Source organism: Rhizobium sp. RHZ02 (assembly GCF_014851575.1).
Lineage (GTDB): Bacteria > Pseudomonadota > Alphaproteobacteria > Rhizobiales > Rhizobiaceae > Rhizobium > Rhizobium altiplani.
This window is the reverse complement of record NZ_JACUZX010000007.1, coordinates 1-57,671: the sequence shown is the minus strand read 5'-3', so window position 1 is coordinate 57,671 and position 57,671 is coordinate 1. Positions and strand designations below refer to the sequence as shown.

Below are 57,671 nucleotides of genomic sequence, written 5' to 3'. Positions count from 1 at the left end.
GGAATTTTTTCTCATCCGAAAGATATTGTACGCCCTGTGGACCGCTCTTTGCTAGCACCTTGAATTCCCTCAGGGATCGAAGCCCTGCGCCGCTGTGGATGGACTGTTGGTTCACTATCCACCCGAAAAGCGCCCCGTTGACTCACATTCCAGAAAGGAACAAAGGTAGAACATACTCGCTTTTGAACGAGATGGAACCCTTGAATTGACGAAGGCCACAGAATGGCGCAGCCAGGCGCAAACCCTGTCATCACCGAGCTTACGGAGCCTATCGCGCGCCTTGAAGGTGTCCTTGTTCGCCGCAATCAGGTTCTGGCCTTCGATGTTCGCGAGATCCATGAACATCTGCCGGGAGGCGGGCTGTCTTTCGGAGCCGTGCATGAGTTCGCCGGTGGTGGATCGGGAACCGTCGACGGCGCGGCAGCCGCTTTGTTTGCCGCTGGGATAGCAGCGCGTACCAAGGGCCGGACCTCTTCTTTCCGGCTTTGGCTCAGGCTGGCCTTCAGCCGGACGGCGTCGTCTTCGTCGGGGCCGACAAGGAGGAAGACGTGCTTGCTTCCATGGAGGAGGCCCTATCGTTCGGCGGTCTCGGAGCGGTCGTCGCCGAACTTGTCCGATTGCCGATGACAGCCTCCCGCAGGCTGCAGCTTGCCGCCGAAAAAACGGGAACCATGGGTCTGGTCGTTCGATGCTGGCGGCGACAGACGGAGGCCTCCGACTTCGGCCAACCGTCCGCGGCAACGACCAGGTGGCGTGTGAGCGTCGTGCCGTCGGAGGAGCTTCCGTTTGGGGTGTGGGAAGGCCAAGATGGTTTCTGGAACTGATGCGGGTGAAAGCGGCTGAGTGCGCTGAGTTTTTCGTAGGAGCGTGTGATGTCCAGGGTAGTATCCATCTATCTGCCGGAGTTGGCGACGGATCGAATACGTCGCAACGACCCTTCTATTCCCGTTGAGCAACCCGTTGCCGTAATCGCAAAGAGCGGCCCAAAGCGATGGGTCTCGGCGGCCGACGCTGCAGCAAAGAAAGCGGGAGTCCGTGTTGGGATGGCGGCGGCAAAAGCCCAGGCCATATTCAGGGGCTTGATGCTGATCGACGCCGATCCGGCGGCCGACGCAGCAGCTCTCGCAAGGATCACGCTTTGGGCACTCAGCCAGTATTCTCCAATCGTCGCTGTTGATGAGCCCGATGGCATTGTTATGGACACGGAAGGTGCTGACCATCTTCAGGGTGGGGAGCTGCCGATGTTGACCGGAATAGCCAACCGGTTCCATGGGAAAGGACTGACAGCGCGGGTTGCTGTGGCCGACACGTGGGGAGCGGCACACGCTTGTGCTCGCGCGATCCGAACGGGGACGGTCATAGTTCCGATTGGACAGACGGTCGGGGCCGTCGAACACCTTCCTCTTTCATTGCTCAGGCTTCCGGCCAAGATCGTTAGCGATCTCAATATTCTCGGTTTCAAGTCAATTGGGGAGTTATCAGCAACGCCCCGAGCACCGCTGACCCTTCGCTTCGGTCCGGAACTTGGACGTCGCCTGGATCAGATTTTTGGTCGGGTCGCCGAGCCGATTGATCCGATCCGGGTACCGGAGCTGATAGAGGTCAGCAGGGTCTTTGCCGAGCCAATCGGTGCCGCAGAAACCATTAACAAATATGTTGCTCGGCTCGTTGTGCAGCTCGTCGCCGAACTGGAGCGCAAGGGTCTTGGCGTGCGGCGAACGGATCTCATCGTTGAGAAAGTTGACGGTACACGCCAGGCAATCCGTGCAGGAACCGCCAAACCTGCTCGCGACGTTGCCTGGCTGTCGAAGCTCTTTCGAGATCGTACTGAAAAAATCGAACCGGGGTTCGGAATCGAGAAGATGACATTGGCGGCGGTTATGACACAGCCGCTTGAGCAGGAGCAGCGATCCTCTGACCTGATAGAGGAGCAGGACGATGACATCACGCCGCTGATCGACGTGTTTGGCAATAGAGGGCAACGGGTCTACCGGGTCGTGCCGGTCGCCTCAGATGTTCCCGAGCGCAGTGTACTGCGGATCGCGGCTGCCGCTCCCGATGTCGCGGAAACGTGGGCGCACCACTGGCCCCGGCCTGTGCGATTGCTCGCCCGCCCAGAGCAGATCGAAGCGATCGCACTCCTGCCTGATCATCCGCCTGCGAGTATCACTTGGCGTGGCAAACGACGAAAGGTCAAACGCGCTGATGGTCCTGAACGCGTTTTCGGCGAGTGGTGGAAGCGCGACAGTGAACTAGAGGCAGTGCGAGACTACTTTGTCGTCGAGGACGAAGGTGGCGAGCGTTTTTGGGTATTCAGGTCGGGTGACGGGGTCGACTCCGAGACAGGATCCCATCAATGGTTCATGCACGGAATATTCGGATGAGATACGCCGAGCTCCAAGTCACGACCCATTTCAGTTTCCTGCGTGGCGCAAGCAGCGCCGACGAGCTGTTTGCCACCGCAAAGGCACTTGGCATCGAGGCGATCGGCGTTGCTGACCGCAACAGCCTTGCCGGGATTGTCCGGGCACTCGAGGCATCGCGCGCGACAGGCGTGCGCCTTGCTGTCGGATGTCGGCTCGATCTGCAGGACGGGATGTCGATCCTTGTCTATCCAACCAATCGCAACGCGTATTCGCGGCTGACCAGGCTGCTCACACTTGGCAAGAGCCGGGGCGGAAAGGGCAAGTGCATCCTGGGGATCGATGATGTCGTTGCTTATTCAGAAGGACTTTTGGCCATCCTGTTACCCGATCTGCCGGACGCGAACTGCGCTGCCCAGCTTCGCAAGGTGGCAGAGGTATTCGGCAATCGGGCCTATGTGTCTCTCTGCCTGAGGCGCCGACCGAACGACCAGAAGCGGCTTCACGAGATTTCGAAGATGGCTGCGCGTCACCGTGTGAAAACCGTCGTCACCAATGATGTCCTGTTCCACGAGCCCGGCCGCCGCCAGTTGCAGGATGTCGTCACTTGCATTCGCAAAAACACTAGGATCGATGAGGTCGGCTTCGAGCGCGAACGGCATGCCGACAGATACCTCAAGCCGCCCGAGGAGATGGAGCGCCTGTTCCCACGCTACCGCGAGGCGCTGGCGCGGACGATGGAGATTGTCGAACGCTGCGGGTTTTCTCTTGAAGAGCTGAGCTACCAATATCCCGAAGAAGCGGTCGTAATGGGCATGGACGCGCAGCAGTCGCTCGAGCATTACGTCCGCGAATGCATCCCAATCCGATATCCGGAAGGCTTGCCCCAGAAGGTCCTCAGGGCCATAAAACACGAACTGGACCTGATCCGCACGATGAAGTACGCGCCGTACTTTCTGACAGTGTTCAGCATCGTTCGTTTCGCGCGCTCAAAGGGTATTCTTTGCCAGGGCAGGGGATCGGCGGCAAATTCGGCCGTCTGCTACATTCTGGGGATCACCTCGATCGATCCCGAGACCAACGATCTCCTGTTCGAGCGTTTTGTGAGCCAGGAGCGCGACGAACCGCCAGATATCGACGTCGACTTCGAACACGAGCGCCGCGAGGAGATCATCCAGTGGATTTACACGACCTACGGTCACGACAAGGCGGCCCTCTGTTCGACCGTAACGCGGTACCGAGCCAAGGGCGCAATCCGCGACGTCGGCAAGGCGCTCGGGTTGCCGGAGGATATCATCAAGGCGCTATCGGCAGGCATGTGGTCTTGGTCGGATGAATTGGCAAGCGACCGGAGCCTGCGGGAACAGGGCCTTAATCCTGAGGACCGGCGGCTTGCTCTGACGCTCAAGCTCGCCCAGCAACTGATGGGCGCGCCCCGTCATCTCGGTCAGCATCCGGGCGGCTTCGTGCTGACCCATGACCGACTCGACGATCTCGTTCCCATCGAGCCGGCATCCATGGCCGACCGTCAGGTGATCGAATGGGACAAGGACGACATCGAGGCTCTAAAGTTCATGAAAGTCGATGTTCTGGCGCTCGGCATGTTGACCTGCATGTCCAAGGCCTTCGATCTGCTTCGCGAGCACAAAGGCGAGGACCTCGACCTCGCGGGAATCCCCCAGGAAGACAAGGCCACCTATGCGATGATCCGCAAGGCGGACACACTCGGAACATTCCAGATCGAGTCACGTGCACAGATGGCCATGCTTCCGCGCATGAAGCCGAGGACCTTCTACGATCTTGTCATCCAAGTGGCTATCGTCCGCCCGGGTCCGATTCAGGGCGACATGGTCCATCCCTTCCTCCGACGCCGGGAGGGCAAGGAGCCTGTCGAGTACCCGACACCGGAACTGGAAGCCGTTCTTGGAAAGACGCTGGGGGTGCCACTCTTCCAGGAGTCAGCCATGAAGGTGGCGATGGTCTGCGCTGGCTTTACCGGCGGCGAAGCCGACCAGCTTCGCAAGTCGATGGCGACATTCAAGTTCACCGGCGGCGTCAGTCGCTTCAAGGAGAAGCTGGTCTCGGGGATGATCAAGAACGGATACTCGGCCGAGTTTGCGGAGAAGACGTTCAGCCAGCTCGAAGGATTCGGTTCATACGGCTTCCCGGAAAGCCATGCTGCCTCCTTCGCGCTGATCGCCTATGCCTCGAACTATGTGAAGCGCCATTTCCCCGACGTCTTCTGCACCGCTCTGCTGAACTCGCAGCCGATGGGCTTCTACGCGCCTGCCCAGATCGTCCAGGATGCGCGTGCCCATGGAATTGAAGTCCGGCCCGTCTGCATCAACCAGTCGCGCTGGGATTGTACGCTCGAGCGTATCGAAAGAACCAATCGCCACGCGGTCCGCCTCGGAATGCGCTTGGTGAAGGGACTGGCCGTAGCCGATTCTGCCCGGATCGTCGCCGCCAGGATGAACGCATCCTTCGAAACGGTCGACGATGTCTGGCGGCGATCGCATGTCCCAACGGAAGCGCTTGTACAACTTGCCGAAGCCGATGCCTTCCTGCCGTCGCTGAAGCTCCAGCGCCGGGATGCGATCTGGGCCATCAAGGCCCTGCGTGACGAACCTCTTCCTCTGTTCGCCGCCGCTTCCGAACGTGAAGCACGTGCGATCCCCGAGCAGCAGGAGCCTGAGGTCGCACTCCGACAGATGACCGCGGGTCATAACGTTGTCGCAGATTACAGTCATGTCGGACTAACACTGCGCGACCATCCGATTGCCTTCCTCAGAAAGGAGCTGGCGGCACGCCGCATCGTCACTTGTGCCGAAGCCATGAACGCTCGTGACGGTCGATGGTTGATGACGGCAGGTCTCGTCCTTGTAAGACAAAAGCCTGGCTCGGCGAAAGGCGTGATGTTCATCACCATCGAGGATGAGACTGGGCCGGCCAATCTCGTCGTCTGGCCAAGCCTGTTCGAACGCCGGCGTCGGGTCGTCCTCGGATCGTCGATGATGGCGATAAACGGCCGCGTTCAGCGCGAGGGAGAGGTCGCACATCTTGTCGCGCAGCAGCTTTTCGACCTGTCCGGTGAATTAGGCGAGCTGACTGATCGCGATCTGGACTTCAAGTTGCCGACAGGTAGGGGCGATGAATTTGCGCATGGTTCGCCAGGCAGCCCGGACTCACGTGATGGGGCGGCGGCCAAGCCGAGGGACATTTTCGTCCCGGACCTGCATATCGATACCTTGAGGGTGAAGGCGAGGAACTTTCATTGATGGCATGGCAGCGGGTTCGCGTGTCGCCACTCACGCAGGTAGACCCGCAAGCCTCAATCCTTGGCGTAGCCGATCAACGTCCTTTTCTTCTCTGAGGTATGAGACATCTACAAGCCAGTTTACATAATCAACCGGACCCGCGGTCGCATCTCCGCACCATCGCCTGCTGACAGCATCGAGGAAGACCCGGCCGCATTTCTCTGCATCCTCGATCCGGTTGAGGTGAGCGTAGGCGGCCGCGCGCCACGCCATGTCTCGCGGCTCCCTTTCCGGCGTGGCGAATGTTCGCTGTTCGAGAAGGACGGCCGCCTCGCCGTATCGCTCCGTTTGGAAGAGGAGGCGGGATTTATAATAGTTGTACCAACTGGGATATAACGGGTTCAGTCGATACGCGATCTCCGCACCGGCCAAGCCCTCCTCAGCCCGCCCAATCGCTCCTTGCATCCATGCCCACATTATCAGGATGGTAGCATCGTTGGGGTTCATCGACTTCGCCAGGCCAAGATGATGTTCAGCTCGTTTGAAGTCTCGCCACGTCAAGCAAATGTATCCCAGTGTGGACTGAACCCGTGGATCGCTCGGATCGAGGGCAAACGCCATCTCGGCTGAACGCAGTGCTTTGATCCTGTTCTCATCCTCTTGTCTTGGAATGCCAATAGCACCGTCCGACGCGCGGTTGAGGTATATGTAGGCGAGGCCTGTATGGGCTCTGGCAAAAGTCGGATCAGTTTTAGCGGCACGCTCAAAAAGCGCCTCCGCGCGTTCCTGCGCTCCTGGCCTGAAGTCGTCAGAGAGGCGGTTGCCCTGCAGAAAGAGATCATATGCCCGCATGTCTTCCGGGCGACGGCGTCGTGACGTCAATTCGTTGTCGTCTATGACGCGTTGTGCGACCATGGCGACGATGCTCTGCGCAATCTCCTCCTGAGTGGAAAAAATATCGTCAAGGGATCGGTCATATCGATCCGCCCATAGGTGCGTCCCGCTCGCTGTCTCGACGAGCTGGACCGTAATTCGAACACGGTTACCAGCGCGCCTTACACTCCCCTCTACGACATAGCCCGCGCTGAGCGTCCTGCCGACCTCGCGCAAATCGAGCATTCGGCCGCGTAGCGCAAATGACGAGGTTCTCGCTATCACCATAAGCTCGCTGAAGCGTGCCAATTCCGTGATGATGTCTTCAGTTATTCCGTCGCTGAAGTAAGCCTGCTCCGGATCACCGGACATGTTCTCAAATGGAAGTACGGCAATGGCAGGCCCGGTCGATTTTGGAGTTTCGGGTGAAGCGTAGGCAGACCCGCTGAGTGGCAAATGGTATGCCTTGATCGGCCGCGCGATGTTCTTGAGGTGCTGCTCACCAGCGTAGTCGAAATTCGCGTCAACCTTTCCAGCGAGCTGTTCGTAGGCTGCCCCCGAAATCAGAAGATCACCCGGCTGGCACAACTGCTCCAGTCGGGCCGCAACGTTGACACCATCCCCGAGCAGGTCGTCACCGTCCACCACGACATCACCGAGATTGATGCCTATGCGAAGGATGATCCTGTTTGCGGAACCGGCCGGCTCCTGTTCATTCGCCAGTGTGTTCTGGATCGCGATTGCGCACGAGACAGCCTCAACCACCGAGCTGAACTCGGCGATCAGCCCATCGCCCATCAATTTGACCAGCCGGCCGGCATGTCTTGCAATCAGTGGACGAAACACCGAGGTCTGTAAATTTATCAGAACCGCAAGCGTATTGCGTTCATCGGCTTCGACAAGTCGTGAAAAACCGACGACATCGGCAACTAGGATTGCGGCTAGCCTTCGCTCCAAAGCTTCCCCTCCATTCCCCCGACAGTCGGCCCTGTCAGCTCCCGGCCGGATACCCGCATAGAAAAGCACAGGTCCAAGGCCGGGTTAAGCGAGAATTCCGATGCCGCTCGTTCGTGGCTAACGAGACTCATATTACGCCGAATGCTGCGACAATGCGCTTTTCGTTCCGCGAAGAAGCAGCGTCCCGGGTCACCGCGTTGACCCCATCAGTGGCGCAACGCTACGCGCGGCCTGGTAAGGTCATGGAGGCTATCGTCAGAATTTTCTCTATAGATCCACTCGGGAGGATCGATCGGGACTTCGGCCATGGCCGCCGGTCGTGCAATGCAGGATTTGCAAAGCTCACCAATCCCAGACGCTGGGCTGAGCCTGCGTTAGGCATTTCTAAATAGAAGGCGACTAATGTATCCGCATGCGCGGCTTACTCTTCCTGTTCGGTATCCTGGCTTGCTCGTGGGCGATAGATCGGATCGCATTCGGGGGGCAATACAGTCATGCAGCTTGGCGTGAAGCGACAGACCAGGCCAATTTCTTTCGCCATCGCGTTGAATATTCGATTAAGGGCATCATACCCCTCTCTCGACGTTGATCGCCCCGAACCTGCCCGTAGCACCCGCGACGGGGTCGTTTACCTCCTTTGAGTTCATCGAAGCGAACTTCAGTTCAGTTCGCGCGAACTCACGTGGAGGTTGATTAGTGCACTAACGCCCTATCTCAGTCATTGGATTGCATACGGAGAGCAATGACCGTGATTGTCGAAAAAGAACTCATTTCCAGAATTACATGGCGACTAATGCCGTTTCTCGGCATCCTCTACCTAATCGCATACATCGACCGCCAGAATGTCAGTTTCGCCAAGCTAGACATGGTCGACGCCCTCGGCATGAGTGAATACGCCTACGGTCTTGGCGCCTCGCTGTTTTTCATCGGCTATTTCATATTTGAAGTACCAAGCAATCTTCTATTGGACCGGTTTGGGGCCAGCAAATGGTTCGCGCGAATCCTGGTGTCGTGGGGTGCAGTTACGATAGCGCTCGCCTACACGCAGAATGCGACGATGTTCTACATCCTCCGTTTTTTGCTGGGCGCATGCGAAGCGGGCTTCTTTCCCGGTGTCCTGTATCTGCTGACTCTCTGGTATCCGTCCGCCTATCGCGGAAGGATGGTCGGCTTGTTCATGATTTTCAGCGCTCTCGCGAATGCCGTCGGCGCGCCACTGGGCGGTATGTTGCTCGATCTGGATGGTCTCTATGGTCATGCAGGCTGGCAGTGGGTCTTCCTGGTGACGGGAATTCCCGCTGTTATCGCGGGCTTCGTTACATTGATCTACCTCTCAGATCGGCCTGAAAGTGCGACGTTTCTGAATTCCGAGGAAAAGACCTGGCTGAAGGACCGCCTTGCTTTGGAGAACGCTGGCATGGAGGCGACCGCCAGCGATGGCTTCAAGGCGCTCGTCAATCCGCGGGTTCTCTTGATGGCGATCTGCTATATCGGGTTTCCCCTAGCGGCATACGGTCTCAGCTATTGGCTTCCGACCATCGTCAAGAGCTTTGGGGTCGGCAATACGGCCAACGGCTTTCTCAACATCATCCCATGGGTGCTGGTTGCAATCGCGCTCTATGCGGTCCCGTCAGCCGCAGACAGAGCCTCGTCGAAGATGCCCTATATCGTGGTACCAGCGGTTGTCGGCGCCGTTTGCCTGGTTCTGTCCGCCGTGATTCCGAACCATCTGCTTCAGTTTGCCTTTCTCTGTGTTGCGGCAGCGGGCATCTTTGCCGGGCAACCTGTTTTTTGGAGCCTACCGTCACGATTCCTTCGAGGGGCGGGTGCAGCCGCAGGTCTGGCGGCAATCAATTCTGTCGGAAACCTGGGCGGATTTATCGCGCAGAACGTCGTACCGTGGATAAAGGATTCGACCGGCAGCACCATTGCCCCGATGTTCTTCCTCGCGGCCTGCCTGGCTGCTGCAGCAATTCTGGTACTGGTCGTTGGTCGTATGGTCGGACGCACGCCGACGTCGAGTGAAAGCGGAAAAGCCAAAGTGAACGTGTAGTTGCCCCGTGGACCTCTGTTCAAAGGAAAGCGGGCATGGTGACGACGAGGCGGGTTCGGGAGGAAGGAGCCCGACAAGAAGAATCATAGGTAAGTACTATTTACGCTATTTTTCTGCACGCCAGACGCATATGGAATTTTATATGCTACATTATTTTATCAATACTTTAACTAAACTCTATTCAAACTGATTTTCATTGAAGCGGATAAAGACTCGAATGTTTGTATTGTCAGTAATTGACCGTGATGATCAACGTGATCTTCTGGTGGCAAACCTCCACCTTAGAGGAAGGTATCTCTATGCCGACGCCTGCGGCGCCAGATATCGCTTTCGAATTCAGGACGTGATCAACCTTTCTCCAGTCAATGACCACATGATTTTTCCACCTATTTCTGCCGCTAGAAGCGCCGGTCTAAACTAGCGCCGCCTGCGACGGTTGTGTTCGAAGGGCAGGTGAATCGCCGTACGCATTGGGTCGTCAAGACTTTCGCACGTGACCTACTGGCGAAGGATTCGAGATAAATCGATCCGCATGCCCGCGCGGCCGAGTTCGTTTTCACCGGGTGGTTCGGAAGAGCTCGATGAGGCGCTTTCGGGCTTTCCTGGGTACCTCCCATTTGGATCGTCCAGTTCGCCTTGACCTGCGATCGATCCACTGGGATCTTCGGCCTGAAATACGCTTTGAGCCTCGAACTCGCCCGTTTTCCACGCATCGATGGCATCCTCGAACACTTGCGGGAAAACTTCAGCGCTTTCGGGGTTTCCGTACCATTTGCTGACAATGCGAAGAATCTTTGCGAACATTCTCGTTCCCAGGCGCAGGTTCACGCACGGATCGACAAGACCTGACGTCACTTCCGAAATGTCTTTTACGCCAACACCTGCAGGAAATTGCGTGAGGCCGACGCGCACGACTGAATGTCCGACATTCTGCTTGACGATTTCCATTGCTTCCTCGGGTGTTCCAGCCTTCGGCACGAGGACCAATCGCCCTCCCGCTCTCACGGTGACAGCAAGGGGATCGGAAGAGCCTGCGGCTTTGACGAACTGCTCGACGATCGCCGGCTTCAAGGAGGGATCGGCACATTTTGTTATGAGGGCAGGATCAAGCATGAAGGGCTCCCGGAACTATGTGTTGACAGAGAAGACAAGCGGCTTGTCGAAGAGACGCGACCAAGCCTCGACACTGGCACGCTGGATGGGCACGATAGACGTGCTGCCTGTCCACCAGCCGTTCCCAACGGCGACGATGATATCAGGGTCGTAAAGCATGGACTGAACGACCGGCCAGACAATGAGTTGCTCGTAGCAAATCACCGGCGCAACTCGTTTGCCTGCGATCTCGGCGACGGGATTGGAGAAGAAATACGCACGTGCGCCGCCGCTGCCATCAATCAGTGACTGCCAGGGCTGCCACATCGAACCGGGGACCGGCATACGCTCGCGGTAGATTATTCGCGCCCCGAACTCCGAAAGTTCCAAGAGCACATTGTCGTAACCGATCTCGTCGACCACGGATGCGCCTGCGACGACCGTCAACCCGCTTGCCCGCAATTCACGCAGCCATAGCCGTTCGACCGTTGGTGTCCAGAAGCCGATCGCACTCTCTGGCAACACAACCACGGCGCCTTTGCCGCGCCTTGCCGCCCGCGCCGTTGCAACAAGGCCACGCTGCCGTTCGAGATTGCTGGTTCGGCCGAGCGACGCTCCAAGTGTGAGCTCGACACCATACCACGAAGAGGGTAGGTGCTGCGTCGTCCACTGTGCGGCGGACCAGAGCCACAAGCCAATAATGGCTATGGCTGCAGCCGGCCGAAGCCTGGTCGTCATGATCAAGAGGCCGGCTGCCATTGTGCCAAGACCGACCCACCCCCAGCCGGGAAACAGAACTCCGGCGGCGGTGATCGGGTGAGCCCAGCCCAAAATTCCAAAGGGCGGCACTGCCATCAAAAACATGACCAAGAGATAACGGATTGCAAGACGCCATCCCGATCTCTCGGTCCACAGGACGGCGTGGACGCTGACGAAGGCCGCCGACGCTATCAACCAGAGCAACAGACCGGACAAGAGATTTGAACCATAGAAGGCGACTGCGCCATGCGGCAAACCTCGAGATGCCGCAAGAAAATAGGTCGCCGATGCCATGGCGGCACTTGGCCGGTTGCGCGCCACGGACCAGATAAACGGAAAGGCGGCAGACACAGGAAGGGCGAGGGGATTTCCGCACCAACCGATCCAGCCAGCCGCTAGTGCCGCGCCCAACAGGACACTGTTGCGGACCAGTTCACGGCGCATAGGTGAGGACCGCCTTTGCCAGGCCGAGCACCCCGGAGGCAGGCACTGGACCAAAGTAGCGAGAGTCGAAGGAGCCGATGAAACCAGAGTGAAGAAACACGTAGCCCGTCGGTACCGTTCCTCCGCTGAATCGCCTCAAGCTCCGACCTTTGCCGTCCAGCTGGGCCGGTGCGGAATGCGGCAATGCAAGACCGTCGATCCTAACCAAGCGGTCAATTTCGATCCTTTGTGATGACATCGCAACGATGGTTTTGATGAGCGGCGCATAGCCACCGGGACAGATCCCCGATCGAAGGTAACCGCGGTCAAACGCTTCTCGCATGGTGGGCGTCGGCGGCGGACAGACAAAGACCAGATCGCCAATCTTGTAGGGTCCTTCCGGCATTTGAATTCGCCAGATCCCGAGAGGTTCGCTCGGCGTTAGATTGATCCGATACCCAAGCGCGCCTCCGGTCACGATGAGAGCTAAGAGAGCTGCGACAAGTGCGACAGGCAGACTCACGCGACGCCAAATTCGCGATGTTTGCCGGCGCTGATCGTGCAAAAAGGTCATTTCAGTGAAAGCCCCTTCCTGATCGTTTGCCGCAAGGCCTCGGAGTGCTTCAGAGAGGATGTCGATCGCTCTTGGGCGGACAATTGCTGAGCCGCGCGCAGAAAATTCCAGGCCGTCTTCATTTCTGCCTTCTGCAGAGAGTTCATCCCGGTCGTGAGGGATCGATAGGTTTGCCCGCTCGAGTCCCTTGCCGAAATCCCTAGGAAAGTCCGTTCCCCGAAGCGCTCCGCAACAGCCTTTGCAAACCCCTCAAGCTCCAGCCTCACCCTCTCGTCGGCGAGCCCGTGCTCAAGGACTGCGTGCAAGTCACTGCGGTCGATCGAATCGCGAACCTGCTCGAGCGCCGATCTGGCGTTCGGAGAAAGAGCGGGAATATTGATCGCGCTCTTCTGGCGGGCGGCGCACTCCTCTGTCTCATACTCTCGTTTTGCATTGGCGCGAATTTCAAGATAGCGGCCCAGACTGCGCGCCAGCGCAGTGACATTGACGACCGCCGTGTCCCGATCTTGCTCGTCGGATTTGCTGGCGAACAAACCCGTCTTGCCTTTGAGGGCACCGAAGCTACTCGGCTCGTCGGCGATCTTGAGCAGTGTCGCTGACGCCCTCGTCCGGTCAGCCAGCATCGCAGCGACATCGATGGCCTTGAATGCGGCCTCAGGTTGGGCATAGACGAGGTGGAACCGAACGAAGACATCTTCCCATAGCTTTTTTAAACCCGGGTCGGCCGCGAGCCTGTCCTCGACGACCTGCCCGATCGATCTCGAAAAAGTGGTGATCCCGGAAACCATGGGCTCTGCCTCCTTGATTGCGTGGTATTTCATCGCCGGCCCGACCAGGCCGAGTCGGGATCCGACAGCGGCCAAACGCGACGCGAGCGTGATGAGGTTGTGCTTCTGCCTGACTGTCCAAGCGAGCCGGTCACGAACAAGCGTTCGGGCGACATTGACGGCATGAAGACCGCGTGCGTCAGCAAAGCGGAGCGCCTGTCGGTAGGGGCTGCCTTGCGCATAGTCGAGCGTCGTTTCCTTGACGTTCGTGCGAGACAGCAATTCGATGAGGCCTCCAGCCTTTGTGAAGGACCGGCGGCCATAATAGACGCTGAGATCCTCGCGGTGGCGGGTCATGGCGACATAGGTGAGGTGACGGTCGAGGGAAAGAGATGCCAGCAACTTGACTCGATCGACAGTAGCGCCCTGGGCTTTGTGCACTGTAGTGGCATAGCCGTAATCGACATTGTTGTAGAAGCGCTGCTCGACCGCGACCTGGCGGCGACGCTCGCCTTCGCCGATGACGGCAACGATGCGGCCGGGCCCCGCTTCAAGGACCTTGGCAAGCATGCCGTTCTTGACACCAAGTGATCCCTCATTTTTGAGGAAAACGATCTGGTCGCCGGCCGCGAAGTTGCGATCTCCATCGGCTGTCTTGAAGGTAGACCCGCCATCGATGACGCCGCGCTCAATGAGCTTGGCACGCGCCAGCTCGTTCAGCGTCCGGACATCACGACGCAAATGTGCAAGGATCAGGGAAGACCCGGCTGGATCATAGTCGCGGCTCCAATCCGCAATGAGGTTTGAGACCGCTTCAATCTTCAGCTCGGCGCTGATCATCCTTCCATTCGACTGATAGGCTTCGACCGCCTTGCCGATGTTGCCATGCGCAAGATCGCGCGAGGCGTCACGCATCCATTGTTTGCGTTGGCGATATATCGTGTCGAGTTCGGCATAGCCGATACGATTGGCAATCGCTCGGAAGGCAGCGCCCGCCTCGATCGGCTGCAACTGTTCCGGATCGCCGACGAGAACGAGTTTGGCGCCGGCTTTGGTGACTGTTTCAACGAACAGCGCCATCTGCCGCGACGAGACCATGCCCGCCTCATCGAGAACGAAAATCGTCTTGTCGTCGAGCTGATCGCGGCCCTGGCTCCAACGGAGCCCCCACGACGAAAGCGTGCGGGAGATGATGCCTGCTTCCTTCTCGAGACCTTCCGCTGCCTTGCCGGCAAGGGCACCGCCAACGACGCGATATCCGGCTGCTTCCCATGCCTGTCGAGCGGCCTTCATCATTGTGGTCTTGCCAGCACCGGCCCGACCGATCACTGCCGCGATACCTTCGCCACCGGCGACATGTTCGATTGCGCTCGTCTGTTCATCGGACAGACGATCATTGCGTGCAAAGGTCGCGCCGAGCACTGTCTTTTGAACCTTGTGCGACGATCGCTTCGACAACCAGATTGCTCGATTGACCATTTCGGCTTCAAGCCGGATCAACTCACGGGTTGTGTACTTGTCCGGGGTGCATTGACCTGTGGCGAAGTCGATCCTCTCCCGATCGAGACGCAGGGTCGCGGGGCTCTGCAGGATGCGCGCAAGAAGGCTTTGGAAAAGGACTGCGTCGTCGATATAGCGATGCAGGAATTTGGCGACATCGCGCTCATCGAAGACGCTCTTTTCCCGCGCAATCAGGTCAAGTACGACCCCCGGATTGCGCTGAATTCGTCGCGCATTCTCGGCCCGGCGCTCCTCCTGCAATTCCAGCCGCTCGAGCGAAACCTGTTCGCCCGAGCCTTCCGTCTTCCGTTCGATTGCCTTGGCGCCGACGCCGAGATGGATGGTCGGGGTCAGCTCGATACCCTGCTTTTCGAAGGAACGGCCATCGATGCGAATGTCAAGACCGGCAACTGCCAGATGCCGATTCTGGCAGGCAAACCAGCCGTCGCGAAAGACATTGAAATCATCCAGTCTTCCAGCCCAAAGCTCATAGACGATCTTGCCGCTGTCGTTGCGGAGCGGATTGCCGTCCGCTCCGAGCACGGGCACTTTCTTGGCACCGAAACCGTCTTCCGTCAGCGGCCGCAATGTGGTCATCAAATGGACATGCGGGTTGCCAGGCGCATCGTGGAAGACCCAATCGGCCACCATGCCCTTGGAGATGACATGCCTTTCCACAAAATCGCGGACAAGCTCGATATTCTGCTTAGCCGAGAGTTCGATCGGCAAGGCGATCGTCACGTCCTTGGCAAGCTGTGCGTCAGAGCGCTTCTCGAAATCCTCGACCTTGTTCCAGAAGGCTTCCGACGCAGATGAAACCGAGCGGTCGGCAATGATTTCGCGTAACCACCCCGGCGCGTCGACTGGAATGATAAACTCCTCATGAAGCAGACCCTGCTTCCGGCTGTAGTCGATCGTCCGGGCTTCCCGCTCATATTCCATCTTGGTGCAATGGCGGTAGGCAGCCGACAGCACTGCGCTGCGGCCGGACCCGCGGGCAACGATCGTGACTGAAAAATGCGGGACGGTCACTGTGAAACCAGCTCCTTCGAGCAATCGAATTCAATAAGCTCGTCAGGAGCGGCGGCCCGAGAAGGCCAAGCGCAGAGCGTCGCGTCAGCGACGTATAATTGCGCCCTTCGGATCCGCTCCTTCGGAACGGTCGGGATCATGCTCAAAGGTGTTGGCTGCGCCAACTCGCATTTCTGTCAGTAGATCATCTCGCCAATCTGCGGGACCTTCCTGCTTGAGGAAGTCGAAACCGTATGAAAGGGCGACCGGGAATGAAGAAACCGTCTGCAAGAATTCGCGAAGAAATCGTCCGTCTCCAGGAGCAGTTGAAGCAAGCCGAAACGCGGGAGGCCGAGCGCATTGGTCGCGTCGCTCTCAAGGCTGGGCTAGGCGACATGGAAATCGAGGAATCTGACCTTCAGACGGCATTCGAAGGTCTCGTCAAACGATTTTGCGGGACGAGACCCGCGTCGACAGAAAAGGACAAAGGCAGGGCAAGCAGAACCCCGCAAAGCGCGTCGAACCGCGCTGGAGCAGATCAAGTCAGCACTGGCGAGGATTGATCGGATGCAGCGCGCAAGAAACTCGCAAGCGCGGAAGAAGGATACACGCGACAAGATCGAACTCGGGGGCCTGATTGTCAAGGCGGGCCTTCGCTACGAGAAGCGCGCACTTCTTCTCGGCGCTCTGATCGATCTTAATCGCCGTCTCGGGATCGACGATGGCGAGCGAGCGCGACTGATGGCCATCGGCAACGAGGCATTCCGCCATGACAGCAAATAGGGTGGTGCTCCTTTTCATACCGATCATGTTGATGATTGGTGTTACCGTTGGCATTACTGGCATCGAGCAATGGCTGGCAACGTTCGGCAACACCGATGCGGCCAAGGCCGCGCTCAAGCATCTAGGCATTGCCGCGCCCTTCGTCGCAAGCGGAGGCGCCGGGGTGATCGTGCTCTTCGCCGCGGGCGGCTCGATCAACATCCGTTCTGCTGCCTGGGGCGTCGTTGCCGGGGCCGCCGCCACATTCCTGATGGCGCTTGCCCGCGAGGTTGTTCTCCTTTCTGTTCTTGCAAGGCAATTGCCCAGAGGCAGCAGCATGGTTGCCGATCTTGAGACTGGGACGATAGCTGGGGCGGTGACTGCACTGATGACTGGATGTTTTGCGCTGCGGGTTGCGCTTCTCGGAAATGCGGCATTCCCGCGCGCCGAGCCAAGGCGTGTTACGGGCAAACGCGCCCTCCATGGGGAGGCCGACTGGATGACGATGCAGGAGGCGACACAGCTTTTCCCGAATAGCGGGGGCATCGTGATTGGAGAGTGTTACCGCGTCGATCGTGACGACGTTGCTTCACATCCATTTCGGGTTGACGATCCTGAGACCTGGGGCGTTGGCGGCAAGTCGCCGCTGCTCTGCTTCGATGGATCTTTCGGATCTTCCCACGGCATCGCCTTTGCAGGGTCCGGTGGTTTTAAGACGACTTCAATCACCATTCCAACCGCGCTCAAATGGGGCGGAGCGCTTGTCGTGCTTGATTCATCGAACGAGGTTGCGCCTATCGTGATCGAACATCGTCGAAAGGCTGGCAGGGACATTCTTGTCCTCGATCCAAAGCACCCAGACATCGGGATCAATGTCCTCGACTGGATCGGACGTTTCGGTGGCACCAAAGAGGAAGACGTAGCCTCGGTCGCATCTTGGATCATGAGCGAAAATGGGCGAGCACAGGGCGTGCGAGATGACTTCTTTCGTGCTTCGGCACTTCAGCTCCTCACCGCAATTATTGCCGATGTCTGCCTGTCCGGCCATACGAAGAGCGAAGAACAGACCCTTCGCCAGGTACGCAGCAACTTAGCGGAACCGGAGCCGAAACTGCGCCAGCGATTGAAGGAGATTCACGACAACTCCAAATCCGATTTCGTGAAGGAGAACGTGGCCTCTTTCGTGAACATGACACCGGAAACCTTCAGCGGTGTCTATGCGAATGCAATCAAGGAGACGCATTGGCTTTCCTACCCAAACTACGCTGCGCTGGTATCCGGATCGAGCTTTATGACAGACGCGATTGCCGACGGCGACACGGACGTTTTCATCAACATCAATCTCAAGACGCTCGAAATGCATTCCGGGCTGGCGCGCGTCATCATCGGCACGTTCCTGAACGCCATCTACAATCGGGATGGCAGGATGAATACGCGCGCGCTTTTCCTTCTTGATGAAGTGGCACGCCTTGGGTACATGCGAATTCTGGAGACGGCGCGAGACGCTGGTCGCAAGTACGGCATCACCCTGATGATGATCTACCAATCGATTGGTCAGATGCGTGAAACCTACGGTGGCCGTGATGCATCAAGCAAGTGGTTTGAGAGCGCAAGTTGGCTTTCCTTTGCGGCGATTAATGATCCTGAAACGGCGGATTACATCTCACGTCGCTGCGGCATGACCACGGTAGAGATCGATCAAGTCAGCTTGACCTCCCAGTCGCGCGGATCATCGCGCACGCGATCAAAGCAACTGGCGCCGAGGCCACTGATTCAGCCGCACGAAGTTCTTTGCATGCGAGCCGACGAGCAGATCATCTTTACCACCGGCAAGCCACCGCTTCGCTGCGGCCGCGCCATCTGGTTCCGGCGTGAGGACATGCGGCAATGCGTTCGGGCGAGCCGCTTTTCAGTCTCGTCGGGCGGACCCTGAATGTGAGCTCGAACTAGCCCGCGTCGCATTGCGACATCACTGAAATGAATCAGTGAGCCGGAACCGATTCAAAACTGTCGTTGGACCCGGAATCTCCAAAGCGCGATTCTGTGTGCATGATCTCGCAACCTTACAAACTCTACATCGAGCGCACCGATCCGACCCGCAACATGGCTCGCTTTTATGCCATGTCGATTGACGCGACTCTGTTTGGTGACGTTTGCCTCACCCGTCGATGGGGACGTATAGGCGCCAAAGGACAGACAATGACCCACCATTTCGAGCGAGAGCACGATGCGGTGGTGCTCTTTCTGGATCTGATCCGGCTTAAGCGAAAGAGAGGGTACGCCACGGTCGCCAGTGGGCGTCGCTCATCCTGAAGACGACTGAAGAGCAAAGGACCTCGCGTCAGAATTCTGACTGCCAGCTTTAAGCACGACGCGCGGGAGGCATTATCCCTAATCGCGATGAAACGAGATCCGCAGCAAAGGTGCACCGGGTCGCACTCGAGACGAAAGTGAGCGCCCTAAGGGTGGTGGCTCGACTTGCACGATATCTAACTGTTCGGCCATGGCGACGGCAAGCTCTGCTCTGGCAATCTCGAGCTCGGCTACGATTTGACGACGCCCAGCAGCCCAACCTACATTGCGGAGTTCGGCGCGCAGTTCTTCGATCTGCTGTTCGATAAGATTGGCCATCGTTTCGTCTCCTGAAGTTCGTGAAGGACGACAACCGCTGCCAGTGACACGATAGATGGGGCAGGGATCGCATCAATTCCGATGACGCCGGCGAGTGGGAAGCCTATTTCAACAGGCTCCGCACAATCGGGAAAACCGCTCATTGTCGGGGAGCTGACAACCGATCAAGCTTTATTGGGCAGCTATACTCCCTCTGTTCGCAGCAAAGGCTGGAAACCGGCTCCGCCTTGTGGCGGAGCCGGGTCACTCGCTAGTCCCGGTTCGGGCGGGACCAGATGAGCTGGAGGCTTCCTCCGCCTTCGACTTCGGCGAGTGTCGCGTAAATCGGGGCAGCAAAGCTCGGGTCGTCAAGTTTGACGGAGAGGTAATCCCGGCCCTGCTCGGAGGTCTTTTGCCAAGCAGCGCCCAACTCGACATTTCCAGCATAGATGCGGAAGTGGGGGCCCTTTTCGGAGGGAGTCTCGACTCGGGAGATGCGAGCCTTGAGATTGAGGGCGAGAGTGCGGATCGAACCCGTAAATCCGTTCTCGGTGGAGGTGAAGGTGCCGATGGTTGCCATTCTAAGTTCCTTTCGTTGTTTCCGGCCGCGCCCATCGCGGCCTCGATGACAGTCACGAGTCCGTGGACGATCGGACCGCACCTATTTGGCCGAAATGAAACGGAGGGCGGCAGTCGCATGTTTGTTAGTAGGCGAGGAATGACGGCGAAACGGGAAGGAGTAAGAACACGCGACTTGCCGTTGGGGGGGATCGACCGAGGCGAAGCCGTACTAAGGTTAGGCACCTCTCATCGCGGTCGCAGACGGAGCGCCAACAATCCATGAAGGGAACGTGGGTCTGACGGCTTCGAATAAACGGTCTGTTCCAATGCCGGCTTATCGACGAAACATCACCCAACGCGTTCAGTTCCGCCGTACCGGTGCACCGGAAAAGTCGCAGATGAAAGAACACGGCAAGGACGGCTAGCAACCGTGCCAGATCCAGCAGTTAGATAGCGCTGAGACATTTCCCAAGACCGCTGAATAAGCAGCGCACTCGGAAGCGCCGCCGCTTTGTCGAGCGGTCGGTCGATTTTGGTTCCGCTTCGATTGCGCTTCGCGTCAAGTATTATTATCTTTTTATTTCAGATGTGACTTCTAATGTAAATGCAACAAGGGCCTAAAGGCCACTACAGGGCAGGGAGATCAGCCCCCGATCCGACCGGCTGGGCCGGGTTGAAAGGGCGGAGCGGGGGCGGGTGATAACATACCCCTTCGGCTTTAGCTTTCTCACTAGCAATTGTTCTTTTACCGCTCGATACTCGCTAGGACTTTCATGGCGCAGTTGGGGATCAAAGCCACACGATGCTTCCGGAAATCAACCTGCAGGGGGACGTCGACATCGCCGCGCTGTCACCACTTCTTCGCGGCATGCTTCTTTCGGTTGCCTATGCTGACGGTGAGGGTGGCATAGGATTGACGGCAACCGGCGCCATGAACCGCAAGTTCGTGCATTGGGCCGCTGTTAACTTCCTCTGGCCCGACTTTACAGCCGAAGACCTCTACAGCATGCACAAGGTGCTCAATGAACGCGACATGCCGCCGCTCTGGGTCGTGCGCGACATGACCCGTCATCTGAAGCTTCTTCGTCGGAAAAAGGATGTGCTGCTGCCAACCAGACGCGGCCGCGAGTTTCTGGTGAACCCTAACGCCTTCTTCGATCTGGTCGCCACGGATTATCTCTATTCCTACATCCACGCCACCGAACGGGAAGAGGAGGTGCAAGCGCGGTTACGCTGGTGGCGCATGTTCCTCAATCTTCTCAATATCAAGGCCAGAGAAGGTTGCACGCCAATGGAGGTTGTGAAAATCCTCTATCCAGACCTGGCGCCTTTGTCGGACACCGAAATGACCCTAGAAGCCTGGGAGTTGAAATCCGATCTTCAGTATGGCGTCTTCCAACGCTTGTGCTGGCTCGGCTTGCTCTACGAGGCACGAGAGGGGCTCACTCTTTTCCAGGACGGATCCTTCCACAAGACGCCACTTTGGCCAGCTTGCCTGCAGTTGGAATCGGATACGCAAAGCGATATCGGCGTCCATTGACGATCTCTATTCTGCTGCTGGCTGCCTAATAACGCTTTCTCTCGCCGCGCAATCACTGCAGGATCATTCATGAAATCCGTCCTCCGCCCCGGCTTGCCGTCATTTGTTCACTTCACGCCTGAACACCTCAGCTGGGGTGCGGAAACCAAGGCATTTTCTCGGCGTACTGTTCAACCGATCGATCAGTGATCGTATCGATTCATCAGGAACTGACAGGACAGCAGTATCCCTCGGCAGGTAACGCCGAATCCGCCGATTCATGTTCTCAACCGAGCCTTTTTGCCAGGGCGCAGACGGATCGCAGAACCATGCATCGGTTCCCATTCCTTGCTTCAGTCGCCGCCAGGAGACGAATTCAAATCCGCGATCAAACGTCAAACTTTGCCGGGCATGCTTGGGCAGGGGGCTGAGCACGTTGATGAGCCGCTCCATGATCGGCTTGGACTGCCGGTCGTTGTTCTTGAACAGCATGGTGAACCGGCTCGTCCGCTCAACAACCGTTGCCACATTGGCATTGCCCTGAACCCTTTCGAAGATCATGAGATCGGCTTCCCAGTGACCGAATTCCTTGCGATCGTTGATGGCTTCCGGCCGATGTTTGATCGAACGCTCATCTGGAAAGACTGGATTCTGCGGCTTGCGAGCATATCGCGGCCGGCGCTTTCTCCGCCGTTCCGGGAGAAGCCGCGCGAGTGGCTGCCGTTGTCCTTCTGGTGAATAGACATACCGGTAGATCGTCTCGTGACAGACGCTTGCCTTGGCAGCTGGTTCGATCTTCAGTCGTCCAGCAATCTGTTCCGGCGACCAGCCGGATTCCAACTTTCCGATCACTTCGTTCCGCAGATCCTCGCGACGAAAGAGCTTGCCGATCCGCCGGCGCCTGTCGCGCGCCATGTCGTTGGCGGTCATCGCCCAGTAGCCCTCGGCATCGGGGAATTCCTGATCGTGCCAGTAGTTGCGTTTGATCTCCCGGGAGATGGTCGCACGGTCCCGGCCGAGGCGTCTGGCGATCTCAGACTGGCTATACTTCCGATCCAACATCCTGGAAATCGATCGGCGTTCGTCAAAACTCAAATGGGAAAAGGTACGGATCAAACTATGGCTCCCGAAAAGCAGGCAGCTTGCGCCTTTGTTGCAGTTCGAGATAGAATGTACCCCGATACTTAGCAGAAAGTGGCATAACATGCATTATGGAACCTGACTAAGTTCGCGCTTGCGTTGGTTGGTTGTACTGCGCCGCCGCGGTGTCTTCTTCTTCGCGATCCACCGTTTCACCCGGCACACTCTCAAATCACGTCGATGTAGAAATCGGTGCCTCCCCACTGCTGCCCAGTTGGCCAGAAGATGGTGAAGACGACGATGCCTGGGCCGAGCATTTTGGTCGGCAAGTCGCAGACATGAGTACCAAAGCCCGTATCACGGGTACCCTACCGCGGCGAGCGATCTCTCGTCGACAGGGCTCTACGTCGACTTGCCGCCCTGGGGGTACCATTTGTTCGAGATGGACCGCCCTGAGGCGCCGTTGGCCATAATGGGACGGCCGAGAATTTCTTCGCCGGCTGAGGCCGTGCAGGTCCGGCAGGCGTGTATTGCCGGTAAGTCGCGCCCAAAATTCCGGCCACGTGATACTCATCTTCGCGCTATTAAGAACCCAGATAATTCTTATACTTATCAGGGAATCTTGAATTTGCGACTATTCTACTCCACTGCCGCGCCGCCAAAAGCAACGACGAGATTTTGGGATCGTCAACTTGCCGCGTAAAATGCTATAGATAGGAGGTAGTTGCCTGCTCGGAGCAGATTCCAGTGGCCCCCGAAACAACGCATGGCAGTACCTCATTGACAGCAGGCCTTCGGCTCGACGTGGTAGCCGGACTTACAGCAGCGGCGGTTGTCCTGCCCAAGGCGATGGCTTATGCCACTGTTGCCGGACTGCCGGTGAGCGTCGGCCTCTATACGGCTTTCGTTCCGATGATCGTCTATGCGTTGCTCGGAACGTCACGCGTGTTGAGCGTCAGCTCGACGACCACGCTGGCAATCCTGGCTGGAACCCAGCTTGGGACCGTCGTTCCCGATGGTGATCCCGGCAAGCTGATCACCGCCGTCGCAACGCTCACCGGACTCACCGGCGCCCTTCTGATAGCTGCCTCGGTCCTTCGCCTGGGGTTCGTGGCTAACTTCATTTCGTCGCCTGTGCTGACCGGCTTCAAAGCGGGTATAGGGTTAGTGATCGTGCTGGACCAGGTGCCGAAACTGCTCGGCGTGCATATTGCTAAGGCGGGCTTTTTCCGCGATATCGTCAGCGTGCTGCAACATGTTCCGGCAACGTCGCTGCTCACACTGACAATCGCAGCCGCGGCGCTGATCGCATTGTGGACGATGGAGCGGCTCTGGCCCCATTCACCGGCCCCGCTGGTGATTGTCGGCGCGGGCATCTTGGTTTCCTGGCTCGCCGGCCTGAATGCCCTGGGCGTTGCAACTGTGGGGTTCATCCCGCGGTCGCTCCCATCAATCACTCTTCCTAGTCCCGGCTTGATCGAGCAACTTCTGCCCGGGGCGCTCGGCATCGCGCTAATGAGCTTTACCGAAACGATTGCCGCCGGACGGGCCTTCGCGGTCCCTGCAGAGCCGTCCATCAGGCCCAACCGGGAACTTCTGGCAACGGGAGCCGCCAATCTGGCCGGAGCTTTCTTTGGCTCCATGCCCGCGGGCGGTGGCACGTCCCAGACGGCGGTGGTTCGCTCCGTTGGTGGACAATCGCAAAAGGCCTCTCTGGTTACCGCCGCGGCGGCGGCGGCCACCATGCTGTTTCTTGCCCCGCTGTTGGGCTTGCTGCCGCAAGCCGTGCTCGCCGCGATCGTGATTATTTACTCGGCCGGACTAATCGCCCCCGCCGAATTTGCATCCATTCGTAGGGTTCGGCGGATGGAGTTCCGTTGGGCGCTGGCGGCGTTCTTGGGCGTGCTTGTCTTCGGCACGCTTCAAGGCATCGTTGTCGCGATCGCCCTTTCGCTGATCGGCCTGGCCAGTCAGTCGACCAAGCCGAAGGTCTCCGTTGTCGGCCGCAAGCGGGGCACTGATGTGCTCCGGCCGTTGTCGCCTGACCATCCCGACGATGAAACGTTCGAGGGCCTGCTGATCCTCCGTCCGGAGGGCCGGCTCTTTTTCGCTAACGTTCAACAGGTTGCGGATCAGATCCAGTCGCTGGTCGCCAAGCATAAGCCGCATGTGCTTGCGCTCGACATGAGCGGTGTCTTTGACATCGAGTATTCCGCCATGCAGATGATGATTGAGAGCGAACGGCGCCTTGCCGCGCAGGGCATCGCGGTGTGGCTGGCAGGATTAAATCCCGATGTGCTCGACTACGTTCGAGCCTCCGGTCTCGCCGACAAACTCGGCCGCGAGCGGCTTTTCTTCAACATGCCTGCCGCTCTGCAGCGCTACTTAGGCGGCAGCGTCGAGCGCAGCTAGTCTAAGTATGGAACCCATGGCGGTCGTCCTCACTGCTCAACTGGTTAGCGGCCGTTTCGATGAGGCTACTTACGCCGCCCCTGCCTGCGCCACCCACAGCCATAGCTTGTTGTCGTGCGACGGATTAGAATAGCCGACAATTATTCCAGTCTGACTGAGCTCCCTGGCGCACAAGGAGGGAACAAATGACAGCGGAATCGGCCCTTGAGCCCAGCAAAGGGGTCGAGGTTCCTGAGCCAAAAAAGGAGCCCGGCAATCCTTTGCGAAGGGTGGCGCTGAGTGTGCTGCTGCTGGCGGCTTTTCTCTTTACGCTCGGTGTCTTCATGGAGCGGCGCACACCAATGTCGTCGCAGGCCACCGTGCAGGCATTTGTCATCAGCATCGCACCGGAAGTTGCCGGGCGGGTCGTTGAAGTCGGCGTGATCGACAACATGCGCGTGTCCCCCAAGCAAATGCTGTTTCGCATCGACCCCCATCAATACCAGATTGCGGTATCAGAGGCCGAGGCGCAGCTCGATAGCGTAGGCCAGTCCATCGGTGCGTCAACGGAGGCCGTCAACACTGCCCAGGCCAAGCTCGTGGAGGCGCGGGCCTCTCGCGACCTCAGTCTCGAACAGGCCAATCGGGCAAAGCTGCTGGTTGAGCAGGGAGTCTATCCCAAATCCAGATACGACCAGGCAAAGTCGGGCTACGATCAGGCAGAGGCAGCCGTAGACGCCGCCGAAGCCGAGCTAAAGCGTGCCGAGCAGGAACTGGGGCCGGTGGGCGCCGACAATCCCCAACTGCGAGGGGCGCTTGCGACATTGGAAAAGGCTAGACTCGATCTCAGTCGGACCACGATCGAAGCGCCGGGCGAAGGTGTCGTGACCAATCTTCAACTGACCGCGGGCGGCATGGTGGCGGTCGGCCAGGGAGCGCTGACATTCATCGACGTCGATACGGTGTGGATCACCGCCGCGTACAAGGAAAACAGCCTGGAGAACGTGACCCCCGGCGATCGGGCCGAAGTGTTGTTCGATGTATTGCCCGGAAAGCTGTTCCCGGCCAAGGTCGAGAGTGTCGGCTTGGGCGTCGCCCAAGGCTCGATCGATCCCAGCACCGGTCTGCCGAAGATTTCAACGGAAAGCGGCTGGATCCGAACGCCTCAGAGTTTTCCGGTAAAACTGGTCCTGGACGAAGGACTGCCGCGGGGCGTCCGCTATGGTTCGCAAGCCAATGTGGTGATCTATGCCGGTGAGCACCCGATTACCAACTGGATAGGGTACTGTTGGATGCGGCTACTCTCGGTGCTCACCTATGTCAGCTAGTGAGGATTCGCGAGACATCAACTTGAGTTCCATCACGAACCAAAAGCGCAAGGGATTGCGTGTTGCCCTCGCCGTCGCGGCTGCATTCACTTGGGCGGTCGCCACAAGCGATCCCCTCCCATTTCTATGCGCACTGTTTGCGGCGCAGATGCTCATTTCAAGTTCTCGAGCGATTTCTCTCCAAAGCGCATTCTTGCTGACCCTGATCATCCTAATTGCCGCGTTGATCGTCCAGTTCCTGACCACGTTTCTGGCCGAGCGGCCACCGGTCCTGCTGCTGTTACTTGGCCTGATTTATTTCGCCTGCTTTCTGAGGCAGGCGAGTGGCAAGCCCAATCCGCTCGTTTTCCTCATCCTTGTGGTCAGCGTCATGATCCCTCTGCTGACTATTTTGAACATTGACTTGGGCAGCTCCATTTTGACAGTCTTCGTCAAAAGCATTGCAGCCGGCGCCATCGTAACGTGGCTGGCCTATGCATTGATACCGGATATCGAAACGGTCGAAGCTGCGCGGCCATCTACATCCTCAACCCCGAAACCAGTTTGGCGCGCTGCTGCAGACGCATTGATTCTGCTTCTTGCGGTGACGCTCTGCCTTACCCAGGACCGGCTTGCCACCGCGGTAGTGATTCCCATCACCGTCGCGTCGCTGCTGTCGCAGTTGGACGTAGAGGCTAACGGCAGGCCTGCTCTGGCTACTGTCCTCGTCAACATACTAAAGCTTGTCGCATCTAAATCGCCTCATACCCTGCGGCCTTGAAGTAGTTTCGACATTCCTCAACGGAGAACAGTGCGCAGATGTCACTGAGGGCATTCGATATTGCGTCGAAGCTCCTTGCGGCTTTCTTTCGTAGGAGCGACTTGAGTTTCGAGAAGGCCATTTCGATCGGGTTCAAGTCGGGCGAATAGGCCGGTAGGAACAGCAGCCTGGCACCGGTTTGTCTGATGAGTTTTTCGGCCTTTTGGCTTTTGTGGAAACGGACATTGTCGGCAATGACGATGTCGCCCTTTGTTAGAGTTGGGACGAGTTGCGTTTCGATCCAAGTCTCGAATATCTCGGCATTCATTGGTGCGTTGACGATCCATGGCGCGACCATGGAATGCGATCTGAGGCCAGCGATAAACGTCTGCGTCTTCCAGGATCCGAAAGGCGCATGACTGCGGTAACGGTGGCCCCGTAACGACCAACCGGAGCGTTTTGCCAGCTTTGTGTTCGTCGACGTCTCATCGATAAAAGTAAGGCGTGCCAGAGCCTTATCAAAAAACGGCTTGCGTCTTTCGATCCATAGACTCCTCGCCCGAGCGATTTCCGGACGAAGCTGCTCGCTTGCCATGAGGCTTTTTTTTGTGGCTTAACCCGAGCCGGTGCAACATGCGGCCAACGCTCGAGCGATGCACAATGACGCCGCGCTCTGCAAGCTCGAGGCACAATTCGTCAAGCGTCAAATCACCGTTCTCAGCCATACGTTCACGGAACCATGTTCCATGGTCGCTCAACTTGCCGCCGCCGACATGGCCCTGTCGTCTTGGCAACAGAGAGCCCGTTTCACGCTTCAGGATAACAAGGTTATTCACAAACCGAGGCGACACACGGAAATGCCGAGACGCCTCGCGATGGGTGTTACCTTCTTCAACGAACGCAACAACACGGGAACGCAACTCGATCGGATGTGATTTGCCCATGACCGGTCTCCTTCCAGCTAAGAAGGAATCACAAATCGGCCGATTCGAGAACCTGAATCAAAAAACGGGCGACGCGCTTTAGGTGGCGTGGCGGCGATACTAGGGTTCGCAGTGTTGGAACTAAGGCATTCGTTGGCGACGCTGTTTCTGCTGGTGTTGCTTGCCGGGCTCGTATTCGGCGGCCGCGCGGCGACGCCAACTGTCGTGGCGAAGATCAATGCAGGAGCCCTGACTGTATTTCTGCTGGTGCTGGGCTCCGCTGTCTCACCACTTTCTAGCGGCGCAGCCGAAACCTTTGCGACACGCGTCGGATATATAGCGCTTGCAATTGTCTACACGCTGTTCTTTGCAACGTTGCTGTGGCCGAGCAAGGGAACGGCTGGCAGAATTCGGGACAGATAGCTTCCCGCGGCGCTGTCAAGCCCACCGTCTGACGTCAAGCGCAACTCCAACATTGCCGGGCTATCAATTCCGTTCCGCGTGGTCGCGAGCCGCCTCGCCGAGCGCCTGCACACTAACCGCTGCGACTATCCCGGTCAGCACGATACCGGAAAATCCAATCACCAAGGCAAGAATTCGCGCAAGGGCATGCTTGGGCGTGAGATCGCCGTACCCTATGGTCAAGCCCGTAACAAAAGTGAAGTAAAGTGCTTCGCCGATACTCCAGTTTTCAATGTGGCTGATGACAATCCCGGATCCGACCATGACGACGAGGATCCCGGAGAAAATTGGCCACAATACGTAAAGCTGCTTCAGGAGCGCAGCAAAAAAGAGTCGCCTCCTTCTTCTCCGATCTGACACCTGACGTGTTTTCGCCATGAAATGCTCGACCCCCACTCCCACAAACAACCATCCCTGTCCGTCTCTCTAGGCGTTTAAGGACTCTTCTTCTCCCAGCCAGTTCCTGACGATCGAGTAACCAATAGCCATGACAAGGGGACCGACAAAGATGCCGATGAGTCCCATCGTCAGAACACCGCCGATCACGCCGATAAAGATGATCCAGATGGGAGAGCCAGCGCCGCGGCCGATCAGCAATGGTTTGATGACATTGTCGAGGATATTGATGATTATGCCCGCAACTGTGGTGAAGATCGCCCAACCAGTTTCGCCTTGATAAGACAGCCAAACAGCAGCCGGGATCCATACTAACCATGTGCCGATCTGCAGCATTGCCGTGCCAAAGCAGAGCACGCCCAGCGGGACGGCAAACGGAACCCCCGCGATCGCGAAGCCAATGCCTGATAGTATGCTCTGTATGAGCGCCGTCCCCATCACCCCCTGCACGACGCTTCGAATGGTGCGAACCGCAACATCGACCAGGCTCTCCCCGGTGGGGCCTCCAAGGCGCCGCCCGATTGTGCGGAATGTTGAGGCCGTGCTTCCCTGAGTGGCGAGAAAAACTCCGGCGAGGATAATGGAAAGCAGCATCTGCACGACGGTGAGCCCTAACGATGCACCAAGAGCCGCAAGCCATTGAAAAGCCGGCCCGAGATAGGGTTTCAAAATAATCAGTACATTGCGCGAGGATGACGCGGCCGCATTCCACTTCTCTCCGATCGTCGACCCAACCAGTGGGAAGTCGGACACCCAGGACGGTGCCGGAGGCAGGGTCAGCTCCGTCCAATTGTTGGTCATGGTTGCTATCGCTTCGGTCGCGTGATCGAAGGAGCCCGGCAGATAAGAGAGCGGGACTATCACCAGGATCAGGAGGGAGAGGACGATGAGCATCGTCGCCGTTTTCGGGTGACCTCCGATTGCGCTCGCGAGGCGGCGCTGCACCGGATATAGCGCGACAGCAATTAACGCTCCCCATGCGAGCACACCTATCAGCGGCCACGCGATCCAGAAGCAAGCTAAAATGATCACGCCTATGATAAGCAGGCCTACTAGGCGCTCGGCCCAGAAACCCAGAGATTCTTCTGCGCCTGCTGACATGCGCGTCTCCCCCGGTCGGATTCTGCGCGTTTCAGTCCACTACCACCCTTTTGGATTCTGAGTGCCCAATACCCCAGCTTGTGCACCACCAGTGATAGACATTATGCCACCGCCAACTTGCAATATCCAGCCAAAGCTCGCTCTGAAGTGTGGCACTCGGAAAAGACGCCTTCTGGCCTCCCGGAGGCGCCCAAGAGGCAACATCGCCCGTTTCTCTCCGCCCATGGCGTCGGATGCTCCGCCTGAGTTGGTCTGCGAAGGCTAAGACTTGGGCATCGCCAGGACTGCGATCCCGCTCCTCGCCGAGGCAGTCGCATCAAGGCGGATATGCAGAAGGCAAGACAAATAGAGTGAACGCGAAAATCGGATAAAGCGCCAGCGCCATGACCCGGCGTACGTGCTCCGCGCAAACAGGTGCAGGTCTTACCAGCTGACTGAGGAAGGGCCGTGGCTCTTTCAGCTTGGTGTGGCGTGCTTCCTGATAGCGATCACAGTTTGCCATCTAGGCAATCTTCATGCCCAGCGGTATCCTCTTGCTGAGATCCATGCAGCCAAAACGAGATCCGTTACCAAAACCCTCCTAGGCACAAACGGCTCCAGCGCAAAATGGGAATCGGGATCGACAATCGGCGCAAGAATGCCCAGCAGCGCCTCAAACTCTATGGCTCAAACCTGCTCCGAGGCCTTGAGGATCGGCAATAGAAGCAAGCGCCAGGTCAGCGGGCAGGACATGAATAGTCTTTACGGCGTCAGCGAGCAGGTCGAGCTCAGTACGCAGTGTCGGGTGACGCGCCTCCGGCAGGGTCTTTAATAGGTTCTCCAGCATTGCGCGTAGCCGCCGCGCGACCTGGAAGTTCTCAGCCCCATAGAAGCGAATCTCCCTCACGGCCAGTTGCACGAAATCCTCCCAGTTTGGTGTCTGAAGGATCAGTCGTAATTGGCCGGATTTGTCGAAAGCCTGGTCGCCGTGCAGCCGGCGCTCGCCAACCTTTCGAAGCAGTCGATTAAGTTGGTCGACGGCGAGTACGGCGGTGGTAGGGTCGTTGATAGCTTTGGACAGGGCCTTTATCGCTATGTCGACGATGATACGGAAGGCAAAGGTGGGATCCCGCTCGATAGTGCGCTCGGGCCCGATCGCCACATTTTGGGGGAACCGTCTTTCCTCGATTTTTGCAATGTCGCCATAGAGCCGAAAAAGTGGCTCGCCTGACTCTAAGAAGCTCCCGACAAAGTGAGGGAGCTCAATGACGAGCCCGAACCGCTGCGCCTCTTTCACAAGACCCTTCAGATTTACCGCTAGTATGACCCCCGACTTGCCGCGATGGGGTATGGTGCGGTCTGGCAGATTGATTGTTCGTCGCGAGTCTGTGTGCGAGTCATGACCGTCGAACAAGTCAGGATAGACCTTTTCGATTACGTCACATCCGAGGTCGCCTATACGCTGAACGATGCTGACGGGCCGCAGCAACCGCGCAGCATGGTCGATCAGATAGAGGAAGGCGATTAGGGAAGCGAATCCAAGAATTCCGGCAATTCCGACAAGAAAGAATGGTGCTTCGGCTTCAAGTCGTCCCAGCACGCCTACTGAAAACAGGAGCGTAAAGATAAAGATGCCCACAGTTGTCCGTATCACATTGTCACGCAGTAGGGCTGTTGCAATGATTCTCGGACTCAGCTGACCGCTGGCAACCTGAATTGCGACAAGCAATGACCCGAAGGTGAAGACGATGAACGTCAGCGTAAGGGTGACGATGGTCTCCAGTATGCGCTGCGCCCCAGGCGTCCCCCATGGCCACAATGGGATCACAATGAATCTCGCATTTATCCAGTCTACAACCTGGATAACCATTACGTAGAATAGCAGTGCGATGAACGGGACGACCCACAGTGTGGATCTTAGGTAGCTCTTAATGCCGTACCACCGATTCCATGACATTCTTCGCCCTCCCGTGATGCCGCCTGCAAGCCTGTGTGGACCTCGCGCCGAGGGGGTGCCCGGACGCTGCGGCAACCACTCGGGCTAAGCGCCAAGCAGGGCGGTCACCCGCGACGACCCAACAATGGCGTCTCCAAGCTGCTGAAATTCGGCCACGTCGCGGGGTGCAGGTGCCAAGCCGACGCCGTCAGCGTGGCCGGTACTGGGCGTCCACACCCTGCGCGTCTCCAAAAGGTACACGCCGTAAACAACGCGCAGTTCGCCCTGTGTCTCGATCTCCTGCTGGGCAGAGCAAGCAGCCAATGCAGCATTGACGACGACCGAGGTCTCAATCAGCGCCTGGCGGTACCCTGCACGTTGGAGAATGTCTGGCCCGAACGCCGCCTGAAGTTTTTGCGCCGAGACGTGCACGACGACCAGCAGGCGGTCGAGGATCTCTCGCAACGAATGTCGGTCGACCAGCGAGAGGTACATTCCAGGATTGAGGAAGACATCCACGGCTGCGGACACGGCGCCACATCCGCTATGTCCAAGGACGACAATGAGCTTGAGGGTGCCGCCCAAGTGCTCAACAGCGTATTTCAAGCTGCCCAAGACGTCGGAGCCGAGGCCGTTGCCGGCCACGCGGATGACGAACAGGTCGTTCGGTCCCTCGTTGAAGATCAGTTCGAGGGGGACACGGGCATCGGAACAGCCCAGGACAGCCGCGAACGGACGCTGTGAAGGCGCTGCGGCCATGCCGGACGCCAGCCCTAGATCACGCGCGTCGACTTGCACGACGCGGCGCGCTGAAGTGCCTTCGTCTTTCACACTGTCAAGCAGGTCGGCGAATGCGCGATTGCCGTCGATCAACCGCGAAAGGGCGGTAGTCGCGTCAGGCGGTCTGGGGCGAACGCCGACGTCCTTCTCCTGATACCGGTATGCAATTTCAACCGTTCTCACTGGGGTTCTCGGACGCTTAAAGGAGCGCGCAGAGATCATACCCTCCTTACAACTTGTGATCCAGCATCATTGTTTGGGTTAAATATACTGACCGGGATCGCCTCACCCACTGGTGGGCGGCGGGTCTGGATGATCTCGTCGAGTAACCATCCTGGTCGACGGCGCGCCACAGCCAGTGTTTTTGGCCGTTGATCATCACGACCACCTCGTCCAGATGCCACACATCGTTTGGGCTCGGCGCTTTGCGCCGCAAACGGCGGGCGTAGTCGGGCCGAACTTCGTCGCCCAGCATCGGTTCGTCTCGTGAAAAACGATGATACCACGCTCCAGCAGACGCAGGCTCAGCGGAAATCGAAAACACAGCCAGACTGCGTAGCTAATGACGGACGGCGGATCACGATGACGCTTGTAACTGGCGGAGGGCTCAATCATGACGGCCGAATACTAGCCAGAAGCTTCATCACCAGTTAACCTGACAGCACAGTCCAGCGGCATGGGCGGATCGATGGTTTGAACACTCGCAAGTGCCCGCGCCCTCGGAAATCTCGATGACCACGGCGGGAAGGTTCGCCCCGATAGGGAGTGCCACATGGTTAAGGCACGCTCCCTACCGTCGCTGGTACAGTTTGTGAGGGCGATGCCCTCACTGAGGGATACGAGCGTCATATGACCAAGACGTGGGTTCCTACGGGTGCCCTGCCGTAAAGATGAAGAATGTCTTCATTGGTCATGCGAATGCAACCATTCGACACCGCCTGTCCGATCAGCCAGGGTTCGTTTGTGCCGTGGATCCGGAAGTAGGTATCCTGTCCACCGCGGTAGAGATAAAGCGCAGCTGCACCGAGCGGATTGTTCTCCCCTCCTGGAACGCCTCCAGCGTACTCAGCCAACCGGGGCTTGCGTTCGATCATGCTCGCGGTCGGCGTCCACGATGGCCACTCGGCCTTCCGCCCGACAACGGCATTGCCCTTCAGAGTAAGACCTTCCTCGCCGACTGCCACGCCATAGCGTGTCGCGCGGCCTTCGTCCTCAACGTAGTAGAGGTAACGTTCGTAGGTGTTGACGACGATACTGCCCGGCGCCTCGCCGCCCGAATACGCAACCTCCCGTCGTTGAATAGGGGAAGTTCTTGAGGCATAGGGATTCCGGACTGAAGAATTCAACGTGCTGCACGAGGTCGCCATCATCGCCAGACAGCTCAAGAGTAGGCTCCGGCGCGTAATATGGTCTTTATCCATTGTTACCTGCTGATTGTGGTGTGCCCTGGTGTTTTATTAGCAGCGACGCATGTTAATGCCAAGTCATTGCTCTCCCTATAGTTGCCAAGTCGTTCCGATCCGATCGATGGTTAGAATGCGTCCGAACGCATGAAGCTGGCTCAAATTTGTGGGCTGTGCCGCATAGACTTCATGAAGCGTCAGCATGCGAAGGGAAGCCTTCTGTACCTGGTTCAACACCACGCGCATGCGGGATATTTCGACGCCCTGACCCGATGAAGAATGTGATACAATAGTCGGCCCTCTCCCAGTAACGGAACCGCGAACAGCTTTCGCAGTGATCGGCAAGCCAGCTCAGTCACGGCCGAGTTCACGACTGAGCCAGCCATTAGATTAAGCAGCGTCGGGACGGTGAAGTGTTTTCACCTCTAGAAAATCTTCCAATCCGAATACCCCGCCTTCGCGGCCGTTGCCCGACTGCTTGTAGCCGCCGAACGGACTCCCATAGCGATGGGGCGCGCCGTTGATATGAACCATGCCGGCGCGCAGTCGTCCTGCCACACGCTCGGCGCGGGCTGGATCGCTGGTCTGCACGTATGCCGCCAGCCCGTAGCTGGTATCGTTGGCGTTTGCGATCGCCTCCTCTTCGGTCTCAAACGGCATGATAGCCAAGACCGGACCAAACACTTCCTCCCGGGCAATCCGCATGGAGTTGTTGACGTCGGCAAAAATCGTCGGCTTGACGAAATAGCCGGTTTCGAAGCCCGACGGCTTGCCGGCACCACCGACGAGGAGGCGCGCGCCCTCCGCGATGCCGGCCTCGATCAATGCCTGCACGCGGCCATACTGGACGTCGCTGACAAGCGGCCCGATGTGGCCACCTTCCTCCGCGGGGTTTCCCACGGTGGCACTGCCGCCAACGCGCTGAGCGATCTCGACGGCCCTGTCGTAGACCGATTTCTGTACCAGTAGACGAGTTGGCGCGTCGCAGGATTGTCCGGAATTGTTGAAACATTCGAGGACGCTGCCAGTGATGCGGTCTTCGAGATCGGCGTCCTCAAAGACGAGGTTGGGAGACTTGCCGCCGAGTTCCAAGGTGACACGCTTGACGGTATCCGCTGCGTCCTTGCTGACGGCGATGCCGGCACGCGTCGATCCGGTGAAGGACATCATGTCGACGTCCCTGTGCCTCGAAAGGGCGGCGCCAGCATTAACACCGTCGCCATTGACGAGGTTGAAGGTGCCGGCTGGGAAGCCCGCCTCATGTACCATCTCCGCATAGAGCATGGCGTTGAGCGGAGTGAACTCGGAGGGCTTCAGCACGCAGGTCGAGCATGTTGCCAACGCCGGAACCACCTTCAGCGCGATCTGGTTGATCGGCCAGTTCCAGGGGGTAATGAGGCCGCAGACCCCGATCGGCTCCCGCAAGAGCACGTCGCCGTTCGACAAAACGTCGCGCACCTTCAATTGCTTCAGTGCATCGATGAAGCCCTGCAGGTGACCTACGCCGACATCAGCCTGCTGCTCGCGGCTCATGGTGATCGGCGCGCCGAGTTCGAGCGTGATCGTCTGTGCCATCTCCTCGTAGCGGCGCTTGTAGATCTCAAGCAGCCTTTCGAGAAGCGCAAGTCGTTCCTCCACACTCGTGCGACTGTACGTGGCAAACGCAGTCTTCGCGGCAGCAACCGCACGATCGATATCGGCGGGCGTGCCCATGGAAATCACCGCGACCGGCTTCTCGGTCGCCGGATTGATAACCTCCAGATCGTTGGCAGCAAGCGGCGCTACCCATTCGCCATTGATATAGAATTTGCGCTTGTCGAGCATGTCGTTACTCCCGTCATACTTTGTTCTGTTTTGCGTTCAGCCAGTCCGTGACCAGGCGGCGATACTTCTCGCCGCTGAAACTTGGAAAATGGCCGCCGTGTACCGTTCTGGCCGGAATTCCCAGGAGCCGCTCCATCGATGCGAGGTAATCATCGGCATTCGAGTGGTAGGTGTCCTCGATCAACGGCCCGTCGTAGAGGATGTCTCCCGAAAACAGCGTTTCTGTTTCGGCTTCCCACAACGCGATTCCGCCTGGTGAGTGACCCGGCGTGTGGATAACCTCGAACCTACGGTCGCCGAGATCGATCACATCGCCATCCTCCAGAATGCGCGTGGCCGGCGCCTTTTTCACGCCATAGCACTTCGAGCAATAGGGCTCGGGCGGCAGCGCGTCGAAGATATCGTCGGTCACGTATGGATCAGCAAGCGTGTTTTGCCGGGTAGGGTCGGCGAGCAGATCGGCCTCCGCCGAATGGACGGCCCGGCATTCAAACTCGTGATGGCAACCGATATGGTCGAAATGGGTGTGGCTCGCGACGGCAATCAGATCCCGCTCGGTGACGAGCGGCACCCATTCGCGCAGCGAAACGACGCCCATGCCGCTGTCGACCAGCATATCCCGATCCCGTCCGCGCACATGCCAGACGTTGCAGCGAAAGAACTCCTGGATGAAGGGCTCGGAAATCTGCGTGACATCGTCGGCCAGCCGCTTCAGCTCATACCATTTGTGCGCAGCGATCCGTTCCATCGTCTGGGCCTATGCCTGTTTCAACGGCAGGGCGACGATATCACCAACGTTGACCGCAAGCGTGAGCACTTGACCTTCGGCGACGACGGTTGATTGCGGCATATGCGCGACGATGCTGATATCAGGAGCGCCATTGGGCGCCAGATGGCATCGATAGTGGGTTCCGAAGAAGGCGCTGTTGGACACCGTGGCCTGCCCGAGCGCCGTAACGGCGCCATCGCCTTCGCCGGCACGGCGGAAATGTTCCGGCCGGATGCAGAGCATTGTCCCCTGCCCGGCGGACGGCGGGCCAGCCGTGAAGCAGGCTTTCGGCAATGTGACCTTCCCCAGCGCTGTTTCGACGACCGCCCCGGTGCCGTCGATATCTCTGATCTTGCCGCGAACGAAGTTGACCTCGCCCATAAAGCCTGCCGCAAACAACGAGCGTGGCCGCATGTAGATTTCCGACGGTGGTCCGAAGTCTTCGATTTTACCCTGGTTCATCACCACGATCCGATCGGCAATTGCCATGGCCTCTTCCTGATCGTGGGTTACGTGGACGAACGTCGTGCCGACACGTTTCTGGATTGCTTTCAGCTCATCCTGCATCTGCCGGCGAAGCTTGAGATCAAGCGCGCCGAGCGGTTCGTCGAGCAACAGGACGTCAGGGTCGACGGCGAGGGCCCGGGCAAGTGCAACACGCTGGCGTTGCCCACCCGAAAGCTCATGTGGTTTCTTGTCCGCCGAAGCCTTGAGCCCAACGAGGTCGAGAAAGCTCTTTGCGCGCTCCTCGCGCTCGGCCCTGCCGATGCCGCGCATTCTGAGGCCAAACCCGACATTGTCCTTTAGCTTCATGTGCGGGAACAGCGCGTAGTCCTGGAACATCGTCGTCGTTGGACGTCTTGCCGGTGGAACGTGGGTCATTTCCTTGCCACCGATGGCAATTCGACCGCTACTCGGCGACAGAAAGCCTCCGAGAATGGACAGAAGCGTGGTCTTGCCACAGCCGGACGGTCCCAGCAGAACAATGAATTCGCCTGCAGCAATGTCGAGAGAAACATCGTCGAGAGCGGTGGAACTGCCGAAAGTCTTCGTCGCGTTTTCGATTAAAACCGGAGCGGTCATGATTTTTTCGTCCTTTTGAACAGGAACAGTTCCAGCATGATCAGCAAGGTGACAGAAACGAGGAACACCAGCGATCCGATGGCATTGGTCTTGGGATTGAGGCCCGAACGAAGCAGGCTCCAGATTTCGACCGGGAGAGTAACGTCGAAGCGCGACAGCAGAAAAGCGATGATGAATTCATCCCAGCTAAACGTCATCGACAGGAAGAAGGAGGCGAGCAGCGACGGCAGCAGCATTGGCGCCGTCACCAGCACCATCACCTTGATATCGCTGGCGCCGAGATCGCGTGCGGCGCGTTCAATGTTGATGTGATGGTCCCCCATCGACGAGTAGATGATCGCAAAGCACAGCGGCAGATTAATCACCACGTGACCGATGCCGACCGTCCATAGCGATAGGCCAATTCCGAACGCGTTGAGGACGGTCAGGAGTCCGAGCGCAATGATGAGGTAGCTGACTGTCATTGGCGCGATCAGCAAGCCGCGCTGCCAGGCCGAGCCCGGCAGCTTGAAGCGGGCGAGCGCGTAGGCCGCCAGGAAGCCGAGAAGGCACGCGACGAACGACGATATCGTCGCCACGAAGAAGGAGTGCAGCAGTGCCGACATCAGCTTGCGATCGGCAAAGACTGCTTCATACCATTGCAGGGAAAAGCCATTGAATGGCGGTACCGGCAGGCGCCCATCCTGGAACGAAAATAGCACCAGCACGATAACAGGCAAAAAGATGAAGCCGAAGATCAGAACCGCGTAGGCGCTGCAGGCGATACTGGTGATCCGGTTGCGTATCATCACGTTCTCTCAATCTTCAGCCAGCGCGCGCAAGCGACATAGGCTGCGGTGACCGCTAGCATCAGAATGATCGAGAGTGCTGCGGCCATCGGAAAGTCCGCGCGGCGACCAAGTTGCAGCATGATGATCTGAGGCAAGACAAGTTCGTTGTTGCCGCCCAGGATCTGCGGCGTGACATAGTCGCCGATGCAGAGCACGAAGGTGAGGAATGCTCCCGTCATGATGCCCGGCATGGTCAGGGGCAAAATGACGTGCCAGAACGTCTGAAATGCATTTGCGCCGAGGTCGGCAGCAGCGCGGCGGTAATTTGGCGAGAGCTGCACAAGGTTTGCGTAGATCGTCAGCGTCAAAAGCATGACGAAGAAGTGGACGAAGCCGATAACGGTCGCCGTACGGTTGCTGGCAAGCTCCAGCGGCTCGCTGATCACGCCGATGTTCATGAGTGTCTGATTGATGACGCCATTGCGCGACAGCACGAGCAGCCACGAATAGGAACGGACAACATAAGAGGTCCAGAACGGCAGGACCGCAAGAATTAACGCCGTTCGCTGGAACCTTTGCGGCACCCGCTCTGCAATGATCCAGGCCAGGGGATAGGCGAGCAGGATGGAGAGGGCCGTCACGATCGCGGTGATCTCGAGGGAATTCGTCAGCCCGCGAAACAGCGCATCCTTCTCGAAGAAGGCGATGTAGTTGCCAAGGTTCCAAACGCGGACGATCGAGCCGCCCTGTTGCGCCCAGAGGCTCATTGCCGCCATGAACAGAAAAGGAGCAACGAAGAAGACGATCGTCCAGACGAGCGCCGGTGCCACGAAACCCCAGGCCTTTCGACGTTCGACATCTTCAAGTGAATGAGCAGCCACAGGCAAGTCTCCGACTTCCCTCTCCCATCCACGGGGAGAGGGTCTTGTGATTCAGTATAGAGGGGTCGAAGCTGTCAGTTTTGCAGCATTTCGGTCCAGGCGTCCTGCATCTTTGCGTCCAGTTCCGCGCTTGGGATCGGGTAAAGCTGCGTGCGCTTGAGATAGTCGGCCTGCTCGTCCCAGCGCAAAGCGGTTTTCTGTTCGGCACTCAGCTTCTCGCCGGCCTTGGCATTTGCGGGCATCGCCCAATAGCAAGAGGACGTCGCAAGTCGCGCCTGCCCTTCCGGGCTTACAATGTACTGCACGAATTTGAGGGCGAGGTCCTTTTTCGTGGAGTCCTTCATAACGCCGATCGACTGGGCCCAGCGCACTGCGCCCTGCTCAGGGATGACCCAATCGAGGTTGGGTTTGTCTTTCACCAGACCGGCCGTCAGCCACTCGCCTCCGCCAAAGACGATATCAACCTCGCCCGTCGCAAGTGCCGTTTGCGACGAGACGACGTCGCTCACCTGCTTGGCGTTGGCCTTGAGAGCAAACAGCTTGTCCTTGATTGCCGGCAGGTCGGCATCCGTCAGGCTCGCCGTTGCCTTGCCCAAATCGATACCGGTCAGTCCGATCATCGGCAGGTAGTAGTCATAGACCGCGATGCGGCCCTTGTACTTGTCGGACCAGAGCTTCGACATATCCTTCATGTCGGCCGGATCGACTTTTGTCTTGTCATAGGAAACCGTGTTGTAGCCGAACTTTTCGGTGACCGCATAGGTCTTGCCGTCGCGGGTGTTGTTGGGTTCCATGCGAACTTCAGGGAAGATATCTGCATTAGGAAGCGCGTCGGCCGGTATCTCCGCAAGAATGCCCTTGTCGACCGCGCGTTGCACGTCGACGCCATCGATAACGAGCACATCCCAGTCTCCCGGGCGCGACTGGTCGATGATGGAGAGACCCGCACCCGTACCCTCATATTCCTTCAAATTGACCTTTACGTTGTTCGCCTGCTCGAAGGGCTCGATCAGTGCGGGATCGGTGTGATCGCACCAGACAAGCGCATTCAATTCCTCCTGCGCCAGTACCGGCGCCGGGGTGATCGTTATTGTTGCGGCACCCAATGCGAGGATGGCAGCGGAGGCGAGGAGTCTGCGCGCAAAAGCGCCTTCAGTAATATCAATCATCATGTGGCCCTCTGTCGGTGACGCTCATTTCGGCGCCTTCATGAAAAAGATTGAATGAGTTCATTTTTTTAGTCAATATGATTTTTGAGGACATTCATTATTCGAGAGAGTCGCATATGACGGGACTGCGCGCCAAGCAGAAAGCCGATCGCAATCGCCGCATACTGGAGGCGGCGACGAGCCTTTTCCGGGAGGTCGGATATGACAGCGCCCGCATCGAAGACATTGCCGAGCGCGCGGAAGTGTCGGTTGGCACGTTCTACAACTACTACGAAAACAAGGGCGACATTCTCGTCGCCACCGTTTCGATGGAAGTCGAGGAAGTGTTGGCTTCCGGCAAGGACATCGTTGAAAATCCGCCGACCACTACGCTCGAAGCCCTGCAAGTACTGATCGACCAGTATTTTGACCATTCGCTGGTCTATCTCAGCAAGGAGATGTGGCGTACGGCCATGGCGATCTCCATCCAGCAACCCGAGAGCCCATTCAGCCGTCGATATACCGAACTCGACGGGCGCCTGTGCGATCAGGTTTCGACGCTGGTCCAGAAATTGCAGCTTCGCGGCGCTGTCATGCCTGGGATCGATGCGATTGCGGTGGGCCAGATGGTCTTCAATAACCTCAACATGATGTTCCTTGAGTTCGTCAAAGACGAAGCGATGACGCTGGATAGGCTCAAGGAACGCGTAGCACGGCAGAACCGGCCGCTTGCCGTCTTAATCAGCAGCCCCAAAATTCAATAGCAGGGAACATCAGGGATGGAACACCAGCAACAAGCTGTGCTTGCCGCAGCGGATCGCCTCGTCGAAGCCTTTGGCAGGCATGATCGTGATAGCTACTTCGCGGCTTTTGCGCCCGCCGCCACCTTCATATTTCACAATCTCGACCGCCGCCTTCATACGCGTGCGGAATATGAGGCCGAATGGGCATTGTGGGAAACGCGCGACGGATTTCGTGTGCGGGCCTGCCGTTCCAGTGACCAGGATGTTCAGATTGCCGGCTCCGTCGCCATATTCACTCATTCCGTCGAGACGGATCTTGCTTTCAACGGTGAGCCGTCGACAAGCACCGAGCGCGAGACGATCGTCTTCGAGAAGCAGGCGAGCGGAGAATGGCTGGCGATCCACGAGCACCTTTCGCCGCAGCCCTGAGGCGACGATCGGAACCGCCCACAACGCTTTTTGCCCAGGTCTGCGCCCTTGGTCGTATTGCCTGGAAATTTCATAGGAAAGACAAGAACGATGGTTGAGTTGAAGAAGCACCTTGAGGATCTACGCAAGAAGTTCGCCGATAGCGCCGAGTTCTTCGATCCGCGCTTCCGCCGTGTGGCCGAGAAGATCTTTAGGGGCGGCACACGCGCTGCACCTTATTCGGGCATTTCGACCTTCGCAGGCTTGCCCTACAGGGAGGTCAATTTCGCGGCCCCTGACTTCGGCGACCTGCAGGTCGCGGCAGTCGGCATTCCGATGGATCTCGGCGTCAGCAATCGGCCGGGTTCGCGATTTGGACCGAGGGCTGTGCGCGGCATCGAACGCATCGGTCCCTACAATCACGTGCTCGATTGCGCACCGGCCTATGATCTACGCGCTGCCGATATCGGTGATATCCCGTTCGGGAGCCGCTATCGGTTGGAGCAATGCCACGAGAATATTGAGGCAGCGATCCGCAAGATCGTCGAAGCCGGCGTCATTCCGCTCTCCGTCGGCGGCGACCATTCAATCACACACCCGATCCTCAAGGCAGTCGGCGCCAGAGAGCCCGTCGGCCTCATCCATATCGATGCCCACTGCGACACGGGGGGCCCGTTCGACCAGACGAAATTCCATCACGGCGGCCCGATGCGCAACGCCGTTCTGGACGGCGTCCTCGATCCGACCCGCACGATCCAGATCGGCATTAGGGGACCTTCCGAATATCTCTGGGAGTTTTCCTACGAGTCCGGAATGACGGTCATCCACGCCGAAGAGGTCGGTGGCATGGGTATCCCCGCCATCATCCAGAAGGCCCGAAAGATCGTCGGAGATGGCCCGACCTATCTGTCCTTCGATATCGACAGTCTCGATCCTGCGTTCGCGCCGGGCACCGGGACGCCAGAGATTGGTGGCCTGACGAGCCGTGAGGCGCTGGAACTGCTGCGCGGCCTCAAAGGTCTCAATTTCGTCGGTGGCGATGTCGTGGAGGTGGCTCCGCAGTATGACAATACCACCAACACCGCACAGGCTGGTGCGCAGGTATTGTTCGAGATCCTGAGCCTATTGGTTTTCAGCCCGGCTGTCGCGAGCGTACGGTGAACGCCGTCGCCTCGGGCCGCTGCTAGACTTCCTTACTCACGGGTGACGGCGTCCATGACGCCGTCACCCGCAAGCCACTGTTATGTCGTTTTGCCTTGCGGCCATCTCTTTCGTTTCACTGCGGATTGGGCAGACCGTAGCGGTCGCGTATCGTCTGCCCCTCGTATTGGCGGGGATACACGTTTCGATCCTGAAGGATCGGGATGATCTTGTCCACGAACTCAATGATGTCGTCCGGCGCCCGAGGCGGTTGCAGAGTGTAGCCATCGACCGTGCCGTCTTCCCAAAAGTCTATCATTTCGTTTGCTACCTCCTCCGGAGTGCCGAGCAAAAGCCGATGATGCCCCTCTGAACGACGTATGGCCTGCCGCGCAGTCAATTTCTCGTGGCGCAGCAGGTCGGATAGACCAAGCCCCATTCCCACCGCTTGCTGCCTGTTCGGGTCGGGGACGAAGCGTTCGTAGTCCAACACGGCATCCGGATCGAAACGGTCACGGTCCAAGCCATGCTCGCGCACAAAGCGTTCAAGCAGGCCATCTTCCGATCCGGTGCCGCTGTAAAGCTCATGCTTGCGAAGAGCCTCTTCCCGATTCGGCCCCAGGATGACAACAAGGCCCGGAACGATACGAATCCCGGATGGATCCCTGCCGAGCACAGCAGCTCTGCCGCGCACCTTGTCGCCGAAGGCTTTCCCTGCGGGTTTGGAAAGGATGTTGCAGTAGATGATCTCGCCGTGGCGCGCCGCAAGTTCGATGCCGCCGTCCGATGCGCCGGCCTGGGCAATCACGGGATGTCCCTGCGGTCCGCGCGGCACATTGAGCGGCCCGCGCACCTGAAAGAATTCGTCCTCGTGATTGATCGCGATTGCGCTGGCGCTATCCCAGAAGCGATCGGAGGCAACCTCACTCTCGCGGCGTGGGTCCCAGCTCGACCACAGCTTCTTCGCCACATCGAGAAATTCGGTCGCACGCGCATAGCGCTCGTTGCGTGGCGGAAGCGCCGCGCTGCCGAAATTGGCGGCGACGTTGGGATTGAACGACGAGACGATATTGACGATCAGGCGCCCGCCCGAAACGATATCGAGCGACTGGACGCGCCGCGCGAAGTTATAGGGCGAATTGTAGGTAGAGGAGACCGTGACGACAAAGCCGATATCAGGTACTTGAGCGGCTAGCGCCGTACACAGGATCAACGGATCGATCGTGTGGAAGGGACGCCCGAGCGGTTCCGTCATCAACGCGGGATGGTCGGAAAAGAACACGGCGTCGAACAGCCCCTTGCGGGCGATTTCCGCCAAGCGCCGGTAATAGGCGGGATCGTTGATATCATGCCGACCACCGCTACGATATTTCCACGCATTCGCGAGATAGCCGGTGGAATTCAGCCCCACGTTTAGGTTCATGCGACGTTTTTCAATGCTCATGCGTCAGTCCGTTCTGCCTCTTCTTCTCTTGCAACGCCCACGCCCGCCTGCGGACCCGGGATCGTACCGTTGACGGCGAAATCACCGACAATGCGATCGTGGTAGATACGTGGATTGTGGGACGCGATCGTGCGGGCGTTGCGCCAGTGGCGGTCGAGACCGTGGCCGCGCTTGACGGCGGATGCTCCCAACGCGTCAAACAGCACCGTGCTGGCGTCAAGGATCAGCGAGGTGACGACGGTCACGGACTGGCTGACCTCGAGTTCGGCATTGCGACCGGCCAGCGCGATCTGCTCCTGATCACCGCCCTGGTTGGCCTCATAGGCCCGCTGCAGGGCCCTTGCCGCCTGCAGTACGATCGCACCTGCACTGTAAGCGGCGCCCCTCACCTTACCCACGACCTGCTGGACCTGGGGGTCCTGTGCCGATCGGGACGCATTGCCACGGCTATAGACCCTTTTTCTCGCCGCGACATGCCGCGCCAGATCGTTTGCCGCAGCGCGACCGATGCCGGCGAGCGAGGCGAGATGGACCAGTTGGAAGAACCCGCCGGAATAACTGAATCGCACCGCGCTTGGCTTGATCAGATCGTCGGCGACCTCGACGTCGCGGAAACGGGCAGTGCCGCTCGCTGTCAGCGACTGGCCGAAGCCATCCCAGTCGTCGATGATTTCGACGCCCGGCGCCGATGTCGGCACCAGAGCGCCGATCGGCTGCCCGTCCCCGTCGATCGCACCGAGCGTGATCCAGTCCGCGTAAAGCGAGCCGGTGGTGTAGAATTTCTCGCCGTCGAGCCGCCAGTTGGCGCCATTGCGGACCAGTCGCGTCGAATAGCTGCCGAGCGGCGTGTCGCCGACTTCGGAGAACCCGCTTCCGATCGTCTCGCCCTGCCCAAGCCTCTTCAGCCAAGCATCGCGCCAGGCGCTTTCGGGTGCATTCAGCAGATCCTCGGTAAAGCCGAAGTGGCTCCGATAGGCATTGGTGAGGTTCGGATCGGCTGCAGCGAGCTCGATGATGAGGCCGAAGAGTTCCGGCAAGGTCGCGCCTAGGCCACCGTTCGCGACTGGTAGCCGCAATCGCGAAAAGCCGGAGGTTTTGAGCCACTCATAGGCATCGAATGGCAATTCGTGCGCGAGGTCACGGTCGACCGCACGCTCGCCAATCCGGGCGAACACCGACCTGAAGGTTTCTGCGAGCCGCTCGAAGCGTTCGCTGGGCGGCGCGCCCCAGGCCCCATTGATATCAGTCATGACGTTGTTTCCTATTCAAAGCCGCACTACCGCCGGCTGACGACGGCGGTATCCGAGGCTCGGTTCCCGTTCCGGCCAAGGCGAGCCTCGCCTCAAGCGGCTGCCCGCTTCTCCGCCTCGAAATCGTGAAGCAGGATCGCGATTTCGAAGCCGCGGCGGGCCAGCCAGTGGGCGACGATGCGGGCACGCGATCCCAGCAGATCGTCGATCAACACGACGCGGGCGCCGCGAACGGCGATTGTCCTATAGGCCACGCCGAGAAGCTGTCCGCCCTCGGACGAGATCGATCCGGGAAGGCTCGCGCGCGCGAATTCCTCCGGCGTGCGAACATCGAGCAGGTAGGTCGTGCGCGCCGGATCGGCGTTCCATCGCTCGGCAGTCTGTCGATCGATGAACGTCAGGCCGTCCTTTGCAGACAGGCTATCACCGCGCTCAAGCGCAAATTGGCGCGCCTCTTCGCTTGGCTCACCGTAAGAGGCGGTGCGCCCGGTCTCCAGTTCGAAACCCGCATCCGTCCAGCCACGCGTGCCGTCGTCGAGATAGGAGACGGCGTTCGCAACGCCGGCATCGATCAGCGTCTGGGCTCCGAGAATGGCGCGTGGCAGGCCGGCGCAGGAAACGACGACCTTTGTTTTCGCCGAGGGGACGAGGTCCTGGAAGCGCAGCAACAGTTCGGCCCCGGGAACGCCGACGGCGCCCGGCACATGAGCCTTCTCGTATTCGGCGAGCGTGCGCGTATCGAGGATGATGACGTCCTGACCCTGATCGCGCAGCGCTTTCAGTTCCACAGCGGACGTCACCGGCGTCTTCTTCTCCTCACACACCCTGGTGACAAAGGGAACGCCGGGAATATCGAATGTCGGAAGCTCTTCGCCGCCTTCCAACCAGGCGGGAATGCCCCCGTCCAAGAAGTGGATATCCGTCCAGCCCGCTTGCCGCAAACGGCTGACCACCGCTTCGGCATTGCCGTCGCCGCCATCGGCCAGAACCGTGCGAACACTACGGCGCGGCACGAAGCGGTCGAGTTCGACGTCCAGGCGCTCGGCCGGCAGGTTCGTCGCAAACAGCGGCGACGCATAGCCGACGTCTTCGGCCGGGCGGATATCAAGCACCGCCAATTCCAGCTCATCGCCCAGCCAATCGATCAATGTGGCCTTGTCTATCAGATATTTAGACATGTTTCCTGCTCCTCGACATCAAGCGTTCGGATCCAGCCACAGATCGCCGAAGCTCCAGTTGAGGCCCTGCGATCCGGTGACGTAGTTCTTGACCCGCTTGTTGGCGACGATCTGGGCGCCGGCGGCGACGAGGTCGACAGAGGCGACTTCGTCGTGGATGAGGTGCTGGAACTTGCTCCAGACCTCCCAGCGCTTCTTCTCGTCGGGCTCGATCGCGGCCGCCTCGAGCAGCGCATCCGCCTCTGCATTCGCGTAGTGGCTGGCATTCGAGAACGGCAGCCCGATCTTGAAGTTCTTGCTCCAGTAGGCGCGCTGGATGCCGAGCGACGGATCGAAAGTGTTGGAAAGCGACTCCACGACGAGGTCGAAGGCGCGGTCGGTGTAGACTGTCTTCAGGAAGGTCGGCAGGTCGTATTTCTTGATCTCGATTCCGACACCGATCTTTTCCAGCTGGCTTTTCAGCACATCGGCATAGCCTTGCGGCAGGTACGAGTTGTAGGTCAGCCGGAGATCGAAGCGCTTGCCATCCGCCTTGCGGGGATAGCCCGCCTCATCCAGCAGCTTTTCGGCTGCGGCCGTATCGTAGGGATGGGCCACGACGCTCTTGTCGTACCACTGCGGCAAGGCCGTGCTGACCGGGCTGGGCGACACCTGCGCATAACCATAGAGCGCGACGTCGACGATTTCCTGCAGGTTGATGGCCTGTGCGATGGCAAGCCGGACCTCGCTCTTGGCAAACAGCGGATTGTCGTAGTTGAAGAACAGCTGCTGCTGCGGGCCGGAATAGGCGTAGGTGGTCGTGTCGACGATGAGATTGGGGACCTGCTTCAGCCGGTCGAGATCGGCAAGCGGCACCGGATTGTCGCCGATGTCGGCTTCACCTGTCTCCAGGGCCGCGGACCGGGCGGCCGGATCGGTGACGATGCGCAGGATGATGCGGTCGAGATAGGGCTTGCCCGCATCCCAATAGTCGGGATTGCGTTCGAAGATCAGATGGCTGCCGGCCACCCATTCCGTCAGCTTGAAGGGGCCTGTGCCGATCGCGGTCTGCAGCGTCTGCCCGTCACCCGGCGCCAGTTTCTCGAAGATATGCTTCGGCACGATCGGGGATTCCGAGCTCGACTGCGCAGCAAGCAAGAACGGGGCAGGCTTCGACAACACGATAATCGCGGTGAGCGGATCCGGCGTCTCGACCGCCACCACGTTCTGATAGGTGATGCGACCGCGCGGATGCGCTTCCTTCAGTCGGAAGATCGAGAAGGCGACGTCATCGGAGGTGAAGTCCTTGCCGTCGTGCCACTTCACGCCCTTGCGAAGCTTGAATGTGTAGCGAAGATTGTCATCGGAGACCGCCCATTCCGTTGCCAGGAGCGGCTGCGGCCTGACATCGAGGTCGAAGGTGAGCAGGCCCTCAACGATCTTCGGGCCGATCGCCTGGCCGGTGCCCGACGACGTGTTGATGGCAAAGAGAGCATTGCCCGGATCCACCCGGTAGAGCCAGTTCAAGGTGCCGCCCGTCGCCGGTGCAGCGCCTTGTCCAAAGGAGATCGACGGGAGCAGGGTGCTGGCGCTTGCAAGCAACATCAGCTGGTTGAAACTGCGACGGTTGATGGACACGCGAAGAGCTCCTCTCGGGTTTGGATTGTGGTCCGCTGAGGGGAAGCTTCAGTTCTGTGCCTCGAAAGCCGAAGTGAAAGTTTCTTCTCGTCCGGGAAAGAATAATTGCGTCTGAACGATTGTTCGAAGTCGGCGCACCACAGAGGAACAGCTACTCAATTTCCGCGATTTGACGGGATGATGTTTTCGTCGATGAGCACCCCGACGAAACGCAGGAATTGAGCGCGCCGGCGAAAGAATTTCTTTCCGTGAAATCAAACAGATATTTCTGGACTTGAACCGCCGGCCAGCCAACCGTTGACGGGAAATAGAGGGGTGAACGCCCCTTTCACCGTCATTCCCGGAGGCAAAATGCCGTTCGAAACAAATGCTGACGACACGCTGCTGGCAAAAGCGGCCGAGCTGCGCCAGGCGTTCCACCGTGATGCCGTCGAGAGAGACAAACAGGGCGGCAGCCCCGTCGAGCAGATCAGGCTTCTGAAGGCTAGCGGCCTGCCCTCCGCGCAGATCGCCAGGGAATATGGCGGCCAGGGCGCCTCATGGCTGACGATCCTGCGTATCGTCCGGGAGTTTGCCAAGACCGACGGTTCGCTCGCGCACCTGTTCGGCTACCATCATCTGCCGCTCAACCTCATCCTGTTTCGCGGCTCGCCGGCGCAGAAAGAGAAATGGCTGACCGGCTCGGCGGCCGGCGGCTGGATCTGGAGCAATTCCGGGAACGCCTTGTCGAAGACGTCGAGCGGCGAACGGACGGCAACGGGCTGGATCATCAACGGCAGTCGTCCATTCTCCTCGGGCACGCATATCGCCGATTACATCCAGATCTCCTGGGAAAATGCCGACGGCGCCCGGCTGACCGCCGCCGTTCCCGCCGACCGGGAAGGCATTGTCATCGTGAATGACTGGGACGGCATCGGCCAGAGGCAGACCGGCAGCGGTACGGTCCGCTTCGTGAATCTTGAGGTTCACGACGACGAACTGATCAGCTCGCCCGACGTGCCGCTGACGCCCTACTCCTCCCTCACATCGCTCCTCCAGCAGAGCGTGCTCCTCAATGTCTTCGTCGGCAGCGCGCAGGGTATACTGGAGGAAGGCCGCGGCTATACGGCAACGAGTTCGCGGCCATGGGTCTATTCCGGCGTCGAGCGGCACACCGACGACCCCTGGGTCAAGCGCCAATATGGCGACCTCTACATTCGAACGCTGGCGGCAACGGAGCTGGCCGACAAGGCGGCGCGCAGCCTCGACGCTGCCTACGCCGAAGGGCCTTCGCTGACCGCCGCGGGCCGTGGCGCAGCCGCGATCGATGTCGCGACGGCCAACGTCTATGCCGGTGAAGTCGGACTTGCCGTCTCCAGCGAGATCTTCGAGGTGATGGGCGCCCGCTCCGCGACCGTTGCCAACGGCTTCGACCGCTTCTGGCGCAACGTCAGAACGCACACGCTCCACAATCCCGCCGAGTACAAGAAGCGCACCGTCGGCACATGGCTGCTGACTGGTGAATTTCCCGTGCCGGCCATCTATCGCTGAAAGGGACCGCAATGGCGAGACGCAAGGACAAGATCAAACTCGGCGCATTTCTGCTCTTCACCGGGCATCACGTGGCCGCATGGCGTCATCCGAAAGCCTCCGTGGGCACCGAATTCGAGAACTATGTGGAACTGGCTAAGCTCGCCGAAGCGGCGAAGTTCGACACGATTTTCTTCGCAGACGGTGTCGCCGCGCGCATCAAGGATGTCGAGGCTGCGAGCCGCAAGGCTCACAGCGGTGTCTATCCCTTTGAGCCGATCACCCTGCTCTCCGCGCTGTCCTCCGTTACCCGCAATATCGGGCTGATCGCCACCGCCTCCACCAGCTACTCCGATCCCTACAATCTCGCGCGGCAATTCGGCTCGCTCGACCGGCTGAGCGGCGGCCGGGCCGGCTGGAACCTCGTGACTTCCTCCGACCCTGACGCCGCCTTCAATTTCGGCCACGAGGCTCAGATCCTCCATTCCGACCGCTATGAACGAGCCGAGGAATTTGCTGATGTGGTGCTCGGCCTCTGGGACAGCTGGGAAGACGATGCTTTCTTGCGGGATCGCGAAAGCGGCCGCTATTTCGACCCGGCCAAGCTGCATCGCCTCGATCACACTGGAAAGCATTTCAAAGTCCGCGGCCCGCTCAACATTCCGCGCTCGCCACAGGGGCGACCGGTTGTCGTCCAAGCGGGCGCCTCCGAACCCGGCAAGGAGCTTGCCGCCCGCACGGCGGAAGCCATCTTTGCCGCCCAGATCACGCTGGAGGAAGCGACGGGCTTCTACGCCGACGTCAAGGGACGGCTTGCCAATACGGTCGCTCGCATGACGACCTGAAGATCCTGCCCGGCATTTTCCCGGTCGTCGGCCGCACACAATCGGAGGCCCAGGAAAAGTTCGAATCCCTTCAGGAACTCATTCAGCCGGAGGTCGGGTTGAACCTGATTTCCCAGCTATCCGGCGTCGACCTCAGGGATTATCCGCTCGATGGACCGGTGCCCGAAAATCCGCCTGCGACGAATGCCGGCAAGAGCCGTCAGGCGCTGGTTCTGGACCTCGCCCGGCGTGAGAAGCTGACGATCCGGCAGCTCTACCTCCGCATCGCCGGCGCGCGCGGTCATTGGCAAGTGGTGGGAACGCCAACTGACATTGCCGATACGCTGGAAGAGCGCTTCGAAAACTATGGCGCCGACGGTTTCAACATCATGGCGCCGATCATGCCGGGTGGCCTTGCGGATTTCATCGAGCTTGTGGTGCCGGAACTGCGCCGCCGCGGTCTTTTCCGCCATGAATATGAGGGCACGACGTTGCGCGAAAACCTCGGCCTCAAGCGTCCCGAAAACAGCCATGCCGTCAATCGCGGCGCAGTCGCGGCCGAGTAAGGAGAACAGACATGAGCCGCGATACGCTTTTTCTCATCGCTCCCGGCTTCTCGGATCCGAAGCACCCCGGCCAGACCTTCGTCTGCCCCCATTGCAACGCGATCGAGGGCTTGCTTTCGAGCTTCCCCGAACTTGCCGCCGGCATCGAGGTGCGGAGAGTTCACTTCCCTCGCCCGCGCACGCAGGTCATCGAGGCGGTTGGCGAGGAGAACCAGTCCTTGCCGGTGCTGGTCCTCGCATCCAACCCGCCACCCGATGCTGCGGACTGGAAAGGCAAGCGCTTCGTCTCCAAGACCAGCCGCATTCTTGAACTGCTTTCAGAGCGGCATGGCTTTCCGCGACTTCACGACTGACGGAGATAAGACGATGACCGTAAAGCCCTCAGGCTTCGAACCAGCCCTGCTACCTCCCCTCCTCTTCGAGCCGGACCAGACCGATCCCTATCTCGCCAAGGCGGTCGAACTCAGGAACATCTTCGCTGTCGATGCCGTCGAGCGGGATCAACAGGGCGGGAGGCCGACGGAGCAGGTCCGGCTTCTCAAGGAGAGCGGCCTCGTCAATCTCCTCATTCCCACGGAATTCGGTGGCGAGGGACAACCCTATTCGACGGCTCTGCGCATCGTGCGCGAATTCGCAAAGGTCGACGGCTCGCTTGGCCACCTGTTCGGCTATCACTTCAGCCCGATCCAGAATGCCCTGACGGGGGTCAGCGACGAACGATCGGCCGCGATCCTGCGGCAATCGGCCGAGGGTCGGTGGTTCTGGGACAACACCACGAACAGCTTCTCCAAAAGCCTCTTCGGCAAGAGGATAGAAGGTGGCGTCCTCTTGAACGGCTTTCGGCCATTCGCCTCCGGCTCGCATGTCGCCGACTATTTGATGGTCGCATGGGAAGACGGGGAAACGAACGCCCGCAGCTTCGCCTATATTCCCGCCAATCGCGACGGCATAACGATCGCCGACGATTGGGATGGGATTGGCCAACGGCAGACCGGCAGCGGTCGCGTCCTCTACAAGGATGTGGCGGTGAAGGATGAAGAGATCCTGCCGGAACGCCCCAGGGATCCGGCTGCCCTTCTCATTCCGCAGCAACAGCAGAGCGTTCTCCTCAACGTCTTCATCGGCAGCGCGCAAGGCGCCCTGATCGCAGCGCGGGATTATACGATCACGAAGTCTCGGCCGTGGATCTACTCCGGTGTCGAACGCCATTCGGACGATCCATGGATCAAGCGACAGTACGGTGAACTCTGGGCCAAGGTGCAGGCCGCTACCGCACTGGCTGACAGAGCCGCGGTTGCCATCGATACGGCCTATGCCAAGGGCCCGGCGCTCACGGCAGAGGAGCGCGGCACAACCGCAATCGCCGTGGCCTCCGCCAATGTCCTGGCCGGCAAGGTCGCGCTCGACGTCACCAGCGAAATATTCGAGGTGATGGGTGCTCGTTCGGCCGTGCGCCCCTACGGCTTCGATCGTTTCTGGCGCAACGTCCGCATCCATACGCTCCACAATCCGGCAGAGTACAAGACCCGCAATGTCGGCTCCTGGTTCCTGACTGGCGACTATCCCGAGCCGGGGATATTCCAATGAGCCGACGGCAGCTTCATCTCAACATCAATATCCTGCACTCGGGGTTCTCCCCGGCGGCCTGGCGCATGGAAGGCAGCGACCCGCGCGCCTCCTTCGACATCAACCACTACATCAAGGTCGCTGGCATCGCGGAACGAGGCACCTTCGATGCCGTCTTCCTGGCCGACCAGGCGGCCATATCGGACCGCATCGACTTCCGCCCACTGACTTCGCTGGAACCGACGATCGTGCTTGCGATTGTTGCGGCCAGCACGGAACGGATCGGGCTGATCGGCACGGCCTCCACCACTTACAACGAGCCCTACAATATCGCCCGGCGCTTCGCGACGCTCGACCACGCCAGCGGCGGGCGCGCGGGCTGGAACATCGTCACCAGCGCGGATCTGGCGCAAAGCCGGAATTTCGGCCTCGAAAAGCCCGTGGCCCATGCGAGCCGCTATGAGCGGGCCGGCGAATTTGCCTCCGTGGTCAAGGCGCTATGGGACAGCTGGGAGGAAGAGGCCTTCGTCGGCGATGTCGCGACGGGACGTTTCGTCGATCCCGGCCGCGTGCATCCGATCGCTCACAACGGCAAGCACTTCTCCGTGCATGGGCCGCACAATATTCCGCGCCCGCCACAGGGGCACCCGGTTCTCGTGCAGGCGGGCGGATCAGACGACGGGCGCGAGCTCGCCGCCGAACATGCCGAAGCCGTGTTCTCCGCCTCACAATCCTTCGAAGAGTCTCTGGATTACGCCAGGGATTTGCGTCGTCGCGCCGCTCGTTACGGTCGCTCGGAAAACAGCATCCTTGTGCTTGCGGGCCTCGCCACCATCATCGGCAGCACCCAAGCGGAAGCGAGGCGCAGACAGGAAGAGCTGCGCGACCTCATTCCGCTGGAGTACAGCCTTGCCCGGCTGGCCGGCGTCCTGCAGGTCGATCAGAAGAGGCTCGAACTCGACAAGCCATTGCCTGAGGACGTACCGCTGCCGGCTGACGGCGGGCACACGTTCTTCCAGGCCACGTTGGCGCTGGCGCGGCGGCAGGGATTGACCGTTCGAGGCCTGATACGCGCGCTCAACGGCGGCACCGGGCATCGCACGATTGTCGGAACGCCTGCCGCGATCGCTGACGATATCGAGACATGGTTCACCGCCGGTGCGGCTGATGGCTTCAACCTCATGCCCGATGTGCTGCCGCATGGGCTTGAGGTCTTCGTCGATGAAGTGGTTCCGATCCTGCGTCGCCGCGGCTTGTTCAGGCACGAATACACCGGGCGCACATTGCGCGGTCACCTTGGCCTCACGCGACCCCACAACCCCTACGCCACCGCGGCGGAATAGCGGCCCGGAAAGGACGCTCCCATGACACCATCCCTTGCGGCAAAACCAACCGGCACCGACCGGCTGGCGACGCTATCAGCCAAACGCTATCGCCAGGCGCAGCACCTCGGCAGCGACTGGAACGAAACGATCGATACGCTGCTCTCCCACCGCAGCGTGCGCAGCTATTTGCCGGATCCGGTTCCACACACCGCTGTCGAACTTGCCGTTGCCGCCGCGCAGTCGGCTGCCAGCTCCTCCAACCTGCAGGCATGGAGTGTCGTCGCCGTCGAGGACCCCGAGCGCCGTAACCGCCTGAACGCCGTTGCCGGCAATCAGCGCCAGATCGCCCAGGCACCCCTCCTGCTCGTCTGGCTCGCGGACCTTTCCCGGCCTCGGGCGATCGCAGCGGACGGCGGCTCGGCGGGCGACGGCCTCGACTATATCGAGAGCTTTCTGCTTGGCGTGATCGATGCGGCACTTGCGGCGCAGAATGCGGTCGTTGCCTTTGAATCGCTCGGGCTTGGGACGTGCTACATCGGTGCGATCCGCAACGATCCGGAAACGGTGGCCCGGGAACTCGCCTTGCCGGACGGCGTCTTCCCGGTCTTCGGCCTGACGGTCGGCTTTCCCGATCCGGCGCAGCCCGCCGGCGTAAAGCCACGCCTGCCGCAATCGACGGTCCTGCATCGTGAGCAATATGCGGATGACGCCCGGGCGCGGGATCTTGCCGGCTACAACAAGGCATTGAGAAGCTTTCAGGCGGAGCAGGCGATGCCGGCGATCGACTGGACCGATCAGGTCCGCAATCGTATTGGCACGGTCGAGGCGCTGAAGGGCCGGCACGTGCTAGCCGCGGCCGCGCGCAGGCTGGGTTTTCGGCTTAAATAGAGCGGCAGGGCCCGGAAGAACAACTTATTCGGCCGCCATCATGTCGGCGGCCGGCCGGACGCGGCGCGCGATGATCTCGTCCATCGTCTGCAGGGCGCGCGCTTCCGCGAGCAGCCACTCGCGAAACAGATCGACGCGCATCAATCGCGCCGCATGCGCCGTGGTGGCGAAGAAATAGGACGAACTGACGGGCTGCGGCACGCCAAAGGGGCAGACCAGCCGCCCGGAGCGGATCTCTGCTTCCGCCAGCCGGATCTTGCCGAGCCCCAGCCCCTGCCCCGCCAGCGCTGCATCAAGGACGAGGGAGGACTGGTTGAGACGAAAACCACCCTGCGACGGCAGGTAGGAAAGCCCGGCGGCGCGCAACCATCCACCCCAATCCGGGCAGGATTGGTCATGCTCGGCGCCCTCCTCATGCAGCAGCGGCACGTCTTCGATCGCCTCCGGCTTGCCCCACAGCCCATACGTATCCGCAAACTCCGGGCTGCAGACCGGCAGCACGGCTTCGGAAAAGAGATGGTCAACGATGAGCCCCGGATAGGGACCGCTGCCGTAGCGGATCACGCAATCGGCGTCGCCGGCATCAAGGTTCGTCAACTGGGTCGACGCATCGACCAGGACCTGAAGGCGCGGGGCGGCCCGCCGTAGCGCGTCAAGGCGCGGGATGAGCCACTTGCTGGCAAAGGACGGGGCGACCGAAACGCGGATCGGCTGTTCATGATCGCTCTGCACGAACTGAGCCATGGCGGTCAGAACCGCATCGAATGCCCCGGTCAGTCCAGGCACCAATGCCAGCCCGGCCGGCGTCAGATGCAACTGGCCACGCACCCGGTTGAAGAGCGGCTGGCCGAGATAGTCTTCCAGCAGGCGGATCTGTTGACCGACCGCAGCCGACGTCACATGCAACTCTTCGGCAGCACGAACGAAATTGAGATGTCGCGCCGTCGCGACGAAGGCCCGCAGCGATGTCAGCGGCGGCAGTCGCGCAAGCGTGGGCTGGATTGCTTTTCTGCGGGAGTCGGCAAAGGTGCTCATTGCGTGATTGCACCACAAACCGCCACATGAAGACGAGAACCGGGTTTCCTTCCAACCCTGCCGGCGGAACATTTTCTTGCGCTGCGAGCATTGATCGGAGATGCAAAAACTCATTTTCGTGAATGTCTATATTTTTAATAGATTACAACAACCCACGCCCACTACCGAAACCCGGGCGCGAAGTTTTCCTTTCCCGGACACGGAGAAAAACATTCTTCCAATTCTGCTCCACGCTGCCCGATGATGCCGGCGACGACGCTTTGATAGAGGCGTCCATCGCAATTCAGGGGGTATTCATGGACATCAGCAGACGCCAGCTCAACAAGCTTCTTGCCGCGACAGGCCTTACAGCGTTCCTACCGATTAACGCCTTCGCCGAGACTACGGCACCGACAAGGGGCGGCACCTTGAACTTCATTGTCGAGCCGGAGCCGCCGACGATCCTGGCGCTGGCCCACACCGCAGGCGGTACCCAGAAAGTCAGCCCGAAGATCACCGAAGGTCTTTTGACCTACGACTTCGATCTGACACCGAAGCCACAGCTCGCCACGGAATGGTCAATCAGCGACGATGGACTGAACTACACCTTCAAGCTCCGCCCGAACGTGAAGTGGCATGACGGCAAGCCCTTCTCATCGGACGACGTTGCTTATTCCATCGAGCTTCTGAAGCAGGTCCACCCGCGTGGCCGCGGCACCTTCGCCAATGTCACGAAGGTCGAAACGCCCGATCCGCTGACCGCCGTGATCCGGCTTTCCAAACCGGCGCCCTATCTGCTGAGTGCTCTCTACGGGGCCGAGTCGCCGATCGTGCCCAAGCACGTCTATGACGGCGTCAAGATCGCTGACGTCCCAACCAATCCGAATGGCAGTGCCCCGATCGGTACGGGACCATTCGTCTTCAAGGAGTGGGTACGCGGATCGCATATCATCCTCGAGCGTAATCCTGATTACTGGGACGCCGGCAAACCCTATCTCGACCAGGTCATTGTGCGCTTCGTGCCCGATGGGGCAGCCCGCGCAGCCGGTTTTGAGACCGGCGAATTCGATATCGGCGGCGACAATCCCATTCCGTTGAGCGATCTCGAACGTGTGAAGGCACTGCCGAACATTGCCGTCGATTCACGCGGCTACGAGACCAAGGGCGACCAGACGCAGCTGATCTTCAATCTCGACAACGAGTATCTGAAGAATGTCAGCGTTCGCCGCGCGATCGCCCACGCCATCGACCTCGACGTCATCCTGAACACCGTCTGGTATGGCTACGGCCATGTTTCGCCGGCCCCGATCAGCACCTTCCTGCCGCGCTATCTCGACACCTCGATCAAGCCCTACGCCTTCGACCTGAAAGCCGCTGAACAGCTGCTAGACGAGGCCGGCTACAAGCGCGGAGCGGACGGCGTCCGCTTCAACCTGCGACTGACCCACAATTCCTACAACGAAGGCTTCAAGCGGGTCGCCGAATATCTGAAGCAGAACCTGACGCGCATCGGCATCAACGCCACGATCGATTCCTACGACTTCTCCACCTACATCAAGAAGGTCTACACCGACCGTGCCTTCGATGTGACGGCCGAATATCTCGGCAACCAGTTCGATCCAACGCTTGGCGTGCAGCGCATCTACTGGTCAAAGAATTTCAAGCTCGGCCTGCCGTTCTCGAACGCCAGTCACTACAACAACCCCGAGGTGGACAAGCTGCTCGAAGCCGCATCCGTCGAGATCGACGATGCGAAACGCAAGCAGCAATTCTTCGCCTTCCAGAAGATCGTTGCCGACGAAGTGCCGGTGGTGAACCTGATTTCACTGGAGAACGTCACCGTCTTCAACAAGCGGGTCAAGAACCACACGATCGGGGCCGAGGGTGTGCAGTCCAACTTCGCTGATGTCTACATCAAGGACGGCGAAGGCTGAGGTGCGGCGGCAGGACCTGCACAGGAAAGGGGCGCATCGTCGATGCGCCCCCAGACTGCTGACAAACCCGTCGATATTTTCGGCGGGTTTGTTTTTTGGACGTTGGTTGTTTTAGTTGGGTTCTGAGGCGGGGCGAAGTTGGCGGCCTCTGGCCCTCATGCCATGGCTGGTCTGGGTGGCTTGGTGAGCGC

The 57,671-nt window shown here is 59.3% G+C and carries 48 protein-coding genes and 3 pseudogenes; 23 read left to right on the top strand and 28 right to left on the bottom strand.

Features of this window, described 5'->3' with window-relative positions:
- Positions 1 to 114 precede the first annotated feature (114 nt).
- Positions 115 to 339, bottom strand: coding sequence for a hypothetical protein (locus tag IB244_RS32180; protein ID WP_246734421.1), 225 nt, complete (start codon positions 337 to 339; stop codon positions 115 to 117).
- On the opposite strand from IB244_RS32180, the pseudogene IB244_RS13560 reads away from it, so the two are divergent.
- The 3 genes and pseudogenes from IB244_RS13560 (at position 250) to IB244_RS13550 (ending at position 5,641) form a co-directional block, all read left to right on the top strand.
- Positions 250 to 952: pseudogene (locus tag IB244_RS13560) on the top strand (ImuA family protein). The gene IB244_RS32180 and the pseudogene IB244_RS13560 sit on opposite strands and share 90 nt — an antisense overlap.
- Positions 873 to 2,384, top strand: a complete 1,512-nt coding sequence (locus IB244_RS13555; RefSeq protein WP_192304528.1) for a Y-family DNA polymerase — start codon at positions 873 to 875, stop codon at positions 2,382 to 2,384. The pseudogene IB244_RS13560 and the gene IB244_RS13555 overlap by 80 nt, the downstream one beginning before the upstream one ends.
- Entirely contained in the window at positions 2,381 to 5,641 is a 3,261-nt protein-coding gene (locus IB244_RS13550; protein ID WP_192304526.1) for an error-prone DNA polymerase, read from the top strand. Before IB244_RS13555 ends, IB244_RS13550 begins: the two co-directional genes overlap by 4 nt.
- Before the next feature lie 30 nt (positions 5,642 to 5,671).
- Here the strand turns inward: IB244_RS13550 and IB244_RS13545 are convergent, their stop codons facing one another.
- Positions 5,672 to 7,450 (bottom strand): adenylate/guanylate cyclase domain-containing protein, encoded by a 1,779-nt coding sequence (locus tag IB244_RS13545; protein ID WP_192304524.1) that lies wholly within the window; start codon positions 7,448 to 7,450, stop codon positions 5,672 to 5,674.
- A gap of 748 nt (positions 7,451 to 8,198) precedes the next feature.
- Between IB244_RS13545 and IB244_RS13540 the strand changes: the two genes are divergently transcribed.
- Positions 8,199 to 9,503 carry an MFS transporter gene (locus tag IB244_RS13540; RefSeq protein ID WP_192304659.1) on the top strand — a complete coding sequence of 435 codons (1,305 nt, stop codon included), beginning with the start codon at positions 8,199 to 8,201 and terminating at the stop codon, positions 9,501 to 9,503.
- 498 nt (positions 9,504 to 10,001) lie between these two features.
- Here the strand turns inward: IB244_RS13540 and IB244_RS13535 are convergent, their stop codons facing one another.
- Genes IB244_RS13535 through traA form a run of 4 tightly spaced genes read right to left on the bottom strand, consistent with a single transcriptional unit; the run spans position 10,002 to position 15,650 of the window.
- Complete coding sequence (locus IB244_RS13535) at positions 10,002 to 10,616, bottom strand: TraH family protein (RefSeq protein WP_169680881.1); 615 nt, start codon at positions 10,614 to 10,616, stop codon at positions 10,002 to 10,004.
- 15 nt (positions 10,617 to 10,631) lie between these two features.
- Positions 10,632 to 11,798 carry a conjugal transfer protein TraB gene (locus IB244_RS13530; protein WP_192304522.1) on the bottom strand — a complete coding sequence of 389 codons (1,167 nt, stop codon included), beginning with the start codon at positions 11,796 to 11,798 and terminating at the stop codon, positions 10,632 to 10,634.
- Complete coding sequence (gene traF / locus IB244_RS13525) at positions 11,788 to 12,351, bottom strand: conjugative transfer signal peptidase TraF (protein ID WP_246734410.1); 564 nt, start codon at positions 12,349 to 12,351, stop codon at positions 11,788 to 11,790. The genes IB244_RS13530 and traF overlap by 11 nt, the downstream gene beginning before the upstream one ends.
- Complete coding sequence (traA, locus tag IB244_RS13520) at positions 12,348 to 15,650, bottom strand: Ti-type conjugative transfer relaxase TraA (RefSeq protein ID WP_192304518.1); 3,303 nt, start codon at positions 15,648 to 15,650, stop codon at positions 12,348 to 12,350. The genes traF and traA overlap by 4 nt, the downstream gene beginning before the upstream one ends.
- A gap of 251 nt (positions 15,651 to 15,901) precedes the next feature.
- On the opposite strand from traA, the gene traC reads away from it, so the two are divergent.
- The 4 genes from traC to IB244_RS13500 all read left to right on the top strand — a co-directional run bounded on the left by traC (position 15,902) and on the right by IB244_RS13500 (position 18,704).
- Positions 15,902 to 16,192 (top strand): conjugal transfer protein TraC, encoded by a 291-nt coding sequence (traC, locus tag IB244_RS13515; protein WP_192304516.1) that lies wholly within the window; start codon positions 15,902 to 15,904, stop codon positions 16,190 to 16,192.
- A 4-nt stretch (positions 16,193 to 16,196) separates the two neighbouring features.
- Entirely contained in the window at positions 16,197 to 16,412 is a 216-nt protein-coding gene (gene traD, locus IB244_RS13510) for a type IV conjugative transfer system coupling protein TraD (RefSeq protein ID WP_018860152.1), read from the top strand.
- Positions 16,399 to 18,324 (top strand): Ti-type conjugative transfer system protein TraG, encoded by a 1,926-nt coding sequence (gene traG, locus IB244_RS13505; protein WP_192304514.1) that lies wholly within the window; start codon positions 16,399 to 16,401, stop codon positions 18,322 to 18,324. Before traD ends, traG begins: the two co-directional genes overlap by 14 nt.
- 116 nt (positions 18,325 to 18,440) lie before the next feature.
- Entirely contained in the window at positions 18,441 to 18,704 is a 264-nt protein-coding gene (locus IB244_RS13500; RefSeq protein WP_025662679.1) for a WGR domain-containing protein, read from the top strand.
- 78 nt (positions 18,705 to 18,782) lie between these two features.
- On the opposite strand, the gene IB244_RS13495 is transcribed toward IB244_RS13500, so the two are convergent.
- Both IB244_RS13495 and IB244_RS13490 read right to left on the bottom strand, forming a co-directional pair.
- Complete coding sequence (locus IB244_RS13495; RefSeq protein ID WP_192304663.1) at positions 18,783 to 19,022, bottom strand: hypothetical protein; 240 nt, start codon at positions 19,020 to 19,022, stop codon at positions 18,783 to 18,785.
- A 250-nt stretch (positions 19,023 to 19,272) separates the two neighbouring features.
- Entirely contained in the window at positions 19,273 to 19,581 is a 309-nt protein-coding gene (locus IB244_RS13490) for a DUF736 domain-containing protein (protein WP_018860148.1), read from the bottom strand.
- A 783-nt stretch (positions 19,582 to 20,364) separates the two neighbouring features.
- Here IB244_RS13490 and IB244_RS13485 point away from each other — a divergent pair.
- Positions 20,365 to 21,102, top strand: coding sequence for a hypothetical protein (locus tag IB244_RS13485; protein ID WP_192304512.1), 738 nt, complete (start codon positions 20,365 to 20,367; stop codon positions 21,100 to 21,102).
- A 99-nt stretch (positions 21,103 to 21,201) separates the two neighbouring features.
- Here the strand turns inward: IB244_RS13485 and IB244_RS13480 are convergent, their stop codons facing one another.
- Positions 21,202 to 22,197 (bottom strand): IS30 family transposase, encoded by a 996-nt coding sequence (locus IB244_RS13480; RefSeq protein ID WP_192304510.1) that lies wholly within the window; start codon positions 22,195 to 22,197, stop codon positions 21,202 to 21,204.
- Between the two features lie 744 nt (positions 22,198 to 22,941).
- Between IB244_RS13480 and IB244_RS13475 the strand changes: the two genes are divergently transcribed.
- From IB244_RS13475 to IB244_RS13465, 3 genes are all read left to right on the top strand, one after another.
- Positions 22,942 to 24,573: a SulP family inorganic anion transporter gene (locus IB244_RS13475; RefSeq protein ID WP_281419621.1), complete on the top strand. Its 1,632-nt coding sequence runs from the start codon at positions 22,942 to 22,944 to the stop codon at positions 24,571 to 24,573.
- A 185-nt stretch (positions 24,574 to 24,758) separates the two neighbouring features.
- Entirely contained in the window at positions 24,759 to 25,880 is a 1,122-nt protein-coding gene (locus tag IB244_RS13470; RefSeq protein WP_192304508.1) for an HlyD family secretion protein, read from the top strand.
- 22 nt (positions 25,881 to 25,902) lie between these two features.
- The gene (locus IB244_RS13465) at positions 25,903 to 26,640 is read left to right on the top strand and encodes a DUF2955 domain-containing protein (protein WP_192304506.1); all 738 of its coding nucleotides are present in this window, start codon (positions 25,903 to 25,905) and stop codon (positions 26,638 to 26,640) included.
- Here IB244_RS13465 and IB244_RS32175 read toward each other — a convergent pair.
- Positions 26,612 to 27,214 (bottom strand): IS630 family transposase, encoded by a 603-nt coding sequence (locus tag IB244_RS32175; protein WP_246734409.1) that lies wholly within the window; start codon positions 27,212 to 27,214, stop codon positions 26,612 to 26,614. The genes IB244_RS13465 and IB244_RS32175 overlap by 29 nt on opposite strands.
- A complete protein-coding gene (locus IB244_RS32170; RefSeq protein WP_246734408.1) occupies positions 27,138 to 27,563 on the bottom strand; it encodes a helix-turn-helix domain-containing protein in 426 nt (141 codons plus the stop codon). The genes IB244_RS32175 and IB244_RS32170 overlap by 77 nt, the downstream gene beginning before the upstream one ends.
- Positions 27,564 to 27,677: 114 nt before the next feature.
- Between IB244_RS32170 and IB244_RS13455 the strand changes: the two genes are divergently transcribed.
- Entirely contained in the window at positions 27,678 to 27,965 is a 288-nt protein-coding gene (locus tag IB244_RS13455) for a hypothetical protein (protein WP_192304504.1), read from the top strand.
- 63 nt (positions 27,966 to 28,028) lie between these two features.
- On the opposite strand, the gene IB244_RS13450 is transcribed toward IB244_RS13455, so the two are convergent.
- From IB244_RS13450 to IB244_RS13395, 12 genes and pseudogenes are all read right to left on the bottom strand, one after another.
- Positions 28,029 to 28,382: a potassium channel family protein gene (locus IB244_RS13450; RefSeq protein ID WP_192304502.1), complete on the bottom strand. Its 354-nt coding sequence runs from the start codon at positions 28,380 to 28,382 to the stop codon at positions 28,029 to 28,031.
- Between the two features lie 48 nt (positions 28,383 to 28,430).
- The gene (locus IB244_RS13445; protein WP_025662043.1) at positions 28,431 to 29,501 is read right to left on the bottom strand and encodes an AI-2E family transporter; all 1,071 of its coding nucleotides are present in this window, start codon (positions 29,499 to 29,501) and stop codon (positions 28,431 to 28,433) included.
- 652 nt (positions 29,502 to 30,153) lie between these two features.
- Entirely contained in the window at positions 30,154 to 31,437 is a 1,284-nt protein-coding gene (locus tag IB244_RS13440; protein ID WP_192304500.1) for a DUF2254 domain-containing protein, read from the bottom strand.
- 84 nt (positions 31,438 to 31,521) lie between these two features.
- The gene (locus IB244_RS13435) at positions 31,522 to 32,379 is read right to left on the bottom strand and encodes a carbonic anhydrase (RefSeq protein ID WP_192304498.1); all 858 of its coding nucleotides are present in this window, start codon (positions 32,377 to 32,379) and stop codon (positions 31,522 to 31,524) included.
- Positions 32,380 to 32,521: 142 nt separating this feature from the next.
- Positions 32,522 to 32,811 (bottom strand): annotated as a pseudogene (locus IB244_RS13430) (DDE-type integrase/transposase/recombinase); the annotation flags it as partial.
- Between the two features lie 230 nt (positions 32,812 to 33,041).
- Complete coding sequence (locus tag IB244_RS13425) at positions 33,042 to 33,617, bottom strand: L,D-transpeptidase (RefSeq protein ID WP_192304496.1); 576 nt, start codon at positions 33,615 to 33,617, stop codon at positions 33,042 to 33,044.
- Positions 33,618 to 33,989: 372 nt separating this feature from the next.
- The gene (locus IB244_RS13420) at positions 33,990 to 35,423 is read right to left on the bottom strand and encodes an aldehyde dehydrogenase family protein (RefSeq protein ID WP_192304494.1); all 1,434 of its coding nucleotides are present in this window, start codon (positions 35,421 to 35,423) and stop codon (positions 33,990 to 33,992) included.
- 13 nt (positions 35,424 to 35,436) lie between these two features.
- A complete protein-coding gene (locus IB244_RS13415) occupies positions 35,437 to 36,171 on the bottom strand; it encodes an MBL fold metallo-hydrolase (protein WP_192304492.1) in 735 nt (244 codons plus the stop codon).
- Between the two features lie 9 nt (positions 36,172 to 36,180).
- On the bottom strand, positions 36,181 to 37,275 hold the full coding sequence (locus IB244_RS33085; protein ID WP_192304490.1) for an ABC transporter ATP-binding protein: 1,095 nt from the start codon (positions 37,273 to 37,275) through the stop codon (positions 36,181 to 36,183).
- Complete coding sequence (locus IB244_RS13405; RefSeq protein ID WP_192304488.1) at positions 37,272 to 38,063, bottom strand: ABC transporter permease; 792 nt, start codon at positions 38,061 to 38,063, stop codon at positions 37,272 to 37,274. Before IB244_RS13405 ends, IB244_RS33085 begins: the two co-directional genes overlap by 4 nt.
- Complete coding sequence (locus IB244_RS13400) at positions 38,063 to 38,926, bottom strand: ABC transporter permease (RefSeq protein WP_192304486.1); 864 nt, start codon at positions 38,924 to 38,926, stop codon at positions 38,063 to 38,065. Before IB244_RS13400 ends, IB244_RS13405 begins: the two co-directional genes overlap by 1 nt.
- A gap of 74 nt (positions 38,927 to 39,000) precedes the next feature.
- The gene (locus IB244_RS13395) at positions 39,001 to 40,098 is read right to left on the bottom strand and encodes a spermidine/putrescine ABC transporter substrate-binding protein (RefSeq protein WP_192304484.1); all 1,098 of its coding nucleotides are present in this window, start codon (positions 40,096 to 40,098) and stop codon (positions 39,001 to 39,003) included.
- Positions 40,099 to 40,211: 113 nt separating this feature from the next.
- Between IB244_RS13395 and IB244_RS13390 the strand changes: the two genes are divergently transcribed.
- From IB244_RS13390 to speB, 3 genes are all read left to right on the top strand, one after another.
- Complete coding sequence (locus IB244_RS13390; protein ID WP_026372095.1) at positions 40,212 to 40,838, top strand: TetR/AcrR family transcriptional regulator; 627 nt, start codon at positions 40,212 to 40,214, stop codon at positions 40,836 to 40,838.
- Between the two features lie 15 nt (positions 40,839 to 40,853).
- Positions 40,854 to 41,246, top strand: a complete 393-nt coding sequence (locus tag IB244_RS13385; protein ID WP_018859531.1) for a YybH family protein — start codon at positions 40,854 to 40,856, stop codon at positions 41,244 to 41,246.
- Positions 41,247 to 41,336: 90 nt separating this feature from the next.
- A complete protein-coding gene (speB, locus tag IB244_RS13380) occupies positions 41,337 to 42,386 on the top strand; it encodes an agmatinase (protein WP_018859530.1) in 1,050 nt (349 codons plus the stop codon).
- 115 nt (positions 42,387 to 42,501) lie between these two features.
- Here the strand turns inward: speB and IB244_RS13375 are convergent, their stop codons facing one another.
- The 4 genes from IB244_RS13375 to IB244_RS13360 form a co-directional block, all read right to left on the bottom strand.
- Complete coding sequence (locus IB244_RS13375; protein WP_026372094.1) at positions 42,502 to 43,809, bottom strand: NtaA/DmoA family FMN-dependent monooxygenase; 1,308 nt, start codon at positions 43,807 to 43,809, stop codon at positions 42,502 to 42,504.
- Positions 43,806 to 45,059: an acyl-CoA dehydrogenase family protein gene (locus tag IB244_RS13370; protein ID WP_192304482.1), complete on the bottom strand. Its 1,254-nt coding sequence runs from the start codon at positions 45,057 to 45,059 to the stop codon at positions 43,806 to 43,808. Before IB244_RS13370 ends, IB244_RS13375 begins: the two co-directional genes overlap by 4 nt.
- 92 nt (positions 45,060 to 45,151) lie before the next feature.
- A complete protein-coding gene (locus tag IB244_RS13365; protein WP_192304480.1) occupies positions 45,152 to 46,237 on the bottom strand; it encodes a rhodanese-like domain-containing protein in 1,086 nt (361 codons plus the stop codon).
- Positions 46,238 to 46,255: 18 nt separating this feature from the next.
- Positions 46,256 to 47,854 (bottom strand): ABC transporter substrate-binding protein, encoded by a 1,599-nt coding sequence (locus IB244_RS13360; RefSeq protein ID WP_192304478.1) that lies wholly within the window; start codon positions 47,852 to 47,854, stop codon positions 46,256 to 46,258.
- Between the two features lie 351 nt (positions 47,855 to 48,205).
- On the opposite strand from IB244_RS13360, the gene IB244_RS13355 reads away from it, so the two are divergent.
- The 6 genes and pseudogenes from IB244_RS13355 (at position 48,206) to IB244_RS13330 (ending at position 54,532) form a co-directional block, all read left to right on the top strand.
- The gene (locus IB244_RS13355; protein ID WP_192304476.1) at positions 48,206 to 49,384 is read left to right on the top strand and encodes an acyl-CoA dehydrogenase family protein; all 1,179 of its coding nucleotides are present in this window, start codon (positions 48,206 to 48,208) and stop codon (positions 49,382 to 49,384) included.
- Between the two features lie 11 nt (positions 49,385 to 49,395).
- Positions 49,396 to 50,753: pseudogene (locus IB244_RS13350) on the top strand (LLM class flavin-dependent oxidoreductase).
- A gap of 11 nt (positions 50,754 to 50,764) precedes the next feature.
- Positions 50,765 to 51,106, top strand: coding sequence for a DUF3088 domain-containing protein (locus IB244_RS13345; protein ID WP_192304474.1), 342 nt, complete (start codon positions 50,765 to 50,767; stop codon positions 51,104 to 51,106).
- Positions 51,107 to 51,119: 13 nt separating this feature from the next.
- A complete protein-coding gene (locus IB244_RS13340; RefSeq protein WP_192304472.1) occupies positions 51,120 to 52,340 on the top strand; it encodes an acyl-CoA dehydrogenase family protein in 1,221 nt (406 codons plus the stop codon).
- Positions 52,337 to 53,662 (top strand): LLM class flavin-dependent oxidoreductase, encoded by a 1,326-nt coding sequence (locus IB244_RS13335; protein WP_192304470.1) that lies wholly within the window; start codon positions 52,337 to 52,339, stop codon positions 53,660 to 53,662. Before IB244_RS13340 ends, IB244_RS13335 begins: the two co-directional genes overlap by 4 nt.
- A gap of 21 nt (positions 53,663 to 53,683) precedes the next feature.
- Positions 53,684 to 54,532 (top strand): NADPH-dependent oxidoreductase, encoded by an 849-nt coding sequence (locus tag IB244_RS13330; RefSeq protein WP_192304468.1) that lies wholly within the window; start codon positions 53,684 to 53,686, stop codon positions 54,530 to 54,532.
- 24 nt (positions 54,533 to 54,556) lie between these two features.
- Here IB244_RS13330 and IB244_RS13325 read toward each other — a convergent pair whose 3' ends face one another.
- The gene (locus IB244_RS13325; protein WP_192304466.1) at positions 54,557 to 55,567 is read right to left on the bottom strand and encodes a LysR substrate-binding domain-containing protein; all 1,011 of its coding nucleotides are present in this window, start codon (positions 55,565 to 55,567) and stop codon (positions 54,557 to 54,559) included.
- 296 nt (positions 55,568 to 55,863) lie between these two features.
- Between IB244_RS13325 and IB244_RS13320 the strand changes: the two genes are divergently transcribed.
- On the top strand, positions 55,864 to 57,480 hold the full coding sequence (locus IB244_RS13320) for an ABC transporter substrate-binding protein (protein WP_192304464.1): 1,617 nt from the start codon (positions 55,864 to 55,866) through the stop codon (positions 57,478 to 57,480).
- The last annotated feature ends 191 nt before the right edge of the window (positions 57,481 to 57,671 follow it).

What these genes read in the sequence shown, in the direction of transcription:
- IB244_RS32180 (WP_246734421.1), bottom strand. Translation starts at nt 339, where the DNA reads ATGGATCTCGCGAACATCGAAGGCCAGAACCTGATTGCGGCGAACAAG.
- IB244_RS13555 (WP_192304528.1), top strand. Translation starts at nt 873, where the DNA reads ATGTCCAGGGTAGTATCCATCTATCTGCCGGAGTTGGCGACGGATCGA.
- IB244_RS13550 (WP_192304526.1), top strand. Translation starts at nt 2,381, where the DNA reads ATGAGATACGCCGAGCTCCAAGTCACGACCCATTTCAGTTTCCTGCGT.
- IB244_RS13535 (WP_169680881.1), bottom strand. Translation starts at nt 10,616, where the DNA reads ATGCTTGATCCTGCCCTCATAACAAAATGTGCCGATCCCTCCTTGAAG.
- IB244_RS13530 (WP_192304522.1), bottom strand. Translation starts at nt 11,798, where the DNA reads ATGCGCCGTGAACTGGTCCGCAACAGTGTCCTGTTGGGCGCGGCACTA.
- traF (WP_246734410.1), bottom strand. Translation starts at nt 12,351, where the DNA reads ATGACCTTTTTGCACGATCAGCGCCGGCAAACATCGCGAATTTGGCGT.
- traC (WP_192304516.1), top strand. Translation starts at nt 15,902, where the DNA reads ATGAAGAAACCGTCTGCAAGAATTCGCGAAGAAATCGTCCGTCTCCAG.
- traD (WP_018860152.1), top strand. Translation starts at nt 16,197, where the DNA reads ATGCAGCGCGCAAGAAACTCGCAAGCGCGGAAGAAGGATACACGCGAC.
- traG (WP_192304514.1), top strand. Translation starts at nt 16,399, where the DNA reads ATGACAGCAAATAGGGTGGTGCTCCTTTTCATACCGATCATGTTGATG.
- IB244_RS13500 (WP_025662679.1), top strand. Translation starts at nt 18,441, where the DNA reads ATGATCTCGCAACCTTACAAACTCTACATCGAGCGCACCGATCCGACC.
- IB244_RS13495 (WP_192304663.1), bottom strand. Translation starts at nt 19,022, where the DNA reads ATGGCCAATCTTATCGAACAGCAGATCGAAGAACTGCGCGCCGAACTC.
- IB244_RS13490 (WP_018860148.1), bottom strand. Translation starts at nt 19,581, where the DNA reads ATGGCAACCATCGGCACCTTCACCTCCACCGAGAACGGATTTACGGGT.
- IB244_RS13485 (WP_192304512.1), top strand. Translation starts at nt 20,365, where the DNA reads ATGCTTCCGGAAATCAACCTGCAGGGGGACGTCGACATCGCCGCGCTG.
- IB244_RS13470 (WP_192304508.1), top strand. Translation starts at nt 24,759, where the DNA reads ATGACAGCGGAATCGGCCCTTGAGCCCAGCAAAGGGGTCGAGGTTCCT.
- IB244_RS32175 (WP_246734409.1), bottom strand. Translation starts at nt 27,214, where the DNA reads ATGGCAAGCGAGCAGCTTCGTCCGGAAATCGCTCGGGCGAGGAGTCTA.
- IB244_RS32170 (WP_246734408.1), bottom strand. Translation starts at nt 27,563, where the DNA reads ATGGGCAAATCACATCCGATCGAGTTGCGTTCCCGTGTTGTTGCGTTC.
- IB244_RS13450 (WP_192304502.1), bottom strand. Translation starts at nt 28,382, where the DNA reads ATGGCGAAAACACGTCAGGTGTCAGATCGGAGAAGAAGGAGGCGACTC.
- IB244_RS13445 (WP_025662043.1), bottom strand. Translation starts at nt 29,501, where the DNA reads ATGTCAGCAGGCGCAGAAGAATCTCTGGGTTTCTGGGCCGAGCGCCTA.
- IB244_RS13440 (WP_192304500.1), bottom strand. Translation starts at nt 31,437, where the DNA reads ATGTCATGGAATCGGTGGTACGGCATTAAGAGCTACCTAAGATCCACA.
- IB244_RS13425 (WP_192304496.1), bottom strand. Translation starts at nt 33,617, where the DNA reads ATGGATAAAGACCATATTACGCGCCGGAGCCTACTCTTGAGCTGTCTG.
- IB244_RS13420 (WP_192304494.1), bottom strand. Translation starts at nt 35,423, where the DNA reads ATGCTCGACAAGCGCAAATTCTATATCAATGGCGAATGGGTAGCGCCG.
- IB244_RS13415 (WP_192304492.1), bottom strand. Translation starts at nt 36,171, where the DNA reads ATGGAACGGATCGCTGCGCACAAATGGTATGAGCTGAAGCGGCTGGCC.
- IB244_RS33085 (WP_192304490.1), bottom strand. Translation starts at nt 37,275, where the DNA reads ATGACCGCTCCGGTTTTAATCGAAAACGCGACGAAGACTTTCGGCAGT.
- IB244_RS13405 (WP_192304488.1), bottom strand. Translation starts at nt 38,063, where the DNA reads ATGATACGCAACCGGATCACCAGTATCGCCTGCAGCGCCTACGCGGTT.
- IB244_RS13395 (WP_192304484.1), bottom strand. Translation starts at nt 40,098, where the DNA reads ATGATGATTGATATTACTGAAGGCGCTTTTGCGCGCAGACTCCTCGCC.
- IB244_RS13390 (WP_026372095.1), top strand. Translation starts at nt 40,212, where the DNA reads ATGACGGGACTGCGCGCCAAGCAGAAAGCCGATCGCAATCGCCGCATA.
- IB244_RS13385 (WP_018859531.1), top strand. Translation starts at nt 40,854, where the DNA reads ATGGAACACCAGCAACAAGCTGTGCTTGCCGCAGCGGATCGCCTCGTC.
- speB (WP_018859530.1), top strand. Translation starts at nt 41,337, where the DNA reads ATGGTTGAGTTGAAGAAGCACCTTGAGGATCTACGCAAGAAGTTCGCC.
- IB244_RS13375 (WP_026372094.1), bottom strand. Translation starts at nt 43,809, where the DNA reads ATGAGCATTGAAAAACGTCGCATGAACCTAAACGTGGGGCTGAATTCC.
- IB244_RS13370 (WP_192304482.1), bottom strand. Translation starts at nt 45,059, where the DNA reads ATGACTGATATCAATGGGGCCTGGGGCGCGCCGCCCAGCGAACGCTTC.
- IB244_RS13365 (WP_192304480.1), bottom strand. Translation starts at nt 46,237, where the DNA reads ATGTCTAAATATCTGATAGACAAGGCCACATTGATCGATTGGCTGGGC.
- IB244_RS13355 (WP_192304476.1), top strand. Translation starts at nt 48,206, where the DNA reads ATGCCGTTCGAAACAAATGCTGACGACACGCTGCTGGCAAAAGCGGCC.
- IB244_RS13345 (WP_192304474.1), top strand. Translation starts at nt 50,765, where the DNA reads ATGAGCCGCGATACGCTTTTTCTCATCGCTCCCGGCTTCTCGGATCCG.
- IB244_RS13340 (WP_192304472.1), top strand. Translation starts at nt 51,120, where the DNA reads ATGACCGTAAAGCCCTCAGGCTTCGAACCAGCCCTGCTACCTCCCCTC.
- IB244_RS13335 (WP_192304470.1), top strand. Translation starts at nt 52,337, where the DNA reads ATGAGCCGACGGCAGCTTCATCTCAACATCAATATCCTGCACTCGGGG.
- IB244_RS13330 (WP_192304468.1), top strand. Translation starts at nt 53,684, where the DNA reads ATGACACCATCCCTTGCGGCAAAACCAACCGGCACCGACCGGCTGGCG.
- IB244_RS13325 (WP_192304466.1), bottom strand. Translation starts at nt 55,567, where the DNA reads ATGAGCACCTTTGCCGACTCCCGCAGAAAAGCAATCCAGCCCACGCTT.
- IB244_RS13320 (WP_192304464.1), top strand. Translation starts at nt 55,864, where the DNA reads ATGGACATCAGCAGACGCCAGCTCAACAAGCTTCTTGCCGCGACAGGC.